This is a genomic window from Flavobacterium silvisoli, assembly GCF_004329815.1.
GTDB classification, from domain to species: Bacteria; Bacteroidota; Bacteroidia; order Flavobacteriales; family Flavobacteriaceae; genus Flavobacterium; species Flavobacterium silvisoli.
Map to the genome: position 1 here is coordinate 1 of NZ_SJPE01000003.1, position 57,671 is coordinate 57,671.

A 57,671-nucleotide genomic window follows, 5' to 3' on the forward strand; every position below is an offset into this window, starting at 1 on the left:
CTTGTTCTATAGCTGTAACAATAGTACGTTTTTGAAGGTTTGTATAACTCCTGCGTTTGATTTTTTCTTGATATTCGGGTGAACCATAATCCCTCATCCAACCATCTAACGATGCTTTTCCTAATCCATAAATCCGGGTAGCTTCTTTTCTAGGCAATCCTTGTTCAACTTCTTTGACAATTTTTAAAATCAAGCGTTTGTCATAACGGCTCTGTTTGTGCTCCCGTGAAGCATAAATCTCTTGTGCAGGGTTTTCCATATACACTTTTTTAGTGTATAGCTATTTTAGGACAAGACAACACAACAAATAGAAAACTACCTCAACAGTCAACCCGAGCCCAAACGCAGTGAGATGCATATTTTGCATGAGCTTATCCTGAAAATAATGCCGGACGCACAGCTATGGTTTTTGGATGGCAAAAACAACGAAGGCAAAATAATATCCAATCCCAATATTGGCTATGGGCTACTCAACCTGCATTATACCGGCGGTAAAACGAAAGCCTTTTACCAAATCGGGATGAGTGCCAATACCGGCGGAATCTCTCTTTACATTATGGGCATTAAAGACAAAGCCTATCTGGCTCAAACGTTTGCCCGACAATTGGGAAAAGCCAACGTGAGTGGATATTGCATCCATTTCAAGTCACTGAAAGATCTGAATATGACTGTTCTGGAGGAAATCATCCGTTTTGGAAGTGGGCCCAAGTAAAATTTAACCGACATCGTGCTTCATTTATTCGAAAGATTAGATATTTTTACCTTGGCGGGGATGCTTGATTTTCGATTGCCATTTTTAAAATCATTACATTCCGCAGAGCAGTTATTATTTAGCCAAAATCCATCCTATTGTAAAGCCTGTTTTTATGAAAACATTCCTCTTCTCCTTTTCTTTTTTCCTTTTCGGATTACACCTCAGCACGGCTCAAAGCATTTCGCTGCAAATTACCGATGCTAACACGGCCGAAAGCATTCCGTTTGCCAATATAAAGGTAAACAACACTACCCATCTGATTTCTAATGCCGAGGGCTATTGTACGCTTTCGGAAAAATTCAATGCCGATGCGACCCAAGTGGTGGTTTCGTATTTGGGTTATGTGCCGGCAGAGATTACGTTAGGCGAACTCAAAGCCAACGAATACAAGGTAAAGCTGGTTCCGGCTATAGTAGAACTGGAGACGTTGACCATCAAAAACGAACGCCCCAATGCTGACAGTATCATGGCTGCCGTGCGAAAGAATTTAAAAGTACATTACAAAGGAAACGGGCTGGCCTTTAAAGACCAACTCTTCACCCGAAACAGCAGCGGTTTTGTGCCGAAAAAAGTTGACATTACCGTTGACAAATCAACCGGTTTCAGCAAAGAGCAACTCAAAACCACCAATGCCGATTTGAAGATTTTCGGAGATAAACTCATCAAACAACCGCCTTTTGGCTTCAAAGACCTGCTTTGTCATTACTACACTACCCTAACCACGAAAAATGACAAACCCCTCTTTATTTCCAAACTTGAAGCGGTAAAGGCTGCCTCGCTTCGCAATAGTGAACAGGCCGTTTCGTTAGAAGACATGAATGAAATGGTAGAAAAAACCTTCCTGAAACATTTAGACCCCAACAAGTTTTACCGTTTGAAAAGCGGACTTTTTGGTTCGAGAGATACGATTTCGCTCAAAGAAGGAATACACGACAAAAACAGCAAAGCAAAACCGGAAACCACTCTCTCCAAAGCGAGAACCGATATGATGACGACCTTGTATCGTAATAACTTCATGCAAAGTGAGAAGTTTGATTTTTTAAGCCAACTCGAATATTACACATACACTTACGAAGGCAAGACTTATAAAAGCGATGAAGACTATGTATACATCATTCGCTTCACTCCTGACAAGAGCAAGGCTAAATACACCGGAAAGCTCTACATTTCAGCTACCGATTATGCTGTAGTGCGCTGCGATTATACATTAGCCGAAGGCAAAACATTGAACAGTTTTAACATGAAGTTCCTGTTGGGCGTCAAAAGTTCCGAAAACGTGAGCAAGGGCACCATCATTTATAAAAAGAATCCCGTAGGAACCGGATATTACCTGCAGTATGCCTCTATGGAAACCGGGCAGTACATCTATCTAAACCGTCCGCTTAAATTTATAGAGTTAACCGATGCCGAGAAAGATGTGGTGTCTTTTAATTTAAAAATAGAAGGCAATATGGTAAAGAAAACCGAATTGCTGAACCTGAACCGAGAAGAAACCAGCAATGCAGTGGTTGAGCAGTTCAAAGAAAATGATTTCAACTACACCCCACTGAAACGCTACGACCCTGCCTTCTGGAAAGAGTACAGCGTTATAGAACCTCTGGAAGCTATGAAGCAATTGAAGGCAGAAGAGTAAAACACCTTAATTTAAAGCACAAAAAAAGCCGTCCAATAACTGAACGGCTTTTCTCAACTAATCATAATTTAACCCAACATTAAATTATTTCCATCCGCCACCCAAGTCGCGGTAAACGTGTACAGCTGCATTGAGCTGTGCTTTTTTGGTTTCGATTAACTCCAGTTTGGATTCGAGCGCATCGCGTTGTGTCATCAACACCTCGAAATAATCAGCACGGGCAGAACGGAATAAATCGTTAGCCACTTCGATAGAACGGTTCAAAGCAGCCACTTGTTTAGACTTCAACTCATAACTTTTATCCAAATTACTGATGTTAGAGAGTTGATTGGACACTTCTAAATAGGCATTTAAAATAGTACGGTCATAGTTGTATAAAGCCTGAAGCTGGCGGGCATTGGCACTGGCAAATTCGGCTTTAATGGCATTGCGGTTAATCAAAGGAGCTGCAATATCACCAGCCAACGAATACAATACCGATTCGGGGAACTTCAACAAATACGACGTTTTAAAAGCCTGTAACCCGTAAGAGGCCGATATACCTAATGAAGGATAGAATTCAGCACGCGCCACTTTTACATCCAGTTTAGCGGCTGCCAATTCCAATTCAGCCTGCTTCACATCCGGACGGTTAGCCAACAATTGCGAAGGAATACCCGATTTGACTTCGGAAGGCAACAAACTTAAAAAATCGCTGTTGTCTCTTTTAATTTCCTGCGGATAACGCCCCAACAGGAAATTGATTTTGTTTTCGGTTTCCTTTATTTTTTGCAATGTTTCAAACTCCATGCTTTGTGATGCCAACACTTCGGCCTGGAACTTTTGAACGGCCAACTCGGTGGCACGCGCTGCTTCTTTCTGTACTTTCACCACTTCCAGAGCATTGGTTTGCAATTGAATGCTTTGTCTGATGATGGCTAATTGGCTGTCTAAGGCCAATAATTCGTAATAGGAGTCCGCCACTTCTGCTACCAGATTGGTCAACACGAAGTTTTTCCCTTCAATAGTAGACAGGTAACGGCTGATGGCTGATTTCTTGGCGTTGTGCAGTTTTTTCCACACATCTACTTCCCAGTTGGCATACGCTGCGAGGGAGAAATCAGTTAACGGATCGGGCATTTCTTTCCCCGGTTCGATATCGGTGGTTGCATCTCCGGCACCTTGACTGGTATAACGACCCACCTTCTCCACTCCGGCTCCGGCTTTTACTCCTACCGTAGGCAATAAGGCTCCTTTGCGCACACGAATATCGTTTTTGGCGATTTCAATTTCCTGCAGCGTAATCATCAACTCCTGATTATTTTTTATGGCGGTATCGATTAACTCCACCAAATTAGGATCTTTGAAATACTTTTTCCACGGCAGTGTAGCTGTATTGGTCGTATCCGTAACCGCAGTGGCGTTACCATACTTATCGGGCACAGAAGCCGTAGCTTTTGTAGGTGCTATATCGGGTGTTTTACAGCTTCCTAAAAGGAGTAATAAGGCTGCGGTTGCAATACTATTTTTAATCTTCAAATTTTCCATCGTGTTTGTAAGGTTCGGTTTGTTCTGTTAAAGGATATTCATTTTCATAGCGAGCCAATTTCGATTTTTCGGCTAATCTTCCAAAGATGTAATACAATCCAGGAATTACCATCAATCCGAAAATAGTTCCGATTAACATTCCTCCTGCGGCTGCGGTACCAATGGTACGGTTTCCGATAGCTCCCGGTCCGGTAGCCAATGCCAACGGAATCAAACCGGCAATAAAGGCAAACGAAGTCATCAAAATAGGGCGGAATCTGAGAGCAGCTCCCTGCAAGGCAGCATCTTTGGTAGAGATCCCCTCTTCGGCTTTTTTCTGAACGGCAAACTCAACAATCAACACGGCATTCTTACCGAGGAGTCCGATGAGCATTACCATGGCCACCTGAGCGTAGATGTTATTTTCCAATCCTAACATATAAAGGCTTAAAAAAGCACCGAAGATTCCGGTTGGTAACGAAAGAATGATAGGCAAAGGCAGTATGAAACTTTCGTATTGGGCCGACAGAATTAAGTATACAAACCCGAGACACACCAAGAAGATATAGAGAGCTTCGTTTCCGCGAGACACCTCATCTTTGGAAATCCCAGCCCAGTCGATTCCGAAGCCTCTCGGCAAGGTTTTTTCGGCCACTTCCTGAACTGCTTTAATGGCATCACCACTACTGTAGCCCGGAGCCGGTGTTCCGCTCACCTCAGAAGAGTTATACAGATTGTGTCGGGTAATTTCCGATAAGCCGTATACTTTTTCCAAATGCATGAAATCAGAATAAGGAACCATTTGGTCTTTATCATTTTTGACATACAATTTGAGCAAATCAGTAGGCAAAGCGCGGTATTGCGGACCGGCCTGTACAATAACTTTATACGGACGGTCAAATCGGATGAAACTCGTTTCGTAGTTAGAACCCACCAAAGTAGAAAGATTATCCATAGCTTTTTCTATGGTAACCCCTTTTTGCTCGGCTAACTCGTTGTCAATTTTAAGCATGTATTGCGGGAAACTTGCCGAATAGAACGTAAAGGCAGACCCCAGTTCCGGGCGTTTTTTCAATTCTTTTACAAAATCATTGCTCACCTGCTCCATTTTGTGATAATCACCGCTTCCGGCTTTATCCATCAAACGGAGCTCGAAACCTCCTGCTGCTCCATAACCCGGGATGGCCGGCGGTTGGAAAAACTCGATGTTGGCACCCGGAATTTCTTTGGCTTTTTTCTCTAACTGCTCTATGATTTCGGCAGCCGATTCTTTACGTTGGCTCCAGTTTTTCAAATTAATTAAACACGTTCCCGAGTTGGAACCTGTTCCTTCGGTAAGTACCTCATAACCCGCCAGAGAGGAAACCGAAGCCACTCCGTCAATGTCTTCAGACGCTTTTTGCAACTCCAAAGCAATTTGGTTCGTACGCTCCAAGGTAGAACCGGGTGGAGTTTGAATGATGGCATATATCATCCCCTGGTCTTCACTAGGAATGAATCCGGAAGGCAACTTATTGCTCAGCAGAAAAATTCCGACGCAGAAAACCAAAAGAAAAGGCAGGGTAATTGCTTTTCGGGTGATAACTTTGGTCAACAATTTGTGGTATTTGCCTGCACCAATGGTAAACATGTTGTTGAATTTATCCAAAAATCGGTTTACAGGAGTTGGTTTTCTCTCGTGTCCGTGATGGTTTTTAAGAATCAAGGCACACAAAGCCGGTGTTAGGGTCAGAGCCACAACTCCCGATAAGATGATGGAAGAAACCATGGTAATAGAGAACTGACGGTAGAAAACACCAACCGGTCCCGACATGAAAGCCACCGGAATGAACACCGAGGCCATTACCAATGTGATGGCTATAATCGCACCACTGATTTCGTGCATGGCTTCTTCTGTAGCTTTGAGTGGAGAGAGTCCTTTTTCCTCCATTTTGGCGTGGACGGCCTCGATGACGACAATCGCATCATCCACTACAATACCGATAGCCATTACCAAAGCAAAAAGCGAAATCAGGTTTAGGGTAATTCCAAATGCCGACATTACTGCAAAGGTTCCGATGAGCGATACCGGAACGGCTATGGTTGGAATCAGAGTAGAACGCCAGTCACCCAAAAACAAGAATACCACTATAGCTACCAATATAAAAGCTTCGAACAACGTATGGATTACTTTTTCGATAGAAGCATCCAAGAATCGAGAAGCGTCGTAGCTGACTTCATAATGCATTCCTTTGGGGAAAGTTGTTTTCTGCAAATCAGCCATTAAGCTTTTCACATTTTCAATTACCTCACTCGCATTGGAACCGTATGACTGTTTGATGCTGATAGCGGCTGAAGGTTTCCCGTTCAACGTTGAGTAAATATCATACATAGTAGAACCGAACTCTATATCGGCTACATCTTTCAGGCGTACAAACTCACCATCCGTTTTGGCTTTCAGGATGATATTGCCATAATCTTTTTCATTGCTGTAACGGCCTGGGTATTTTAAGATATATTCAAACGACTGTGAGCGTTTACCGGAACTCTCTCCCGTTTTTCCGGGAGAAGCCTCTAAACTCTGGGCACTGAGTGCTTCCATCACTTCATCAGCCGAAATGTTATAAGCCGTCATCCTGTCGGGTTTTAACCAGATACGCATGGCATATTCACGTGTACCGATGATATCGGCATCCCCAACTCCTTTTACCCTTTTAATTTCTGAAAGCAGGTTGATATCGGCAAAGTTGAACAGAAACTTTTGATTGGCTTTAGGGTCATCACTATATACATTGACATACAAAAGCATGTTCGGTTCTTCACGAGTAATTTTCACTCCTTCACGCACTACCAAAGGAGGTAATTTATTGATGGCCGATGAAATGTGGTTTTGCACGTTGATGGCGGCTACGTTAGGATCAGTCCCTAAATCGAAAACAATCTGAATGGTACATTCACCGTCATTTCCGGCATCAGAATCCATGTATTTCATTCCGGGAATTCCGTTCAGGGCTCTTTCCATCGGAATGATTACCGACTTGATGAGCAACTCATTGTTGGCTCCCGGATATTCCGCTGTAATATTCACCTTGGGTGGTGAGATAGAAGGGAATTGGGTAACAGGAAGTTTTACCAAAGATAAAATTCCTAAAAAAATGATGATCAATGAGATCACGATAGACAGAACTGGTCTGCGAATAAATTTTTTAAACATAAGTGTTCGCTTTTATGTACAACTAGTCTGCTTTTAATTTTAGTGATTGAAGCACTTTTTTCGGGTCTTCAAATTTGGTTTCAACCTTCTGGTCGTCTTTCACTTTCTGAATACCTTCTACCAGGAAGCGTTCATCGGCACTCAAGCCCGAATCGAGTATATAAATATCCGGAAGCTCGTATGCTACCTTAATGTTTCTTGATTTTACGGTACCGTCTTTTGCTACGATGAACACGTATTTTTGATCCTGTATTTCATAGGTAGCCTTTTGAGGAATGATGATGGCATTTTTTACCGGAATTGTCATTTGAACTTTTCCGGTTTCACCATTTCTCAGCAATTTATCTGGGTTAGGGAAACTGGCGCGGAAGGCGATGTTTCCGGTTTCATTATCAAATTCTCCTTCAATAACTTCAACTTTACCCTTGTACTTCAAAAGGTCGCCATTGGCTAATACCAAACCAACATTGTCGTTGTTGTGGAGCTTGGCGTTATTTTGATAATTGATGTACTCGGGTTCTGAAACATTGAAGTAGGCGAACATTTTAGTGTTGTCTGACAACGAGGTCAACAATTCACCTTCGTCAATTAAGCTTCCCAATTTTTTAGGAATTCGGTCAATAGTTCCCGAAAAAGGGGCGCGGATTTCGGTAAAAGACAAGTGCAGTTTAGCCATAGCAACTTCGGCTTTGGCTTGTTCAAACTTAGCTTGAGCCATAGCTTGTTCGCTTTTGGACACTACATTTTTGTCGGCAAGCATTTTGGCATTTTGCAATTCGATTCCGGCAGCCTTGGCTTCGGCTTCGGCCCTTTGCAATTCGGCTTCATACAACTGAGGCATGATGCGGAACAATACCTGTCCGGCCGTTACGTATTGTCCTTCATCAACATAGATGTTTTGCAGAAAACCCTTTTCCTGAGCGCGAATCTCAATATTGCGAACAGATCGGATTTGTGACACATAGTCTTTGGTAAACGAAGTGTCGATAACAGCGGCATTGGTTACGGTAAATTTGGTAATTTCTTCTTTTTCTTCTTTTTTGGTTGTGCAACTTACCAAACACAACATGGCAACTAGGCCAGTGAAAATTACATTTCTTTTCATGGTTTTAATGGAATTGGAGCGATTTTACGCGTTGGATTCAGAAATTTTACGGATGTAAATACAGGCAGTCAAGGCCTAATCTTGAGAATCATGCCAAAGCAGAAAGATTAGTCCACACCCACACAGGCACTACTGAACGTACCTGATGCGACTGCCCGTAGGCGGCAATCAAATTCTCAGAGTTCTGTTTTTGATGTAAATCGGAGCTGAAATCCGAATGTAAGCCTTTGAAGTGGCAAGGCTTTTATTGTAGTAATTTAAATGAGTAAAATAAGAATACAAGGCAGACCAATTCTTGAACAAACTACCGGCAATGGTAACAAAATCGTTGTCAGTACTTTGTTTTACCTCATCACCCCCCGAATGTTCTTCTTCAAGGTCGAAATCAGAATCATCGATTACAAGGGTAAATTGGTCAGCAGCATTGAATTTTGTCTGATGACTTTCAGATACGGCAGCAGTAATTCCAAGATGGGCAGTTTGAGACTGGGTATTGGCATAAAAAGTATGGCCGCCACCGCAGAACAAAAAACACAAATATCCTAAAAACGCTACTATTCTCATTTGGAGGCCAAAATTAGAAAAAAAATGAAACGAAGAAAGAAAAAAAACACAGTTGTAACAAGTAAAATATTACAAAAAATTATTTATTCGGTTAGTTCATTAAAAATTAAATTGTTAGACAAGTCCAATCAAATCAGACTTTACTATTTGAAGTTCAAATTTTCAAAAAAACAGATTAAAATAAAATGAAGATGATTACCCGAAGCGATGAAAGTAAATTGTTAATAGAATATTACTAGGATGAAACTGTTTTTTTTTATTACCTTTATGAACCCGTACATCCTCCTAACCCGAAGTAATAACTCTATGAGTTTCAAGAAAACTTGGACTAAATTTTCAAAATGGTTTTTAACAAGGCCCAACACTACGGGTGCACTTGCCTCTTTATTATTATTAATACTCTTGAGCGTGGTGATAGGATTGCGCTACAGAGTGATTAAAGAAAATCAGCAACATGAAATGTCAAACATCATTAATGTTGTGCATCAAAACATTCAACAGGTTTTAAAAAACAGTTATACAGCTACGCTTACGCTGGCCATGACAATCAATGACAAGGGAATTCCGGAAAATTTTGATATTATAGCGCCACAGTTGGTCAATTCCAACGCCAGTATAGATGCCGTTCAATTGGTTCCCGGTGGTATTATCAAATATGTGTATCCTTTGAACGGAAATGAAAGTGCCATTAACTATGACATCTTAAACACCCCGAGTGTTCAAAAAGAAGCCAGAAAATCGATAAAAACAAAACTGATATACTTTGCCGGCCCTCTCAAACTCAAGCAGGGCGGCATTGGAGTTGTGGGTCGATTACCTGTTTTTAAGAACAATAAATTCTGGGGGTTTTCTGCCGTGATTATTAAACTGGAAACCTTGTTCAAGCTTTCGGGTATAGAATCTATCAACAACAGTAAATATTACTTTCAGTTTTCAAAAGTAAACCCCGATACTCATAAAGAAGAATTTTATCTTCCGGAAAAAGAAGATTTCTCTAAAAAATACTATCAAACCATAACCATACCTGACGGTGATTGGAAACTGTATCTCATTGCCCGTGAGAAAAACGGAATACTACATCAGGTTACTACTTCTACCATTTTAGGGTTATTACTGGCTTTAATGTCGGGACTTTGGGTTGCCTCTATCATGAAAAAACCGGCCAAACTGCAATTGCAGATATACGAACAAGCCAAAAAAATATTGTACAATGAAGCCGAATTCAAAACTATTTTTGAACAGGCCCCGGTAGGCATAGCCCGTGTAGATGCACAAAATGGGAATTTCATTACAGTAAACGATGAATATTGTCGAATTTTGGGATATACTGAGAGTGAACTAATTCAAATGAATTTCCAATCCCTGACCCATCCGGATGATGTGGAAGATGATATTGCCAATATGGACTTACTCAAAAAAGGAGTCATTAATGAATTTGACAAAGAAAAGAGATACATCCACAAATCGGGAAGAACGGTTTGGGTGAATCTGATTGTTTCGAAACTGTGGAAAAAAAATGAAACACCTACCAACAATATTGCCATTATAGAGGATATTACCGAAAAAAAGAGAGCCGAGGAAGAGCTGAAACAATCTTTTGAAATTGTATCAGAACAAAACAAACGACTGCTCAATTTTTCCTATATCGTATCGCACAACCTGCGTTCACACACCAGTAATATTGAAACCATTTCGAGCTTTTTGGAAACTGCCGAAACCAAAGATGAACGCGATGAAATGATTGGTTTGCTCAAAAAAGTATCGGCTTCTTTAAACGAAACCATGAGCAACCTCAACGAGGTTGTAAGCATCAGAACCAATATTAATCTGACTATTGAACGTTTAAATCTTCATGAATATATTGAAAAAGCCAAGACTGTTCTAACCGAACAAATTGCCAAAAAGAAAGCTACCATTTACAATGAAGTAGACCCTACAATAGAGGTGAAATACAATACCGCCTATCTGGAGAGTATTCTTTTAAATTTCATTTCCAATGCCGTGCGGTACAGTCATCCTGACAGAAAGCCGGAAATATTCATTTCCTATGATTCCGATTCAAAAACCATGAAAATAAAAGATAATGGTATTGGTATTGACATGGCCAAAAACGGCGATAAATTATTCGGTATGTACAAAACGTTTAACAATAATCCCGACTCAAAAGGAATCGGTTTATTCATCACCAAAAGCCAAGTGGAAGCCATGGGCGGAAAAATTGAAACCGAAAGTGAACTCAATAAAGGAACTACATTTACCATTTATTTCAAATGAAAAACAAAGTAATCTGCATAATTGATGACGATCCTATTTATCAATTACTGATCAATAAGATTATTGCCATGTCGGAAACCGAATATGATGTTGTTTCCTTTAAAAATGGTAAAGAAGCCTTGGACAGTTTTAAGGCTGATTTGGAAAAAAACAAAAAAATGCCCGAAATTATTCTGCTCGATATTGAAATGCCCATCATGGATGGTTGGGATTTTATGACGCAAATCGAAAAGTCGCTCTCCGGAAAAACAGATCAGACGGCTATTTATATAGTTAGTTCTTCGATTGCTTATGAAGATAAAGAAAAGGCCAAAACATTTCCAGAAATAATGGGTTATTTTTCAAAACCAATTGACAGCAGTAAGATTTTAGAAATAACCAAACACGTGACTAAAGGTGAATAACGTTATACTTTGCTCCGTTTTTTCATCTCAAATTATCATACTTTTACGCCTTTAATTATACAATAATGCCGGAACTTTTAGGATATATCGGAGCTTTATGCATAGGATTAGTATTGGGTATTACGGGTGGAGGCGGCTCTATATTAACCGTTCCGATTTTGGTGTATGTACTGCATTTAAACCCTCTGATTGCCACGGCTTATTCTCTTTTCATTGTGGGTACAACTTCTGCTTTCGGAACCATCAGCAATTTTAAAAAAGGATTGGTCGCTCCAAAAACAGCCCTGCAATTTGCCATACCATCTGTAATAGGTGTTTACCTCACCCGAAAATTCATCATACACCTCCTACCCGATGTTATTTTCTATTTTGGTTCCTCTCAGCTCAACAAAGCCACATTTCTGATGCTGATTTTTGCTGTAGTCATGTTTTTGGCAGCCTATTCTATGCTCAAACCGGCAAAAGTGGTGAATGAAAAAGAGGAAAAAAACAAAAACCCGTACATGGTTGTCATTCAATTATTTTTTGTCGGGATTTTAATTGGTATGATTGGAGCCGGCGGTGGTTTTTTGATTATACCGGCTTTAGTACAATTAGCCAAGTTACCCATAAAAAAGGCAATCGGCACATCATTGTTGATTATTACCATTAATTCACTGATTGGTTTCCTGGGCGATGTGCAAAACAGCACTATTGACTGGACTTTTTTACTGACATTCACGTCGATATCCATAGTGGGAATAATCATTGGCCTGAGAATTCAACAGCACATCAATGAAAAACTGCTGCGCAAAATATTCGGATTCTTTGTTTTAGCCATGTCCGTTTTGATTTTGTATAAAGAAGTTTTTTCATAAAGTATTTCTAAATGCACGCCGTTTTAAACCACTATTCTTTAATTTTGTACAAATCTTTTTCTTATGAAAATCGAACAAATATACACCGGATGCATTGCCCAAGCGGCCTATTATTTAGAAAGCAACGGCGAGGCAGCCATCTTTGACCCGTTGCGCGAAGTGCAGCCTTACTTAGATAAAGCACAAAAAGATAATGCCAAAATAAAATACATTTTCGAAACCCATTTTCATGCTGATTTCGTCTCAGGACATTTGGATTTGGCGAAAAAAAGCGGTGGAAAAATTGTATACGGTCCAACTGCCAACCCTGAGTTTGAAGCCATCATAGCCGAAGACCATCAAGAGTTTAAAGTAGGTAATTATACCATAAAAGCGTTACACACTCCAGGTCACACTCTGGAAAGCACCTGTTACTTACTCATTGATGAAAACGGCAAGCAACACGGAATCATTACCGGAGATACGCTTTTCATAGGCGATGTTGGCCGTCCTGATTTAGCACAAGCCCTGACAGAAGAATTGACTCAGGAAAAACTGGCTTCTTATCTCTTTGATTCGCTACGCAACAAAATCATGCCGCTTGCAGACGATTTAATTGTTTATCCGAGTCATGGTGCCGGCAGTGCTTGCGGTAAAAACATGAGTAAAGAAACTACGGATACCTTGGGCAACCAAAAAAAGAGCAACTATGCGCTCAGAGCTGATATGACCAAAGACGAATTCATCAAAGAATTACTGGAAGGTCTAGGAACTCCACCAGCCTATTTCCCTCAGAATGTATTACTGAACATCAAAGGATACGAAAGTCTGGATACCGTAATGACAAAAAGTAAAATAGCGCTTTCGGCCAATGAATTTGAAGCAATAGCCAATCAAGGTGATGTGGTGGTTCTGGATGTGCGCCATGAAAATGATTTTGTAAAAGCCCATATTCCTAACTCAATCTTTATCGGCATTCAGGGTAATTTTGCTCCTTGGGTAGGTTCATTGCTGAGAGATGTTAATCAAAAACTGCTTTTAGTCATACCGGAAGGACGTGAAGAAGAAACCATCACGCGCTTGTCACGTGTAGGATTTGATCACGTTTTGGGTTACCTGAAAGGAGGTATAGATTCCTGGACTGCAGCCGGTTTTGAAACCGATTCGGTACCTTCAATCTCCCCCGAAACTTTTGCGCAACAACTCACTCCTGACAGTTTGGTGATTGATGCCCGTAAGCCCGGAGAGTTTGAAGCCGAACATGTAGAACATGCGATAAATCTTCCTTTGGATAACGTAAATGAAAACTTTCAAAGCATTCCGAAAGAGAGTACTTTCTTTTTGCATTGTGCCGGTGGATATCGTTCTGTCATCATGGCTTCCATCTTAAAATCAAGAGGCATTCACAATTTTATCAATATCGAAAAAGGAATGAACGGAATCAAGCAAACCTCGGCACCTTGTACACAATTTGTTTGTCCTTCCACGCAAAATAAATCATAAAAAAAGAATAATATCACCTTGTGCACTTACCAAATTAGATACATTTGCACAGAATTTAATAAACACATAATGAAAAAAATATTTGTTTTAGTAGCCGCAGCAACGACACTATTTTCATGTAGTAAAGTAGCCGATGGTGAATATTTGATTACCGGAAAAGTAAAAGGGTTGAAATCGGGTTTGGTTTTTTTACAAAAAGAAAATCCGAACGGAATGGGGTTGCTTACTGTTGATACCGTTAAAATTGTTGATGAAAAGTTCGAAATCAAAGGAAAAGCAGATGAACCGGCTATCAGTTTAATCGAAATACAAAAAGTAAATGGTAAAGTACCTTTTATTTTAGAAGAAGGGGAAATTACCATTGAAGTAGATAAAGACAGCATTTTTAAATCTAAAATTGCCGGTACGTACAGCAACGATGAGTTTTACAAATTCAATGAAGAATCGGGAAAAATCAAAAAAGGCTTGCAACAAAAAGTGATGGATTTTCAAATGAAAAACATGGCTAAAATGAATGAAGCCACCAAAAATAAAGACACTGCAACCATCAATACGTTGCGAAAACAATACGAAGACCTCCAAAAAGGGATTACCGATTTTACTTTTAACTACCCCAAAAGCCATCCGAAATCATTCATCAGCGTTTTGATTGTACAGGCTATGTTTAACAATCCTAAATTTAAACCTGCTGACATTGAGGCTGTATACAATACTTTGGATGAAACTTTAAAGAAAACCAAACCAGGTAAAAAAATCGTAGAGAATTTAGAAAACATCAAAAAACAGGAAAAAGCCAAAAGCAATGTAAGTATTGGTGCTATGGCTCCCAACTTCAAAGCTCCTAATCCGGAAGGTAAAATGGTGTCTTTAAAAGAAAGTTTGGGGAAAGCAACATTGATTGATTTTTGGGCTTCCTGGTGTGCTCCTTGCAGACAGGCTAACCCTTCTGTAGTTGCGCTTTACAACGAGTTTCATGCTAAGGGATTAAACATCATCAGTGTTTCATTAGACAACGATGCTGCAAAATGGAAAGAAGCCATTGCCAAAGATAAGTTGACTTGGACACAGGTTTCCAACCTAAAGGAAATGAATGATCCGATTGCGCTTCAATACGGCGTAAATCAGATTCCGTCTACTTTTTTATTAGGTGCTGACGGCAAAATTGTGGCTGTTGATTTGTCCGGTGAGGCATTGAAAGCAAAAATCAGTGAACTATTGGCTGCGAAATAAAATGCAAATGAGCATTACTTTTAAGAATCTCCTTCGGGAGATTTTTTTATTTTACTCAAAACCAAATCATTAAAAAAACCTTCAATAAAATACCCGGTTTTTGTTTGCGAACGTCAAAAGTGTTTTTATATTTGCAACCGCGCAAAGCGATGGGGAGATACTCAAGCGGCCAACGAGGGCGGACTGTAAATCCGCTGACTAAGTCTTCGCAGGTTCGAATCCTGCTCTCCCCACAAGAAAAAAAACAAAAGAACTCAAAACCCTGTAAATCTTAAGATTTGCAGGGTTTTTGCTTTTCAATGTGTTATTTTCTATTTAAAAAAACAGAAGTTTTACCTACCAACAAAAAGTCATACAACATATTTATCAAACCTTTGTGAATGGGAGTGTTGATCATTTTAATTTAAAATATGAAATTGTTGGGTATCTGGATATAAAATTTCAACAACCAGCACAGCTCATCTTTAAATCAAACTAAACAACTCTATTGATTTCATCAAGAAGGCAGCAAATCAGATTGTTTCATATTTTAAAAAAGACATAAATAAAATCCGTAACTTGGTACTTCTTTATAGTAATTCAAAGAATTATGGAGCCAATGACCACTTTAACAGAAGTTTTAGAAATTTTAAAGAAAGAGGGATACACTACAGATTTTAATCTTAAAAGTTCATGTCTGGCTTGTGTTGAAAATAATTTACAAATTAATCCGGAGGATTTTGTTGTTGACAGGCATTATCGGTTTGAAGCCGGCAATGATCCGGGTGACGAAGCAATCCTTTACGCAATTTCTTCCGAAAAATACAACTTAAAAGGCACTTTAATCAATGGCTACGGAATCTACAGTGATGACATTTCAAATGAAATGATGAGGGCTTTGCAGCCAAAACAACATTGACTTATAGTATTATCGAATAAATAAAAATTGTGAAAAATACTGACCGCACTTTTTTTGAAGGATTATATGGCAAAAGTTCTATTGATTTTGTGAATGGACTGGTTTACGTTCACCCTTTTGGCGTCATTGGAAAGGAAAACAATAACAATGTAAAACCTCACATTCACAACAATCAGTTTCAAATCTTTATCATTATCGAAGGTAGTACAATGCTGCTTCACAATGACGAAAGAATCCCTGTAGCAGCACCTTCTTTCATAACTATCCCCAAGAATACAGAACACGGTTTTGAACATCTTACGGAAATGAAAGGTTGGATTATCAGCCTCTCCGATGCCGTATTAGAACACATGATTAAAAGAGAAACCGAAGCAGTTATAGCCATAGAGACTTTTCAACTCACCGCGGTCACAAAAGATGATTTTTCCGAAACAGTCTTTAACAGTATGCTAGAGTGCGTAACAGAATACCAACAGGAAAATTTGGGAAAATTGTTAATGCTGGAAAGCATCATAGGCAAAATCATTGTACAATTGAGCCGGATTCCTAAAAGCACACCACTCAGAATCTTCAACAAAGACAATTCCTCCATCATTTATTTTCGGAGGTTTTCCCAACTCATTCGCGAAAGCCGTACCTACAAAAAAACCATCGAACAGTACGCTGCCGATTTAAATATTACGCCGGGCCATTTAAACCGTATTTGCAGCATCGTTGCCCAACAACACCCTAAAGAGGTCATCACCGATTTCTTTATCAATGAATCCAAATTCCTTTTGTCCGATATTGAAAAAAGCATCAATGAAATTGGATACGACATTGGCTTTGAAGACCCCAGTTATTTCTCCCGAATATTTAAAAAGAAAACAGGATTCACACCTAATGAGTTCCGAAAAACTATAGGTATCAAATCGTAATTTGCATCATTTGTGATAGTAATAGCGTAAAAGTCCTATTCCCAAAACGTGATTTCAAAATAACTTTGTCATAACAGTGAGCAAGTGCTTACTAACTGATTGAGTACTCACTAATTTCTGAAATCATGTCGCAAATTACAATCACCGGTATTGAGACTTTTATTGTAGACCTACCCACCATCAGGCCGCATCATCTTTCAATGGCGGTAATGCGAAAACAATCTATGGTTATCATCCGCCTTTTTGCCTCTGACGGAATTGAAGGTATTGGCGAAGCCACAACCATTGGGGGCATTTCGTATGCCGATGAATTTCCCGAAGGGATTAAATTAGCCATCGATACTTATTTTACACCGCTATTATTGGGCCAGGATTCTACCAAAATCAATTTCCTGATGAAACTACTCGATAAAAATATCTCAGGGAATAATTTTGCCAAATCAGGAATAGAAACCGCACTACTCGATGCCCAGGCCAAAAGGCTCGGCATATCGGTACACCAACTCTTTGGTGGTGCTATCTCAAACTCTTTGCCTGTACTTTGGACACTGGCCAGCGGTGACACCGATAAAGACATTGAAGAAGCTAATAAATTAATCCGTTCCAAAAAGCACAACGTTTTCAAACTCAAAATCGGCACCAAAAAGCCCGAGGAAGACATACAACATGTCACCGCCATCAAAAAAGCCTTGGGCAATGATATCAAAGTAACGGTAGATGTTAATCAGGCATGGAGCGAACAAATTGCTAAAAGAGCCATCCAAAAACTGCAGGATAATGGTGTAGATCTCATTGAACAACCCTTAGCCAAATATAATTTTGAAGGACTGGCACGACTCACCTCTTATTTTGAAGTTCCCATCATGGCCGATGAAGCAGCGGCAACCGTTCAGGATGCCTTTAAATTGGCCAAAATGAATGCCGCCAGTGTTTTTGCGCTCAAAATTGCCAAATCAGGCGGATTGACCAATATAGCGCGACAAGCGGCAATTGCTCAGGGAGCCGGAATTGCTCTCTATGGCGGCACCATGCTCGAAGGAACCATCGGAACCGCTGCTTCGGCACATATTTTTGCCACACTCCCAAATCTTGATTGGGGCACTGAACTTTTCGGGCCGCTTTTACTGACCGATGATATTGTTAAAAAACCAATCGCTTATGATAATTTCAGTCTAGAACTGCCAACCGGTTTAGGACTCGGCATTGAATTAGACATGAATCAAGTAGCAAAATATAAAAGAAAATAATATGGTATACGTAGTAGAAATGGATGTGCACATCCCCGAAACCTGGAGTGAAGAAAAACTGGCCGACATCACGGCAAAGGAAAAAGAATGCTCCCAAAAATGGCAGTCTTCCGGTAAATGGAAACACTTATGGCGTGTAGCTGGTCGATTCTCTAACATCTCTGTTCTTGAAGTAGACAGCCCGGAGGAACTGCACCAAATCATCAGCTCCCTGCCGTTATTTCCTTACATGAACATCAAAGTAACGAGCATTTGCAAACATCCCAACGCGATACGACAAACGCTATTATAATTTATAAAACAACTTAAAAACAATTAAAATTATGAAAAGAATGGATCAGGCACGCATAGATGCCGTTTTAAACTACATTAAATCAAAAGAAAAACCGGGACAAGGCAACGAAAGAGTGAAAGAAATTGTAAACCGAATGCTCAAAGATTTATTTAATATGATGGCTGATTTAGATATTACTTCCGAAGAGATGTGGCATGCGTGCGACTTTTTGGGAGAAATAGGCCGAAATGGTGAATGGGGATTGGTTTTTGCCGGAACCGGAATCGAACATTTTATAGATGTGAAAATGGACTGGGAAGATGAGCAGGCGGGAATCCATGCTAAAACACCACGCACCATCGAAGGACCGCTTTACATCGAAGGATCGCCAGTGTCAAAATCCTATGCCGAATTAGAAACAGAACCCGAACCGAATGCAGAACGACTATACATGAGCGGAATCGTAAAAGACGAAAACGGCAATCCGGTGGAAGGCGCTAAAATAGAAGTTTGGCACTGCAACACGAAAGGACTCTATTCGCATTTTGATTCCACACAACCCCGATTCAATTTAAGAAGAGCCATCATCACCGATAAAGACGGTAAATATGAATTCAAATCATTTGTTCCGGTGGGCTACTCTTGTCCTCCCGGTGGTTCTACCGATACCTTAATGGCGCTGTTAGGCAGACACGGGTCAAGACCGGCACACATTCACTTTTTTGTAACGGCTCCGGGATTCCGTAAACTCACCACGCAAATCAATATAGAAGGAGATCCACTTACTTATGATGATTTTGCCTTTGCCACACGGGAAGATCTGGTACCGCATGTAAAAAGAATACCAGCCGATCAAGCTGCTGCCTATGGTAAAAATGAGGCTTTCGCCAAAATTGATTTCGATTTTAATCTTATTAAAGATGCCGAAAATATTCCGGCAGGTGAAAACCACCGTTCCCACGCAAATATTTAATGACAACAGCATGCCAAAAGTTAAATTACAACACTTCGAATGCCAGTATCAGTACGATGATTTCGGACACGAGGAAACATTGGTTCTTTCCAATTCATTGGGTACCAATTACTCGATGTGGGATGAAAATGTGATTTTACTAAGCCAGTATTTTAATATTTTACGATACGACACCCGTGGCCATGGCAAAAGTACCATCAATCAGGAAACGGTTTCCGTAGCTGAACTGGGAAACGATGTTATCGAATTACTAGACTATTTGAAACTGGATAAAGTGCTGTTCTGCGGAATATCGATGGGCGGATTGATTGGGCAATGGTTGGGCATTCATCATGCTGAACGCTTTAGTAAAATTATCCTTTGCAATACCGCAGCAAAAATTGGCACCGCAGATAGTTGGAATTCAAGGATTGAACAAGTGAAAAACAATGGTTTATCAAGCATTATTGACGGAACGGCTTTGCGATGGTTTACTATTGACTATCGTGAAAAACATCCTGAAAAAGTAATTCAGATTCTTCGTGATTTTGAAGACACGTCACTCCAGGGATATACCGCCTGTTGTACTATGGTAAGAGATGCCGATTTCAGAGAGCAACTTCACATGCTTAAGGTTCCGGTGCTGATTATTAGTGGCGCAAAGGACGAAGTAACTACTGTTGAAGACGGTGAATTCCTTCAACAACAAATTCCGGCAGCCAAGCATGTCGTTATGGAAGCAGCACACCTTTCCAACAAAGCAAATCCGGAAGAATTTTCAAAATATATTATTCATTTCACATAACATAATTCACAAAAATGAAAACGATACCACAAATAACGTTACAGCAAGCTGTAGCTATGGTAAAGGATGGAGATACTTTATTGCAGGGAGGTTTTGGGATGACCGGCAATCCTGTTCATTTGATGCATGCCCTTGCGGAAACCCAAACCAAAAACCTCACTTTCATAGGTAATAATGTTGGTGAGGCCGGTATTGGTGGCGGCAGACTACTTCGGAACGGTCAGCTTAAAAAAATGATTGGCTCCTTTTTTACTTCCAATCCTGAAGCCGTTAAGGCCGCTCAGGAGGGTATTGTAGCATATGAACTCTTGCCGCAGGGAACCTTGGCTGAAGCCATACGCGCAGGAGGTGCCGGTATTGGCGGTTTTTTCACACCAACCTCAGCCGGTACAGCATTGGCAAAAGGAAGAGAAACTAAAGTACTTAATGGCGTGGAGCAGGTATTCATCCCGGGAATCAGAGGAAATGTTGCTTTTATTCGTGCCTGGAAAGCCGATACTGCCGGAAATTTGCAGTACCGAATGACCGAACAAAATTTCAACAAAGCCATGGCTACCGCTGCTGATTTGGTTATTGCTGAAGTTCAAGAAATCGTTCCTGTGGGTGCTATTCCGCCTGAAAGCATTCATACGCCGGGTTCTTATGTCGACTATTTGGTTCAGGCGACCTTAACATTAGAAGATTTGGGAAGTTCCGCCGCTGTTTCTTCAAGCAAAAAAGCTTCGGAAACACGAGATAATATGGCGAAAAGAGCTTTAAAAGAACTTAAAAGCGGTGATGTTGTGAATCTCGGAATTGGAATTCCCACATTGGTTGCCGATTTCATTTCAGATGATGATGGAATTATTTTACACACCGAAAACGGAATGTTGGGTGTAGGTCCGGCTCCTGCTGATGGTGGCGGAGCTATGGATTATCCGGTAAATGCCGGAAAAGTACCGGTAACGGCACTCAAAGGGTCCTCCTATTTTGACTCTGCCGAATCTTTTGCGATGATTCGCGGAAAACATGTTGACGTAGCCATTATGGGCGGACTGCAGGTTGATGAAGCAGCCAACTTGGCTAACTGGGCAGTTCCGGGACAACCTTTATTAGGTGTTGGCGGGGCAATGGATTTGGCTTCGGGAGCCAAAAAACTCATTATTACCATGATGCACAATGAAAAAAACGGAGATCCCAAAATAGTTCCGTTGTGTGATTTGCCGTTAACGGCCCTGAAAGCAGTTGATATGGTAATTACCGATAAAGCAGTTTTTGAATTCATTAATGGCAAACTGACTTTAACAGAAATTATGCCCGGTGCAACTTTGGAAGAAATACGCAAAAGTACCACTGCAAAATTTGAAGAGCGTTTGTAATTAACAAAGCCATGCACAACAAAATAATACGGTATAGCATTGGTTCTGATTTGGTTATCTATATTTTGAGATGCCTTATTGGCTTTTTGATTGGGTACCAACTTTATCTGTATTTCAATGAGTATGAGGCCTACTGGACATTGCTTTCAATTGTACTTGTCATTTCCCCTGAAGCAAAAGATGCCAAGCGCCTATCCGTGGAAAGGTTTAAATCTAATTTAATTGGTTCCATTATCGGTTTGTTGTGTTTTGTTCTATACCAGCCCAATATTTACATCATACTGCTGGGAATTGTCCTTGCAATAGTGGTTTGTTACCTATTTCAGTTGATGAATGTGGCCCGAACCGCCATAGTGGCATTTATTATTGTGGCCATTCACGAGCAATCACAGCTCAATTGGTTACCGGCGCTATACCGATTTGTTTCTGTAACAGCCGGCTGTTTGATAGGTTTATCGATAACCATAGTAACTTCGTTACTGATAAATTATTTGAGAAACAAAGCGGGTCTTCCGCATGAAAAATTATAAAAGAAAAAATCATGAACACAGAAGCCTATATTATTGATGGAATACGTACCCCTATCGGAAGTTTTGGGGGTACTTTGAGCGCAATCAGAGCAGACGATCTTGCCGCTTACGTCATTGAAGAACTCGTAAGAAGAAATCCTGCCATACCCAAAGAAGCCATTGATGATGTTATCTTGGGGTGCCATAACCAGGCAGGAGAAGACAACCGAAATGTAGCCCGAATGGCAGCGTTACTGGCCGGGCTTCCGGTTACCGTTCCCGGTGAAACGGTAAACAGGCTATGCTCTTCCGGAATGTCGGCCATTATTCATGCCAACAGAGCTATCAAAGCTGGCGATGGCGACATTTTTATTGCCGGCGGTATAGAACACATGACGCGAGGGCCACTGGTTATTTCAAAACCATCTAAAGCATTCGGCAACGATTCCAAAATGGAAGATTCATCTTTTGGATGGCGTTTTATAAATCCAAAAATGGAAGCCCTATACGGAACCGACTCCATGGGTATGACTGCTGAGAATTTGGTAGATATGTATGGCATTTCAAGAGAAGATCAGGACAAGTTTTCACTGGCCTCCCAATTAAAAGCGGCCGCGGCCACCAAAAATGGCAGGTTAGCAGCAGAAATAATCCCTGTAACCATCCCACAAAGAAAAGGAGAACCTAAAGTTTTTGCAAAAGATGAATTTATACGGGAAAACTCTACGTTGGAAGCTCTTTCGAATCTAAAACTAGTCTTTAAAAAAGACGGAACCGGAACGGTTACAGCCGGGAATGCCTCCGGGTTGAATGACGGAGCGGCGGTTGTATATATAGCCTCCGGAGAAGCCGTTGCAAAATTTGGTTTGAAACCATTGGCCCGCATAGTAGCTTCGGCAGTCACCGGCGTAGAACCCCGTATCATGGGCATTGGTCCGGTAACAGCGACTCAAAAGGCGTTGCAAAAAGCAGGGCTTACGCTTGATAACATGGATGTAATGGAATTCAATGAAGCTTTTGCGGCTCAGGCTTTAGCCTGTACAAGAGCACTAGGTTTAAAAGACGATGATCCCAGAATAAATCCTAACGGCGGTGCTATTGCGTTAGGACATCCCTTAGGAATGTCGGGCACCAGAATCACCTATACGGCTGCTTTGGAACTTCGGAAAAGAAAAGGAAAATATGCACTGGCCACTATGTGTGTGGGAGTCGGTCAAGGCTATGCTGTCATTTTAGAAAATATAGAATAAAATCATTAAGAGTGAGTAAAAAACAGGACATAATGGATGCCGCAGTAAAAATCTTTACTGAGTCGGGTACTTCTGCCGCGACTACTAAATCTATTGCCCTGGAAGCCAAAGTGTCGGAAGCCCTTATTTTCAAATATTTCAAAAGCAAAGACAATCTGATTGAAGAAATTGTAAAGTCAGGATATCGGGAAGCCACCAAATTGGTGGCCAAACATTTAGAATACCAAACCCCTGAAAGTTATATCTCAAATTTATTAGAGTTACCCAAAATACTCGTTTTATCAAATAAAGACTTTTGGAGATTGCAATACAAAATAACACCACTTAACGCTATGGCCACTGCCCATCATCATTTATTCATGAAATCGAGTCAGGAATTGCTGGTAAAAGCTTTTACAGAATTGGGGTATGATGAACCCGAATTAGAAGCTGAAATTACTTTGTTTATTATTGATGGCTTGTGGAAATATATTGCGGCCAATGAACTTGAAGCTAATCACATTGATGCCATGGTGAAGCTTACTCAAAAAAAATACAGTCGGTTTCCTAAAGGTTAAAACAACTAATCGTGGTCATTCCTTAATTTTGAGTCTGCTTCATCATCAGAATAAACAGGTAGATTCCAATGGTAACGCAAGGCCAACAAGCGCAAAACAAAGCATATGATTAAGGCAATGATGGAAACCCAATCATCCGACAACCATTTTAAATAATTTCCTAAAACGATAATTAAAGAGCCTATCAATGCCGCTGAGGCATAAATTTCTCTTTCCAATATGACAGGTACCCTGTTAAGTAATACATCCCGCAACACTCCGCCTCCAACTGCGGTAGTAATTCCTAAGAGAACAGCCACCTCAGCGTTATGACCAAACGCAAGACTTTTTTGGGCACCGGTTACTGCAAATAATGACAACCCCAAGGCATCAAAAAATAATACAGGATGATTAAGCCGCTGCACAAGCGGATATAACCCAATAGTCATTCCGGCTGCCGCGATAGCAGCGACAAGATATTGCCAGTTCATCAATCCCGCGGGAGGAATAGCCCCAATACAAAGATCTCGAATAATTCCACCACCACAGGCAACCGTAAAGGCAATAGCGCAAATGCCAAACAAATCCAACCCTCGTTGTTTTGCGGCTACTGCTCCACTAATCGCAAAAACAAAAGCGCCTGTCAAGTCAAGAACATAATAGAGAAAATGTAAGTTATCCATTGTTGTGTCTTATTCTAACCAGGCCAAAGCTGCTGTCATCATAGCCTGTAATCCCGTTTTTAAGGTGGGGTGAATCACTGGTGCAAATTTAGGGGAATGATTGCTGGGTATGGTATTAATCAAATTATTTTTCTGTGCCTCCAAATATGTTTGAGGATCGGTACCGCCTACAAACCAAAAAACATAAGGCACCTTCCAATTTCTCCCGAAAACACTGAAATCTTCACTGGCAGAAGCCGGTTTCGTTTCCAGAGATTTATCTCCGAACTGGGCATCAAAAGCTGCCGCTACTTTAGCGGTAGCTACCGCATCATTCTCTGTAATCGGATAGCTGTCAATGGTAGTAAATTCGGGTTCTCTTGGCGCATTGGATGCGGCACATTCAGCACAACAAATTCGTTTAACTGCCGAAAGAATATGATCGCGCACTCCTTCGTCAAAAGTGCGGATATTTAGTTTTATCGTGGCATCATCCGGAATGATATTCTCTTTGGTTCCGGCTTGTAAAGCCCCAATGGTGAGTACCGCATTTTCTATCGGAGCAATCTCACGCGACACTATAGTTTGTAAACGCATCGTTGCTGATGCCGCCATGATAACCGGATCTATAGAGGTTTGCGGTTGAGAACCGTGGGCACCTCGACCAAACATTTTTACTTTAAGGCTGTTTCCTGCTGATAATATTGGTCCACTGCGGTGCATTACTGTTCCTGCCATACCAACCATTACATGCTGTCCTAAAATAATATCAGGTTTAGGAAACCGCTCCATCATGCCATCATCAATCATGGCTTGTGCACCGCGACCAACTTCCTCTCCAGGTTGAAATACAATTAATAAAGTCCCATTCCATAAATTTCTATGTTCTGAAAATAACCGTGCTGCACCCATTAACCAAGCCACGTGTGTATCATGACCACAAACGTGTGACACACCTACTTCAATTCCTTCGTTATCTCTTGCAACTACAGTACTTGCATAAGGCAATCCCGTGGCTTCGGCTACAGGAAGCGCATCCATATCAGCACGAAGCATTACTACAGGCCCTTCTCCATTCTTCATCAAACCTACCACACCGGTGACTCCAATACCTGTGGTAACCTCATAGTGGTACTTTGTCAAATAATCGGAAGCCATTTTAGATGTTCTGAATTCCTGCATCGACAATTCGGGATTTCGATGAATATCTTTATAGATTTCTTCCAATTCAGGAAGCAATGCATCAATGAAATTATCCATTCTATCATTGACTATTTTTATTTGATTTATTTTCATAGTCTTTAAGTATATGCAGTTCAGAAGTATGTATAAAATTAGTGAAAAATTTATTTCACTTTTGATAATAATTTAAACAGTTTGAATTGTTATCAAAAATGAACAATAAGCAGTACATTTAAGTATAATTTAGGACAACCATTCTACATTTAGACAGAACAAATAGCTAATTTTGTTTTCAACTGATTATCAATTCACAAATTATCGAGAACCATGAAAAGGCTAACTGAACTGCTGGCAAACAGTCAACCTCAATTTATAAATTTAATCCGAATCTCCGTATTTGTAGTAATGATTTGGATTGGCGGTTTAAAAGCATTCCAATACGAAGCAGACGGCATTGTTCCTTTTGTGGCTAACAGTCCTTTAATGTCTTTTTTCTATAATAAATCCGCACCGGAATACAGTGAATATAAAAATCCCGAAGGGAAAACTGTCCAAAAGAACGTGGAATGGCACCGGGCAAACGGCACGTACATTTTCGCATATGGTTTGGGAGTAGTGATACTGTTGATAGGCATATGCACCTTAATGGGAATATGGTTTGATAAAATCGGAATGATTGGCGGACTTTTGACTTTTGGGATGTCAATAGTGACCTTGACTTTTTTAATAACAACTCCCGAAGCCTACGTTCCAAATCTAGGCGGAGATTTCCCTACACCGGAATATGGATTTCCCTATTTATCAGGAGCAGGACGTTTGGTATTGAAAGATATTATTATGTTGGCTGCCGGATTAATCATTGCATCTGACAGTGCCCAAAAGTTACTAAAAAAATAAACCGGAAATTATTGAACGCTACTAACACTTTAGTAAGAGCCACTTTTAGAGGAGTTGGGCAAATTATGCTTCAGGAAAATGCCTTTTCGGGAGTATTGTTTCTTATCGGAATTAGTTATGGTTCTATACTCATGGCAATAGGCACAATACTGGCTGCTATTATTGGAACCACAACTGCTTATTTACTGAAATACAGCACAGAAGAAATCCAAAAAGGCCTGTATGGGTTTAGCCCTGCCCTTGTTGGTGCCGCTGTTTTTCTCTTTTTAAAACCTGATTTTATAAGTTGGATTGTCCTTATACTTGGTTCTATTGGTGCTGTCTTATTGCAACATTCTTTTATCACAAAAAAAATTGCGGCTTTTACCTTTCCTTTTGTATGGATTACTTGGGTCATTCTTTTTGGGATAAATGTCTACGTTCCGCAACTACTGAACACTCCTACTCCTTTGGTGGTCACTCCTGCTGACGCCTGTTTTTTCCCTTTTAAGGCATTCGGACAAATTATTTTCCAATCCAGTTATTTTTCAGGGGTTGTGTTTTTCACAGGCATTGCTATCAATAAACCTATTGCTGCTGTATATGGTTTTTTAGGCGCTCTATTCAGTAGTTGTATTGCTTACTACTTGTTAGGAGATATTGAAAATATTGAAAACGGACTTTTAGGTTATAACGCTGTATTGTGTGCCATTGTCTTTACCGATACATCATTTAAAAACCTGAAATGGATGATGATTTCAGTTTTAATAGCCTTAGCCGTTCAGTTAGTAATGATGAAATTTAACTTGATCGTACTGACATTTCCTTTTGTTTTGGCGGCAGCTGCTACACTTTTCTTAAAAAAGAGGTATCCTGTCTGGCTAAAGCAACAGGAAAAACAAGGCTAATATGACTCATTACAAAACCATATCCTCTTCTAAAAATGAATGACTATAAAATTAATGTTAACTACTGAATTACAATCAAATAATCAAAAAATTAATTAGTATCTTTAAGATTACTTTTCACCATAAAAATGATTCAACCTTTCCACATATTTCAGTTAACTACCGACGAAGCACAAAAAATTATTGCTGAACCTGATACGCCACACCGACACGATTTTGAAGAACTTATCATTGGGATTGAAGGAAGCATTGAACATTTCATTGATTTTGAAAACACACAACTCGACGCTCCTTTTGTAACTTTCGTTACTCAGGGAAAAACACATCGTTTGATACCAAAACTGAAAGAAGACAAATGTAAATGGTGGGTATTGCGTTTCAAAAGTGAATTTATTCCGCAAACCACTTTTCAACTGTATTCCTACTACCACAACCGCTCAAATATTATGATGCCGGAAGAAATTTGTTTTGACAGAATAGTAACTCTTTGTGAAATAATGTTTAATGAAATGCAACAGTCCATACCCAATTTGGAGGTTATTCGTCATTTACTTGATGCCCTGATACTAATGATTGAAGGTGAGATAAAAAAAACAGAAACGGGAGAAATAGAACGACAAAAAGTGCAAAGTATTACCTTTAAAAACTTCTTGAAAATACTTGAGGAAAATTTTCACCGTCATGAAGGTGTTGAATTTTATGCCGGAAAATTATTCATGTCCACCCGGAACCTGAATTTAATCTGCGAACGCATTTTACATCAAACCGTAACAGAAACCATTGAAACCCGAAAACTCATTGAAGCCAAAAATCTTTTAGTTAATTCTGACAAAACTATTGCCGAGATTGGCTATGAGTTGGGTTTTAGTGAAAAAGCCTATTTTTCAAAAGTGTTTAAGAAAAAATCCGGCAAAACTCCATCTGAATTTCGAGAGGAAATGAAAAAACTCATCTCCTGATACTACAACACTATTTCCTAAAAATACAACCCTCACTTTTTTAAATAGACAGAAATTTGTGTTAAAATAAAACATATTTACTAATCAATTATTTGAAAAAATGAAAAATATAATTATTTCAACAAAAAAAGCTTCTCTTTTTTTAATCTCAGCTATCGTGATTGCTTTTGCAGCGAGTTGTAATAAAAATGTCAGCGACTCAAACCTGCAGGCCAAAGTAGATTCACTACAAAGTGAACTCAAAAAATTTAAAGACGAGAAAGCGCTTACTGAATTGCGACTCGCAAAATTTGACACGCTTGATTTTGACTTTTACAGCAACCAAAAGTGGGACAAGTTTACACACAACCATGCCAACAACATTAAAGTAGTATATCCTGATGGCAGTATTACAACCGGTTTATATCCGCAGCATATTGACCAGCTTACCCCAATGTTTAAATTTGCACCTGACACCAAAATTAAATTACATCCTGTAAAATTTGGTAGCGGCGACTGGACCTGTGTCATTGGTGAAATGGAAGGAACATTTTCTAAACCTATGCCCATAGGAAACGGGAAAACAATTCCGCCGACCGGAAAACACTTCAAACTTTCAATGGCAACTATCGGACATTGGGGACCTGATGCAAAAATGACCGAAGAGTATTTATTCTGGGATAACCAAGCCTTCATGAAACAAATTGGTTTAGCTCAATAACACTTATTTAAGCCCACGAGTGAGGATTAACACAATAAAAGCAGAGCTCTCAGGTTCTTGCTCCACGGCTTCACTCAGAAGGAATCCATTAGATACCATATCGAAATCCGAAAAATTCAACAATAATTTTAATCTTTATTAAAAATGAAAAAGGCGCTATTTTTATTAACCATATTTGTTTTCGTCGCTTTTGCAAGTGCCCAAACAACCAACTGGAAAAATGATCCGTGGCACTCCAAATTAACTTTTACCGTTACACATCAAGGTTTCTCCTCAATTTTTGGTCTTTTCCAAAAATTTGACATTAGTATTACAACTTCAAAATCAGATTTCAGCGATGCTGTTTTTTCAGTTTCGACCGATGTTTCTTCAATAAATACCGAAGTAAAAATGAGGGACGATGATTTAAGAAGTCCAAACTTTTTTGATGTTGCCAAATATCCAACCATGACCTTTAAATCAACATCGATTGTCAATACTACAGGAATGAAGGACAGATTCAAAATTACAGGTAATCTGACAACTCATGGTGTTACTAAATTAGTCACTCTGGATTTGTGGTACCGCGGAACACATGAAGATATAATCTCTAAAAAAACCAAAGCCGGTTTCCAAATCACCGGAATCATAAACCGTAGTGACTTTAATGTAGGACCAACCGATCCGTTTGACATCAGCAATGATGTTATGATTAAAGCCGATGCCGAGTTTATTAAACAATAAAAACGTATATTGTATTCGTAATTCATAACTAAAAATTGCATGGAATTTGGTTTAATGACCTTTGCTGATATGCACCCCGAGCCTCCTAACGGGAAGCATGCGCATCAACGGATAAAAGATTTATTGGAAGAAATTCAATTGGCGGATCAGTTGGGTATTGATGTGTTTGGTGTAGGCGAACACCATCGCCCGGACTATGCGGTATCTTCGCCCGCGACAATTCTGGCCGCCGCCGCCGTATTAACCAAAAATATAAAATTAACAAGTACGGTGACTGTTCTGAGTTCTGATGACCCTGTGCGGGTTTTTCAGGAATTTGCCACTGTCGACCTTCTATCGGGTGGTCGTGCCGAAATCATGGCCGGTCGTGGTTCCTTCATAGAATCATTCCCTTTGTTTGGTTATAATCTACAGGACTACGACGCCCTATTTACCGAAAAACTGGAGCTGCTGTTAAAAATTAATAAGTCTGAAATTGTTTCCTGGAAAGGAACGCACCGACCTTCATTCGAAAATTTAGGAGTTTATCCAAGACCTTACCAAGAGGAAATTCCGGTTTGGCTTGCCGCGGGAGGAACACCGGCTTCGGCAGTGAGAGCCGCTTCTCTCAATTTACCTTTGATGCTAGCCATCATTGGTGGCATGCCCGAACAGTTTGTTCCGTTTATTGATCTTTATAAAGAAACTGCAAAAAAAGCGGGGAAAGACATGTCACAGCTCCAAATTGGCATTAACAACCACGTTTACATTGGTGAAGATTCACAAAAAGCGGCAGATGAATTTTTTCCCTACTATGCAACCATGATGGATCGCGTGGGACGTGACAGAGGCTGGATGCCCATCACGCGCCAGCAATACGAATATGCCCGTTCACCCAAATCCGCTTTGATGGTCGGCAGTGTCCAACAGGTAGTAGATAAGATTTTATACGAACATGAATTGTTTGGAAACAGTCGGTTCATGGCCCAAGCTAGTGTTGGTAATGTACCCCACAGACTGGTTATGAAATCTATAGAACTTTTTGGGACCAAAGTTGTACCGGAAATAAAAAAATCATTACGTTAATTATTTATAATTAAGAGGATGTCAAACATTAATCTCATTATTGAAGAAAGAGCTGCCAGCATTGGTAAATTTATGGTGGGGCGTTTACTGCCTTTTCGGCAAAAGAGAATGGTGGGTCCATTTATTTATATTGACCACATGGGTCCGGTCAAACTCAACGAAAGGGAAAATTTCGATGTCTTGCCACATCCACACATTGGCCTGTCAACACTTACCTTTTTATTTGAAGGCAGCATTATGCATCGGGATACATTGGGCAATGCAGTAGAAATTAAACCCGGTGCTGTCAACTGGATGACTGCAGGAAAAGGGATTGTTCATTCCGAAAGAACACCCGAATACCTTCGCCATTCGGATAAAACAATGCATGGCCTTCAAATATGGGTAGCATTGCCTAAAGAGCTCGAACAAATGAACCCTGAGTTTTACCATATTGATGCCAATCAAATTCCTGAATGGAAAGAAGGACCGTTACAATTTAAGTTGATAGCCGGTAGCGCCTTCGGGCGTAAATCGGCAGTTCCTGTGCACAGCAAACTCTTTATGATAGAAATTAAAAATTCCTCAAGGCAATCGGTCAATATTGGCCATGAATTGTATGGTGAAGCCGGGTTATACATTTTAGAAGGCAGTATCGAAAGTGATGGTAACAGATATGAACCCAAACAACTGCTGGTAGCCAAAGAAAGCACTTTGTGTGAATTTATCATCGAAGCCAACAGTACCATCTACATTTTCGGAGGCGAGCCTTTTGCTGAAGAACGCTTTATCGACTGGAACTTTGTCGCTTCTGACATCACGCTTATCGAAAAAGCAAAACAAAAATGGATGGCTCAGGAATTTGATAAAATCAAAGGAGATGAAATTGAATTTGTACCGTATCCCAACTTAAATAAAAAGTAAAAATCATGGCAAAAGTTATAGCTAATAATGGCAATGAAAACTATTTGATTGAAATTCAATCTCCAACAGGAAAAATAGTAGTAGCAGACGAACCAATTGAAAAGGAGGCAAAGACAAGGGTTTTTCTCCCAAAGAATTGTTGGTCTCCGCTTTGGCTGCCTGTACCAGCGCTACCGTCCGAATGTATTGTGCTCATAAAGAATGGGAACTCACGAATGTACATATCGAAATCGAATTGATTGAAGAAGAAGGTAAAACCATTTTCAACCGAAAACTTCAATTCGAAGGCAACCTTGATGATAAGCAAAAAGACCGATTACTAAGTGTAGCCAATGCTTGCCCGGTGCACAAAATATTGACTCATAACATTGTAGTAGAGACGGCCTTACTCTAATTATTTGATCATTATTTTTAATTTTCTAAGTTGCAGGGTGATGTAGAAATGGATTTTTTCATTAAACAAAACCCAGCCTCCTACAATTCCTATAAGGCTTCCAATGATGATATCAATTAGCCTGGCGATGAAAACTTCATTGGTATTCTGTGAAAGTTCTCCCCCTGATTCGGACAAAAAAATGGTAAGAATGGTAATGAATATGACCGCTATTCCATAATTTCGTACCACTAAAAACTCCACAATTATTTGCAATACTGTAATGCTGATTACCATACTTAATGGCGTTGGGTTGGCCGAAGCAATTAACCAAGTAATGCCCAATCCTATCAAGGTTCCGATAATGCGCTGTGTGCCTCTCTGCCAAATATGTTTCCGGCTGGCTCCTTGCATTACAGCTAGACAGGAAATAGGAATCCAGTAGGGTTTTTCAATCTTCAAAGCAAAGGCAACAGCCAAAGAAAGCATCATCACCAATCCGAAAATCAAAGACTCTACAATATTGGTATAACCAGTTTTTGGTTGTGGGAGACTTTCTTTTTCATGCGTTTTTTTAAGCGTTATCAAACTATAGAGTAATCCAATACCACAAGTTAAAATTGTCCCGATAGCCAAATATCCAATTTTTTCGGGTATATTTTCTAGTTCAAATGGTGTACAAATGGCAGCTGAAGCCAGCATTAAAAAAAAGAAATTTCCGGGTGGCTTGGTAAGATTGAGTTTGTGTAACGAATAATGCACTCCAAAAGATAAAAATCCCAATGCCATCGGTGCAATAACAGGATTAAACGAAAAAAACAATCCGATGGTATAAGATACCATAAGTCCAAAACAGCAGGTCATTAAAATAATCATGCGCTCTGCCAACACACTCGATTGGATATACAAAATAGATAATCCGGCCAATGACATTAATTTTCCTGCCTGAAGATTGTCTATATACCATCCAAAAATCAAAGGAATCCCCACAGTAAGTCCTGCTACTATAGGTAAATGCCATTGTCTGTTGGTTTCTTTAATCTCAAAAAAGGATTGTATTACTTCTGTTGAGTGTTTTTTCTTCATATGTTTTAAAACATTGCTTAGTAAATGTAAGAACTACTTTTACATCAATCGCCAGAATAACCAATTTTAATTTGAAACCACTATTTTTTTAACCACTTTGCAAGATCTTCAATCATTTTGGCATTAATAGTGTGTACTTCATTGTAGGAGTGAAAATCAGGATGTATTTTTTTACTGTTTAAATAAGCCACAGCCTCTTCTGCATAAGAATATTGCAACACCGGATCCTGTTTACCGTGCGAGATAAAAATCCGCAATGGTTGCAAACGTTTTTCCTCTACCACTTTCGGACGAACCTCCTTTAGTAAACGACCACTCATAACGGCAATACCTTTTACTTTTTCCGGAGCAGTTAAAGCAACACTGTAGCTCATAATTCCGCCTTGGCTAAAGCCTACTAAATAAACTTGCTTAGGGTCGAATTTTTCTACAATACTGATGTCCTCTATAAATTTAATTATTTCTTTACGGGCATTTTCAGCTTGTTCTGCATTGATTACCGGCCCATTTGAACCAAATTGTACCTGAAACCAAGCATAACTACCTTCACCCAATTTTAATGGTCCTCTTGCCGAAATCACTTTGAAATTATCCGGAAATTTATCTGCTAATGAAAACATATTTGCCTCATTACTTCCAACGCCATGCAATAAGATTACTAAAGGTGTTTTCTCGGTTTGTACTTTTGGCTGCCTTACTAAATAATGAAGTGTTGGCTGATTTTTCGAATCTGTCATGGTAAAACTTAAACTGATTGTGATAAATAGTGCTATTCCAATTAACCAAATGGCTCTTTTTTGCATGTGGGTCATGTTAGATTTTATCAATTTTAACCGACATCATATTGAGTGAGCCCGCAATCAGCGCGTCATTGAAAATACTGGTTTGTTCATCTTTCTCCTGAAGTGCCAAGGCATAAAGTAACGGAATATAGTGTTCCGGTGTTGGAATTGCCAATTGAAATTCTTTCCCTTGTTTATCAAAATCAATTAATGATTGATGGTCACCTTCCAATATCATTTTTTTCATTTTCTCATTCGCTGTAACCGCCCAATCAAAAGCGTATCCTAACGTTTTCATATTTTCCCAAGAAGCAAGTCGTAAATTATGCACCGAGTTACCACTGCCTACAATCAATACTCCTTTATTTCTTAATGCTGAAAGCTCTTTCCCTAAAGCATAGTGATAGGAAGCCGGCTTTGAATAATCAATACTCATTTGTATAACGGGCACATCAGCTTCCGGATAAAGATGCTTGATAACACTCCAACTGCCATGGTCCAGTCCCCAATCATGGTTAAGTTCCACCGTGGTTGACTTCACTAAAGATTTCGTTTCGATAGCTAATTCAGGACTTCCCGGAGCAGGATATTGAACATCGAACAAGGCTTTAGGAAATCCTCCAAAATCATGTATTGTTTTTGGATGTTCCATAGCAGTTACAAATGTCCCCTTGGTTTCCCAGTGAGCAGAAATACATAGTATCGCTTTCGGTTTAATAAATTCTTTACTAACAGTATTAAAACCTTGGGTAAACATATTATTTTCAATGGCATTCATGGGATTTCCATGCCCTAAAAAAAGAACCGGCATCTTTTCTGTTGCAGGAAGAGTGTCTGTCAATTGTTTGAGCGAACTAAGTTTAAGTGCTGCTGCGCTGAGAGGTGCTAGTGCCATAATTTTTAAAAAATCTTTTCGTTCCATTTAATATCTAATAAATCAAATGCAAAGTTCGGGTCTTACAGCTTAGTCTGGGTAGCTATATTTGGAAGAAACGTAGTGTTTTTAGGAAATTGGAATTCAAAAAACAGTAATCAGTGTAATTGAAAAATTACTATAACAAAAGCTAAAAAACACCTAAACAAAAGAAGCCATTGATTTCAGCAAATTGATTTGGTAAGCATCAAAAGGTTAAAAGCTTTGACATCCCGGCAAAAAAGCTTTTTCCTGAATAATACGTGATGATTTTTACAGTCCGGATGTAAAAAAAAAACTAATTTTTAAGTTGTTCAAATACCTCATATTTAAGACGGTTGTATCCTGCTCTCCCTACAAAACAAAGAATATTGAAAACCTCCAAATTAGTCATTCAATTGCAGACAAAAGCGTGAATTCTGAGTCCATTTCTTTCCGAATAAAAATCAGCAGCACACTTATTTACTTGTCCTTTTATGACGTTTTGTTGTCACTTTTGTGGTGTAGATACCAACCTAACTTTGTCTCGACAAAAGGAAAAATGTCATTTTACATTATTTAAAAACTAATAATCATGAACGTGAAACTACTTCTTGTAGCGACAACCGTTACCGTGCTACTGTATCTTTCAGGGGCCATTATTCAGAATAACACCGTAGTGACTGAACAAATTTCGAGCGTATTTAGGTCTCCGAAAAAAGATGTCAAAATCAACGTTTTCGGGACGATTCATAACCCTAAAAGTGGAAAAAACCACAACTGCAGGATGAATTTATGCAATAATACCTTTGAAGTAAGAGGATATATCGGTATTTCGCTTTTTGACAAAACAGAAACTTACATAAGCATTATCATTAATTAAAACCAAAAAATATGACCGCAATTATAATCGGAGTTGCCATGGCTTTGGCACAAATACTACTTTTTGAACTTTTAAAACAATTCGACAAAAAAAGCATCTATTCATTGATACTGTGTGCTATTGGATTTCTGTATGTGGGTTTCACCTGGACAGATACTTCCGCTTTTTTGATTGCATCCGTTCAGGCCATTATTTTTCTTTTTATTGGCTATTTCGGCTTGGCTAAGAGTAATTTGATGTTCATTGCTTTAGGTTATTTTTTACATGGTCTTTGGGATATAAGCTATGGTTTCTGGCAGGATACTGCTTTACTTCCTCCTAACTATGATGTTTTTTGCATGTCTCTTGATTTTTTGGTTGGGATATACCTCATATTCAAAGCTATAAAATTTAAAGGAGTCCGTAAAAATGAAGAGTTTGAAATTTAAAATCAAACCAATAATTGATATTTGTTTATTTCCTACTTTTATTGAGCTGTAAATCTGTCAATAAATAATGTACTCCCGTATATCTTAAAACCTACCTCCTATCGTATCGTTTTGTCGGTTTTTGACGTAAAACCGTCTTTTGAAGGGAAAAGTTGATTACTACTTTTACCCTTTAATCCATTTTAAAACAGCAACATCAAAATGAAAAAAATAGCCTTCATTATTCCGCCCACAGTTGAAATTCTGGACCTGGCCGGACCACTTCAGGTATTTACCGAAGCTAAATTCTATGGCTTTGATTTGCAGCTCGAATTTTATACTTACACCGATGAGCCGGTTAGTAATTCCGGGCTGGGATTTGACAAAGTCGCGGATTACCGCACAGCGAATTTAAACGAAGGAGACTATATTTTTGTGCCCGGCATGAGTTTTGACTATGTCGATTCGATTGCGTTCAGAGCCGAAAAAGATTTTTTCAATTGGCTGAAAGAACAGTCTGTCAAAAAGGTTTTCCTATGCTCGGTTTGCAACGGCGCTTTTGCTTTAGGGGAAGCAGGATTGCTACAAGACACCGAGTGTACGACACACTGGAGACGAATTGATGCGCTAAAAGCTCGGTTTCCGAAAGCCAAAGTACTGACGGATGTACTGTTTAAGAAAAGTAATAACGTTTACACCAGCGCCGGTATCAGTTCGGGTATCGACTTGGCGCTTTCCATACTAGAAGAACTCAAAGGAGCTTTCTTTACCCACAAAGTAGCCAGAGGCTTGGTTGTTTACTACCGACGAAACGACAGCCATACCCAAAAAAGTATTTATCTCGATTACCGCAATCATATCCACCCCAAAATACACGAAGTGCAAGATTACATGATCAATAACCTATCGGCAGCCAATACCATCGAAGAATTGGCCGATATGGTGGCCATGAGCCCGCGCAACCTCAGCCGGGTTTTTAAAGAAAAAACAGGAACCACAATAATCGAGTATCTCACTTTACTCAGAATAGAATTTGCCAGAACCCTAGTCAACAATCCCGAATACACTATTGAATATATCGCAGCCCAATGCGGTTTTAAATCGGCCCGACAATTGCAACGTATTTTAAAAAATAAAGCCTGATACTGCTTTTAAAAGACAAAGAAAAACCTCAGCCCACTAAGAACTGAGGTTTTTTTTGTGATTGATGACTGAATACTCGTACCGGTTTTAATTATAATCGAGCGTCACTTTTACAATTTGGGCATAATGAACACCATACTGATTCGCAATTCGATGCAAACATTGATCCATTGGGTACGTTTCCGAATTTTGTTGGACAAGCTCAATCCCTTGAAAATACTTCTCATCTTCTTTTGAAAGCGACTCAGGCATTACTACGTGTACTTCATCCATTTTTGGATTCAACCTATTGTCACCGGTGTGAATGAACGTCAAACCGTATTGCGTCTTCACCACCGAATCCTGCAGGGTAAAGGTTTTAAATGTTTTGGGAAACGTTCTGCTGTAGGTATCAACAATACTGGCAAAGCGCAATTCGTTTAACCCGTTGTGCAGCAATAATCCCAATTTCTTTCTTTTGTTAAAAAGCACTCTTCTGATGATTGACATTTTATTGCCAAAAGTTAATGCAACACTATTGTGCTTCAATCGAATATCCGCATGTGGGTAATTTACCTGACGGGCCACTCTTAAACGAACTTCTTTACCCAGAAGCTGTTCCACAATCAATAAACTACCGTCTACGGCATTAGCCACTCCAGCTGTGCTGTAGAAATTACCACTTTGGGTTACGGTTATGTTTTGGGTCCAAATGGGTTTGTCAAAATTTTTCTTGACATAGGCGTAATCTGTGGCATGTGCGGTAATGGGTCTTCCGTCGTAAAGTCCGGTTGCCGCGGCAGTGGTAGCGCCGTCACAAATGGAAATCAGTTTGGTCGTTGGGGTCATATGATTTTTAATGAAATTGAGGATGACCGGATCCTGGTTTTCATCTCTGGCAGAAAGTGCCGGAATCACGATTACTGCGGCCTGAAGGTTCATCTTTTCCACTTGATCAAAAGTCAGTTGCGGCAATACAAACAAATCCTTCTTTAACGGAATCGGGGTTTCATTTTTGGCAACAATGTACACATTGAGTTGTTCGGTGGCATTGAACACATAAAAAGGCGCCAGCATGTCGAACAATTCGGTTTGTTTGTTATCGGCAATAATCAAAACCGTTTTTTTAGATGGGTCAACTGCCGGAGTTTTCCAATGGGTAATTTTTTGACCTTCGTAAGGAGGATTTTGGCCAAAACTCAATACCGGCTGTAACAGCGTTACCACCAAAGCTAACAGTACCAATACCGAGGATACCGTAATAACACCTACTTTTTTAATTCTTTTCATTTTTTTCTATTTATACGTTTTCAGGATACAAAGTTGCGGTCAATCAATGGAGAAAAAATGACAAGCAGATGTCATAAACGGACAACATAAAACTTTACCATTACCGATTAATTCATCTTTGAAAACAGCCGCTTTTGGGCATTAAAAAACCCCACAAATACAATTTATGGGGTGTCATATCAAACGGGACTTGGGTTACGAAATTGGCTCTGCGGTAAATCCGGATTCTTTTACAATTTCGATAATCTCTTCCTTGCTTTTATCCGGACTAGAGACTGTCAACGTTTTTTTCAGCGTCATCAAATCGACTTCCCAGTTGCCTTCTCCTAATTTTTCGTTTAAAACAGGCGTCGCTTTAGAAAGACAGCCTGTACATTTGATGTTGGTTTTGAATTCTTGTGCATTCATAAGTATAAAAATTTGATTAATGATTCTTTTTTAAAGTTTGGCCGATTTGAGGCGTAAACTGTTCCCCACTACCGAAACCGAGCTCAAAGCCATCGCAGCTCCGGCAATCATCGGGTCTAACAAAAAGCCGTTGAACGGAAACAAGACTCCGGCGGCTACGGGAATGCCAATGACGTTGTAGATAAAAGCCCAAAAAAGGTTTTGTTTGATGGTATTGATGGTTTTGCCTGAGAGTTTCAACGCTTTGGGTACCATATTCAAATCGGAAGTAATCAACGTCATTTTGGCGACATCCATCGCAATATCAGAGCCTTTTCCCATGGCAATGCTGACATCGGCCTGGGCCAAAGCATGACTGTCGTTGATACCATCACCCACCATCGCCACTATCTTTCCTTGGGCTTGCAGTTCTTTGACAAAAGCCGCTTTATCGGCCGGCAGTACTTCTGCTTTGACATGAGCAACACCCACTTCACGGGCCACTGCTTGAGCTGTTTGTTGATTGTCACCGGTTAACATATACACGGCTATACCGCTTTCCTGTAATGTTTTGATGGCTTCTTTTGAAGTGGCTTTGACCTTATCGGCTATGGCCATTACCGCAAGGGCTTCAGTATCGTCAGCGAAAAATATGATGGTTTTGGCCTCTTTTTGCCACTGTTCTGCATAGGCCGCCAGCACCTCATTGATTTTGATTTTATGATCGTCCAACAATCTTTTATTGCCAATAAAATAATGCTCTGTCCCTTTTTGTGCGCGCACTCCTTTACCGGTAATACTTTCAAAGACATCCAACGATACCGATGGGAGGCTTTCCTGCTGCAACATCTCAGTAACGGCCTCTGCCAAAGGATGTTCGGATTGGGTTTCCATAGCGTAAACAATGGCTTTGAGTGACTTGATATCGTAGATTTCTTCTTTCCAGAAAGCTTCGGTCACTACCGGTTTGCCTTCGGTAATGGTACCGGTTTTGTCTAATATTACGGCATTCACTTTGTGCCCTAACTCCAAACTTTCGGCATCTTTGATCAGAATATTGTTTTCGGCTCCTTTGCCAATTCCCACCATGATAGCGGTGGGCGTGGCCAATCCGAGGGCACACGGGCAAGCAATAACCAATACCGAAACCGAAGTCAACAAAGCATGAGTCAATGCGTTTTCAGCTCCTGAAACCATCCACACGACAAAAGTCAGCAGGGCAATGCCAATGACTACCGGCACAAAGATTCCGGCAATTGTATCGACTAATTTTTGAACCGGCGGCTTGCTGCCTTGCGCTTCCTGTACCATTTTGATGATATGCGCCAAAATGGTATCACCGCCTACTTTCTCTGCTCTGAATTCAAAGCTTCCTTTTTGGTTGATGGTTCCTGCAAAAACGCTCTCTCCTTTCTTTTTTTCTACCGGAATGGGTTCGCCGCTAATCATGCTTTCATCTACAAAAGAAACGCCGGCAGTCACCTGACCGTCAACAGGAATTTTATCACCCGGTTTTACCAGGATTACATTCCCAATAACCACCTCGGCTATGGGCGTCATTTTTTCCTGGCCGTTCTCGATGACGGTTACTGTTTTCGGTTGTAAACCCATGAGTTTTTTGATGGCAGACGAGGTGTTGGATTTTGCTTTTTCTTCTAATAATTTTCCAATAGAAATAAAAGCGATAATGACTGAAGCCGCTTCGAAATACACGTGGGCATGCAATCCTCTTTGGTGCCAAAATTCCGGAAAGAACGTGTTGAATACACTGAAGAGATAAGCGATTCCGGTACTCAAAGCCACTAAGGTATCCATATTGGCTTTGCCGTGTTGGGCCTGTTTGTAAGCATGGCCAAAAAAGCTACGCCCCAAATAAAACACGACCGGTGTAGCCAGTGCCATCATGATGTAATTGCCATAAGGCATGTCCATAAAGAACATTCCGATAATGGTAATGGGTATCGACAATAGTATGGCCCACAACGTTCTTTTTTTAAGAGCTTCGTAGTGTTTTTGCTGTTGGTCTTGTTGTTCCTGAAACGGATCTTCGGCATCTACAATGAGGTCATAACCGATGGAGCGGGTTCGGTTTTGAATTTCTTCTATGGTTACCGCATCCGAATATTCAATCCAGGCCGACTGATTGGCATAATTTACGCCGGCATCTTTAACGCCTTCGGTGGCTTTGATGATACTTTCCACACTAACGGCACAGGCCGCACACGTCATCCCGGTCACCGGAAAAGTGTGTTTGGTGAAAACATTCATTTTGTCTTTGATGGGAATAGTATCGTTTGTTGTTTTCATGATGTAAAATGTGTTTGGACCTCAGTCCGTGATTGATTTTTGATTGATGATTAAAACTCCTGCTTTAAGCGCTGACCGCATTTCTGAGATTTTTGTAATGGTAGGTATCAAAACCGGTATACGCTTTTAATTGTCGGGACAAATGCGAGACACTGCTGTACCCCATTTCATCGGATATTTCGGTGAGCGACTTGTCGGTGGTCATGAGTTGTTCTTTTACGTGTAAAATGCGTTGGGTAATGATGTATTTTTCGAGTGTCATTCCTTCATACTCCGAAAAAACAGCACTGAGGTAGTTGTATTCTTTTTGTAATTCGTTACTCAAATACTCCGAAAACTTTAGGGTGTCTCTTCGTGCTGCTTGCAGCGTTATTCCTTTTTTAACCAGGCTTTTGATGCTTTCCACGAGCAATACCTTTTTGTCGTTGAGCAATTCGAAGCCGTATTTTTGAAGGATGGCTTGTATTTGCTGTTCCTCGGTATTGTGGGGCAATTGCCCTTTGAAAAATACTTCGCCCAACTTGATGGAGATAATTTCCAACCCAATCAGGGACAATTCGTCAAATAAAATGGAAATGCATCGGTTGCAAACCATTCCTTTAATCTGAAGTCTTTTAGTTTCCTGCATGTCTTATTCCTTTTGTTGGAGCAAAATTAGAACGAGACTGCGTTTGGATTGTTATAGAATTCCTGATAAGATGTGTAAAATTTTATAACTGGTCGAGCGATTTTCGCTTGTTTTCTTTGACCGACTTGAAGTGTGACGGCGTAAGACCCGTTATTTTCTTAAACTGTGTCGAAAGATGCTGCACATTACTGTAGCCCAGCTTATAGGCAATCTCACTCAGAGAAAGCTCATTGTAAACCAAGAGTTCCTTCACCCTTTCTATCCGTTGCAAAATGATGAACTGTTCAATCGTTATGCCTTCGGTGGTTGAAAAAATCGAACTAATATAGTTGTAATCCACCGGGATTTGTTGGGCGATAATGTCTGAGAAATTTCGCTTCAAATTTACCTCATCGGTGCTGTGAATAATGGTCACGATGATGTTTTTGACTTTTTCAATAATCATGGCTTTTCGGTCATCAAGAACCTCAAAACCGTGAGCAGTCAACCCTTGTTTTAATGCTGTCAGTTGGTCTTCGCTTGGCTCTTCCTTAAAAATAATTTCACCCAATTGCACGGTTTCGGCAGTTAGTTTATTTTTTTCCAATTCCTGTTTGACCACCATGATACAACGTTGGCACACCATATTTTTTATCGATAGTTTCATTGTACTTGCTTTAGAAAATTAACCGAATCGTTGCATACAAAGTTATGCAAATCCGACGCAACCGCATCGTTTTAATAATTTATCCCTATGCCAATACCAAAATCCATATCACTGTCGTAATGAGCGGTGATACCCAAATTTCGTGTCATGATGTAACGAAATCCCGCCATGTATTCCTTATCGGTATTCCACATCAGATTCATTCGCAATCGTTTTGACAAAGGGATGTCCATGCGCTCGAACTGGATTCTGAAATTGCCGTCATGATAGGCTTCGAATTGGGCTTTGACGAGCATGGGCAGGGTATATTCCACACCCAAACTGAAAACACCTCGTTTGTCTTTGGTATTGGTTTGTCCAAACAGGTTTTCTTCCATTTCACCGGCTTCCATTTTGCGATAGCGCCAATCGAACCCTACAAATGGCATCAGCCATTGCATCTTGCCAATATAACGACCGATGTGGGTTTCGGTTTCGTAACCGTGCATATCGTTGTAGCCCAAGCGCCATTCGGTACCAATACTCCAACGCGTGTTTTGTATCATCAAACCGCCGTCGTTCCCGTTCGTGGCAAAATCATTTTCGGCCATAATGTGAAATTCCCGGTCATCGGCAAATAGCTTACGTTGTGCCAATTTCGGATTCGGGATTAAAGGATTAGCCGCTTGATTTTCATACGTAAAAACGCGTCCCATGCCGCTCATCATGTGGTAGAGAATATGACAGTGAAAAAACCAATCGCCTTCTACATTGGCATGAAACTCCAAGGTGTCGGTTTCCATCGGCATGATGTCGATGACATTTTTCAACGGAGCGTAATCACCTTGACCGTTCATGACTCTGAAATCATGACCGTGCAGGTGCATCGGGTGGCGCATCATGGAACCGTTGTAAAGCACTATCCTGACATTTTCCCCTTTTTTAATCAATATTTTATCGGTTTCCGAAACTACTTTATTGTCCAAACTCCACACATAGCGGTTCATATTACCCGACAATTCGAAGCGCAATTCTTTTACCGGGCCTTCGGGAAGCGTGGTTTTGTGTGGGGCTTTGAGCATGGCATAATTGAGCGTCACTATGTCGGAAAGCGCATTACCATCGTATTGATTCGGATTGGATTCCGTATTATTTGTCTTTACTTTTTGGATTTCAGGACCGGTGATTTCAGGATACATGACCACGTTCATGTCCATTTGATTGAGTGACATCTGCATGCCCATATCGTCCAAATCGCCGTTCATTTTCATCATGTCGTTCATCATTTTCATGCCTTCAAAGTATTTCAACTTGGGCAGCGGAGTGGCCAACTGTTGGGTTCCGCTTCCCAAAAAGAGAGAAGTGGATTTGGTTCGGTCTTCGGCGGTTGCCAAAAATTCATACGCTTTACCGGCTTCGGGGATGGTGACAATGACATCATAGGTTTCCGAAACGGCAATAAGCAATCTGTCAACTGTTACCGGTTCCACATCGTTCCCGTCATTGGCCACGACGGTAATTTTTCCGCCGGAATAGGTGAGCCAAAAGTATGTTGAGGCGCCGCCGTTTGAAATGCGCAAACGCACTTTGTCTCCGGCTTTAAATTGCGGAAACTCGTTTTGGGTTTTACCGTTAATCAAAAACCGGTCGTAGTAAACGTCGCTGACATCCATGGCATTCATGCGCTTCCATTCGTTGGTAAGTTTGGTCATAAAATGCCCGCTGCGGATGGCTTCGGCGTAACTTTGGGTCGTTCCTTTTTTGATGGCAAACCAATCGGTCGCGTTGTGCAACATTCGGTGTACCGTTTCCGGTTTCATATCCGTCCATTCGCTCAAGATGATCGGAATGGTAGGCAAATCATCGATGCCTTTTCTGAAAGTTGGATCTTCAGGTCTTTTATTCATAATAAAAGAACCGTACATGCCAATTTGTTCCTGCAATTCGGTATGACTGTGGTACCAATGCGTACCGTTTTGAATAATCGGAAAGGTATACAAATGAGTCGAGTGCGGCGGAATCGGCATTTGCGTCAAATTGGGCACCCCATCTTCTTTATTGGGCAAAAACAAACCGTGCCAATGCAGGGATGTTTCTTCGTCTAATTCGTTATGCACATAAATTTCTGCGATATCGCCCTCGGTAAACGTAAGGGTTGGCATGGGAATTTGGCCATTGACCGCGATGGCTCTTTTGGGTTTTCCGGTAAAATTTACGAGGGTATCCCGAACGTATAAATCGTATCGGACCGTTTTGGAAATGGTTTTCGGAACCGTAACGCTTTCTTGTGAAACCGCGACAGATTCCGTCTTTTGGGTCATTTCATTTTCGGTTTCCTTTTGCTTCTCAGCTACTGGTTTCGGCGTGTTGTGCCCGGAATGGGCTGTCTTTACCTTCGTCTTTTTTTGCTTCACTAAGGTCATGCCGCATTTCGGGCATTTTCCTGGTAATTTGGATTGCACTTCAGGATGCATGACACAAGTGTAGGTATCTGTTTGCTCCTGAAACCAAGAAGGACTAAGCCTCACTGCTGCTTTTGTGTTGCCCAAAATAACTGTTGTGCTTAACAAAAGTAATACTATTATTTTTTTCATTTTTTTTATTATTAAACACGAGTTCTCAGACTATTCGTTTATCCAAAACTATAGTTCTAAATTAGGGTTGGTGCAGCTATCAGATTTTTATAGCCAACCCGCGAAAGTTTATCTTTATTTTTTCAAAACCGGTTCCGTGAGTTTCATACCGCATTTGGGGCATTCAGCGTCTTTTTTGCCGTGTACCTCGGGATGCATGGGGCAGGCGAATTCAGCTTCATGCTTGTTCTCTTCTGCCGTAGATTTTAAAGCGGCTGTGCTGTCATTTTGAGTTTTCGGGCTCTCTATTTGTTGTTCTTGTGTTGCGGTGGTGTCGTTTTCTTTTGGTTTGCAGGAAACCATAGAGAAAGCGATAAGAGCTGTTGCAATAACTATTTTTTTCATGATAATGTCATTTAGGTTGCTATTCGATAGTTTCTTTTATTTTGCCACACGTTAGCATTTGTGCGCCATAGTACGGATTTTTTATCTCTTTGCTTTCACTGATCCAGGTGGAACCGCCTTCGTACATCGGACAAAAATCAACGTACAGTTTTTGTGATGTTCCTAGAGTAGTTATCAGTTCTTGAATGTTTTTGCTCAGTTCTTTGAAAGCTTTTCGTTGTTTATCTAGCTTTCCAGCATTTGAAACTATTAGTTTTGTTTGCTTTTTGGCCAGCTCTGCTATTTGAATTCCTGTTGCCTTCTGAGCAGCTGTTTTTTCATTCAAGGTAAAAGAGTTCAGTGTTTTTGTAAATGCATCAGCCAATTGAGCCGTCTGTTGGGAATCACTTTTTATTAAAGCATTTTTAATTTTCAAATAACCTTCGATAACATCATTCAATGAAGATGAAGTTTGGGAATAAGTGATTGTTTTGAGTTCTTTAGGATTACTGTTTTCATTTTGAGACAAAAAACCAAGAACTGCGGTCGTAATGGAAAAAATTAGTGCTTTCATTTTTTTATTTTTTATTAAAGTTACTCATTTTACTTGTTTTTTTTAAACGTAAAGAACGTATACTGTAAATTCAGGTAGATTCCGTTCGGTGCAGAACGCAACATCGAACTGTACAATTGCTGTTTGTAAGCCAGGTCGATACGCGCCTGACTGTTGATGATGAATTGAACAGAAGGAACCACATCTAAAAAAGACCTTTGATTTTCGTTTAAGGTTTGTCCTACCAACTCGAGCATCAGATTGATATTGGTTTGTTTAAAATCAGAATAATACCGAGGATACATCAGTTTACCAACAGACAACGTGTAATTGAATGCCCGATTACTTTGCGAATTCGGAAAAGGATTATCCGGCTCATTATCGAGTGCTTTTTCAACACTCAAAGACGTACTGATAGCGACCTTTTTAATCAATTGCGTCGCCACTATACCAACTTCAAAACCCGAATTGTGTCCCATGGTTTCAATTTCTTCCTGATGAATATCGGCATTATTGAAGCTATAACGTCCAAAGGCTGCCATGCGGAAGTGACTGTGTAAATCGTCGGTTGAAACAAATCGGTATTTGGCATAAAGCGATCCGCCTTCGGTTTTTAAATCGCTGCTGGTACTGTTTCGGTTGCTGATGAATCCGGAGGCCCGAAGCATCAAACTCTTGCTGACACCCCAAGTAATTTCGGGCATCATGTGATAATTGTAACCGGCTTTGTATTTTTCTTTCATCAAAGACTCTCCCAACTTGAAGCCCAGAGAACCCGCCGGGGCATTGCTGGCCGGCTCAGTGACTACAAACAATTCCTGAGCCCTCATTTGGCATGACCCTAAAATCAAAAGTGCGATAACCAGTGCTCTCATCTTACAGTTGTTTTAAGTGAAATGTTTTTTCATCGCCGGCTGCGTAAGTGGGATACTTGGATAATGATTTCGACATCCTTTTGTATTCTTTAGCAGTAATGAACCCTTTATCCATCACTTTGGCTTCAATTTGATCTTTTACCGGATTAGTGGCGTTATCCACCAAAATATAGGTGTGCCCTTTTTGAGTAAGGCTCATTTTGTCATTCCATTTCGGATTGTCTAATTTCAATGTAATAATCATCGAACCTACAAAGAATCCTGCCTTTTCCACCCGTTGCTTCAAGCTTAACGGTGTGATTTGATTATCCTTTTTCAGTTGCACCGTAAAAGTATTGGTATTCAAATCGGTGGTCACGCTTTCCACTTCGGGCATGGCTTTCAACTGTTTGTTTATGGCGTTGGAGCACATCGAACAGGTTAAACCGGTAGCCGTGATTTCGGCTTTGGTGATTTGAGCATGGGTTGCCGTGGCGAATACTAAAAGTATCGCGATCATAATTTTTGTTTTCATTTTATTTTGAGTTTAATACGTTACTAATTTCCTCTGGGGTCGGATTTATTGCTATGAGCTTTCCGGTTGTATCAAAAAGATAGGAAGCCGGGAGTTGTTCTACGCCAAACAACACTGCTGAAGGAGCGTCAAAACCTTTTGGGTCATTCAACTGTTGGTAATCAATTCCGTCTTTTTCAATGGCTTTGCTCCATTTTTGAATATTGATATCTAAAGAAATACCAATGATTCTCAAACCTTTTTCAGCATACTTTTTTTGCAGTTGCACTAATTCTTTGTTTTTCTTTCTGCAGGGTCCGCACCAGGAAGCCCAAAAATCAATCAGCGTGTATTGATTGGTATCGGGAACCAATTCAATGGTTTTGCCGTTGATATCGTTCAGAGATAAAACGGGCAATTGACTGCCGATAGCCAATTGAGCTTTTGCCGAAAATGATACAATCAAACTGAACAGTAAAACACTCTTTCTCATTTTTTGGAGATTTAAATTGATGGTGCAAAGTACCGGCATTGACCCAGAAGGGGTTTTGTACAATTCCTAAAATGATTTATAAAATTTTATAAAACTGTTGTACCTGTTAGTAATACTGAGATAAATTTAGACATAGCAAAAGGAAGCCCATCCCACAACTTTCTCATCGTGCGGAAAGGAATGATAAAAAATAAAATACGTAGAAATTAGCCTGATTTATAAGTAGGCTCAACTGTTGAATACAAAAATAGCAACCGTATTTTCAGTCACTGATCGGTCTCTTCTTTTTAGCAGTTATGTTGAATTATTCATCTGCGAACTTGGATAATTGCAACCAGAATTCTTCTATTTTGAGAATAGCCTTTAAGAAATCTTCCATTTCTATAGGTTTGGTCACATAGCTGTTTGTGTGATTTTCGTAGGCTTTGTTGATGTCTTTTTGGTTGGAAGAAGTAGTCAACATGATGACCGGAATGGTTTTCAAGGTCTCATCTTCTTTGATTATTTTCAACACATCATGACCATTGAAAATGGGTATATTGATATCCATCAGAATTAAATCGGGACGTTCTGCTTGGCTGAATGCTTCTTTTTTATAAAGAAAGTCAAGAGCGTCTTGTCCGTTTTTTACCACGCTGATTTTGGTCTTGACTTTACTTTCCTCGAAAGCGTCGAGAGTCAGGATGATGTCGCCTTCGTTATCTTCTACCAATAATATATGTACTTCTTTCATAGTCTATTTTTATTTATTTACGGTAAAGTAAAAAGAACTGCCTTTACCTAGTTTTGATGCAACCCAAACTCTTCCTCCCCACATTTCAACGTGCTTTTTAACTATCGCCAATCCAATTCCGGTGCCGTCATAATGATCTCTATTGTGCAATCGCTGAAAGATAATAAATATTTTTTCAAAAAATCGCTCGTCAATGCCGATTCCGTTATCCTTTACTTCAAAAATCCATTCTTTATCTTTTTCGTGTACCAAAAAATGAATTTGAGGAGGCACTTCTGATTTAGAATACTTGACAGCATTGTCCAAAAGAGAATGTATGGTTTGTACCAAAGGTGTTTTTTCTATTGTTATTACCGGTAAATTACCAAAATACAATTCCACATTTTTTTCCTGAATTACTTTGCGTCTCAGTCTTAAATACTCCTGAAACACTTCGTTTAAATCTACTGGTTCGGAAACTTCGGCATATCTTCCGGCTCTGGAATATTCTAATAAATCAATGATTATTTTTTTCATTCGTTTAGCACCATCAGTTGCAAAATGAATGTATTGGTGTGCTTTTTCATCAAGTTGATCACCGTATTTTCGTTTGAGTAAATCCATAAAACTCGTAATCATTCTTAACGGTTCCTGTAAATCATGAGATGCTGTGAAAGCAAATTGATCTAACTCTTCGTTGGCAATTTCCAGTTCCTGAGCATGTTTTTGCAATGAAACATTCAATTCAAATAATTCCAACTCATATCGTTTTCGGTAAGTGATATCGGTCAGGGCGCCTATCATGCGTATAGCTTTACCTTTATCATCTCTGATGATTAGTCCTTTATCAATTACATAAGCATATTCTCCGTTCGCTTTTTTAAACTGATATTCTCTTCCCCATTTTTTGGTGCTTGTGTCTGCCAATGACTGATTCATGGAATCGAGCACCGAAGTCGAATCTTCGGGATGTAACAAGGTAGCCCAAAAATCAAGTGTTGGTTTTATGGCATCGGTATCATACCCGAACAGCTTTTTAAAACCCTCACCCCAGTATAAAGAATCACCAGTAATGTTCCAGTCCCAAATGGCATCATTGGTAGCTTCAGAAATTTTTTCAAATCGCTCATTAGCTTCCAGAATTCTGAAATCGGTTTGCTTTCTGAGGGTTACATCTTTGAAATAAACTGATAGTCCTTCGACATTAGGATAAGCCGTTACCTCAAACCATTTGTTTAACGTGGGATAAAATTCCTCGAAAGTGACATTCTCTCCGGTATCGATGGCTTTGTGGTATTGTCGGTAAAAATCAGAATCAACGGCATCTGCGTAAACTTCCCAGAGATTTTGTCCAACGACAGCTTCCTTTTTTCTGCCCAAAATATTCTCGGCTTCCCTATTCCAATAAGTCACTATCCAATCAGCATCAACCGCAAAGAAAGCATCTCCGATACTCTCTAAAATTTTGTTCTTTTCTTCGTAAGCCTTCTGCAATCGGAAATCAGCTTCCTTTCTGAGCGTGATATCTCTGAAAAAAACCGTAACTCCTTCGTTGGACGGATAAGCATTTACTTCGAGCCATATTCCGTAAAAATCTTCAAATGTTATGGGTTCTTTGGTCTCTAAAACTTTGTGATAATTGTGATAGGAAGGCAAATCAACTGCTTCAGGAAACACTGTCCAGAGGTTTTTGCCCAATAATGCTTCTCTTTTTACTCCTAAGAGTTTTTCGGCGGTACTGTTCCAATAGGTCACCGTAAAATCGTTGGTCATGGTAAAGAAAGCGTCGCCGATACTCTCGATGATTTTGATTTTTTCTTCGTAGGCATTTTGCAAATCTTCAGCGGCTTGCTTGCGCTCATCAATATTTTTAAAATAAGAGGAAACCCCGCCACTGGAGGGATATGTATTTATTTCGTACCAAGAGTTATTGCCCGGATAGTAATATTCATAACTTTCCGAAACCCGCGATTTGGCTACTCTGCGATAAATGGTTTCCAACTCCGTTCCTTTGGCAGCTTTTAATTCGGTCCAGATATTTTTTCCTAATACCTCTTCACTTTTTTTGTCTAAAAGCTTCTCGGCTTCTTTGTTGAAATAAGTGAAATTCCAGTTTTTATCAACAGCAAAAAAAGCATCGGAAATACTGCCTAAGATTTCTTTTATCAAAAGCGAAGTGGCTTTCATGGAATTAATATCCTGCAAACTGCCATATATCTTGGTACAAACAACGTCAATGCGTTCACTTTTACCAATACATCGCACCCATTTTTCTTTACCTGAATTGGTTACAATCAGCAATTCTTCATCGTATTCTACTCCTTCCTGAATTAATCGCTCAACTGCGTTTTGTATGATTTGTTTGCTTTCGTCTTTGTAAAACTCAAAACCACCGCTTAGTGAAGGATCATAATCTTCATCAATTTCAAGAATTTCTCTGACTATGGAAGACCAATACATGGCATCGGTTCCCGGTTCTTTTAATAAATCCATTTCCCAACTGCCTATGCGCGCCATCTTGGAAACTTCTTCGTACAAATTGGTTACCCTTCTTTTGTCTGTAATGTCAAAAACCATTGAATTGAATATAATGGTATTATCGGGCAAACGATAAGGCGTTCCAAATCCTTCATGCCATCTTACTTCACCACTGGGCAAAATATTCCTCCATTGGCAATGCCATTGGGTAAGGTTCTCGATTGATAGTGTAATGCTTTGAACTACCTCCTCGTAATTCCCGCCCCTTTTAATTTGATCCCAAATTAAACTAATGTTCTCTTCGCATTCCTGAGGAGATAGTTCCCAAATTTTTTCAGAAGCTTTAGAGACCGTTATCATTTGATCTTCCCCATTCGGATACAAATAATACTGAAACGCCACCCCCGGAAGATCGTCGGTAATGGATTGAAGACGATGTTCAGTCTTTTTCATACTGGTAATATCCTGAAAACTACCGAACAGCCTGATGCATTTTCCGTTGTGCATTTCTGATTGCCCAATAGTCCTCACCCATTTTTCGTTTCCTTTACCGCTAATTAAAACTGCTTCAAAATCGAAAGGTTCCCCGGTTTCAATTGAAGATTCAACTATTGTTTTTACATAATCTCTGTAATCTTCTCTGTAAAATTGTATCCCGGATTGTAATTCAGGACTGAAATCATAAGGGTTTGTATCGTGGATTTTGTGGACTTCTTCCGACCAGATGAGTTTACCATTAATCAAATCGATTTCCCAACCACCAATATTAGACAATTTGGTCGCATCGTTTAACAATTCTTTCAGTTTACGTTCGTCGGTAATATTTTTGGCAGTAGCATAAATGACTCCCTCATCGACCTGTGAATTACAATGCCAACTGAGCCAAATCACATCGCCTGTTTTAGTGATATAGCGGTTTTCAAACCGAAATACCGTTTCACCTTCTTTGAGCTTCAGTATTTCGTCATTTGACTGGCGTTTATCCGCAGGATGTATGAAATCATTGAACTGAAAACCTACTAATTCGGATTCGTCATATCCCAACAGTTTGCATCCGGCTTGATTTATTTTGAGAAATCGACCTTCAAAATCGGCTAAACAAATCAAATCAGGCAAAGCTTCAAACAAGTGAGAAAGATCACCCTCGAGGCGCTTACGATTGATTTCAGACCCAATAAAAGTTTCAAATTTGGCCAAAATGGGATGATGTTGTTGTATGGAAACCAAATCTTCAGAAGTTCCGACTACCAAAACACCCACAATTTGATCCTTATGTTTTAGGGGAAGTCCCAGGACCGATTTTATCCCTGCTTTTTCGGCAGCTTTTTTTCTCAGAAATTGCGTATTTGAATCCAAATCACCCCAAACAATTGATTTTTCAAGTTTCCATACCTTCCCGGGAAGTCCCTCTCCGAAGGGTATTTCATTGATATCTCCGGCTGTTGAATAAAAATCCTGAGCAATCTTACTTGCTTGGCACTTAGAGGACAGTCGTATTGTTTTTTGATGAATAGAAGGAAGCCAAATTTCACACAAACTGAAATCACCATACTCAACTATCAGTTGACACAATTGGTGTAATGATGTTTTCAGATCAATTCCTTCATTGAATACATTGCTTATCTTTGCCAGTAGTTCTTTTTGAATTTGTTCGTTTTTGACGTAAGTAACATCGCGTTCAACGGCTACCCAGTGGGTAAACCATCCTTTGTCATCAGCTACGGGAGAAACGGAAAAATTAATCCAAAACGGCTCGCCATTTTTCTTGTAATTAATGGTAGTTACCTCACATGCCTCCCAATTCCTGAGTGCTATACCCAGTTGTTCTAATGCTTGTTTATCTGATTTGGGACCTTGGAGCAGTCGGGGAGATTTACCGATTACTTCATCAGGTGAATATCCTGTCATTTTGGTAAAAGCTTCATTAACATAGACTATTCTCGGTCCCGGTTCCTCAAAAGGCTCAGCTTCGGTTATCATCACGGCATCACTGGTATTAGTAATAAAACTCTCCAACAATTTCAGCCTTTGCTCTTCTTCTTTTTGAGTGGTTATATCTTGTACGGTTCCTTCAAAAGCTATGGGATTTTCATCAGCATCTAACACCAATCTCCCTCGTTCGTGCACCCATTTAATCTCTCCGTTGGGTAATAAAATTCGGTGAATTAAGTCGTGTGTTTTTGCTCCCGAAAAAGAACTGTTCTGTTCTTGTTCAAATTCAGCTCTGTCATCAGGATGAATGGTTTGGAGAAAAGTTTCAAACGTGAGTATGAAACTGTCTTTACTGCGTCCCCAAATATTATATACTTCATCAGACCAACTCAGCGTATTACCATCAGTTTCCAAACGCCAGTAACCTAAATTGGCTATAGAGGCCGCAGCTTTAAACTTTGCCTCAGAATCTTTAAGCGCAGTTAGTTTTTCTTCTTTTTCGGTTACATTGATGGAAGAAACCATAATGGCTTGATGCCCTTTAAAGGAGACTTTATGACCGTAGACGTCCATTAACAATTGCTCTCCATTTTTCTTTTTATGGGTAGAAATACCGAAATGAATAGTCCCCTCCTGTAGCTCTATGTTTACATGGGTTTTGACTATTTTGCCTATTTCATCTTTATCTCTAAGGTCGAAAATAGTCATGGATAAAAACTCATCTTTGGTGTAGCCGTATAATTGGAGTGCAGATTGATTGACATCGAGAATTTTGAAATTTTCGACATCATATACCCAATTTGGAATAGGGTTGTAGAGAAAAAGCGTACTGAAATCTACCTCGTTTGATGCTTTATCAAGTTTTTTATTTTGATTTTTATCCATGCTCAACATTTTTAATGCTACGTTAATTCCTTTACTCAGACTTTATAACATGCATGAAACACGAATAATTGAGTCTATTTAAAAAACACTTTGTTTTTTTTGGTAATACAATGAACCATAAATAAAAATCTTTGAGAAATAAAAATAGAAACCATATTATAAAATAAGACCTATATATGTATGTAAACAAATTAAATTCTCTTAAAAAGAGGTGCTTATAAAGTTATAAAACTAATTCCAATAAAAAAGTAAAACCTTTTATTTTTAACTTATTTTTCTTTAAAAATCCATTGGATCCATCAATCAACACTATGGTGAAATGGTCGATTCTCTACTATTGAGAAGCAAATCAGGTGATTACCTAAACATCCATTTTTTCACAAAAAACCGTTATGTTATTTAGATTTATAAGAAGAAATACTGAGCACTTAGATAATGCTCTGAAAAGAAGTATTAATCTGGCTGTTAGGATTTATTTCGGAATTGAGAAACTCACTTTAGTACCTTTGCCAAGGACTGAGGAAACCCAAATTTTTCCGTTGAGATTATCAATCAACTTTTTACAGGCCGCCAGACCCAGTCCACTTCCGGCGTATTCTGACTGTGAATGCAGTCTTTTGAATGGTTTGAAAATAGTGGTCAGGTGCTCTTCTTTTATTCCAATACCGTTATCCTGAACCGTAAAATTCCATTCTGTTTCCGTTTCTGAAAAAGTAATGTCAATTTCAGGCACGTTATTTTTGGGCTGGTATTTGATTGCGTTACCTATCAGATTCTGAAAAAGCACTGTTAAGATAATTTTTGAAGAAATTATTTCGGGAAAAACAGGGCAATTGAGGATTGGTTTATTTGTGGATATTCCTGTTGTGTACATTTCAAAAACACCCGATATTAATTCGTTTAAATCAATCTTTTCCTTACTCTCTTGTCCTGCTGTATTGACTTTGGCAAAATCCAATAAATCCAAAATCAGCGTATTCATTTTTTCTAAACTCTCATAAAGAAAATCGAAATACATTTCATCCTGCTCGTCCCATATTGCTTTGTGATTTTCTTCAATCAGCTTTAGGAGAGAACCGATTGTTCTGACCGGAGCTTTTAAATCGTGAGCTGCCATATAAGCAAAGTCTTCCATACGGCTGGAGTAATTCTCTAATTGGGCTTGATAAGATATTAATAATTTATTGGCTCTCCTGAGTTCGAGTAAATGAACAACTTGTCGTGAAAGACTTTGCAATGCCTTTTTTTGTTCTTCGGTCAGTACGCTTACTTTATTGTCAATAACGCACAAAGTACCAAATGCAATTCCGTTTCCGGAGGAAAGCGGCATACCGTAATATGAAACGATATTAGGATCAGAGGTAACGAAAGGATTATTTTTAAATCGCTCATCCAACCGGGCATCTTCAACTATGAAAATATTTTCGGGTTTTTCTATGGCATGAACACAAAAAGAGAATTCAATAGGTGTTTCGCTTATAGGTATTCCTAAATGAGACTTGAAAAATTGTCTTTTATCATCAAGCAAACTAATCAAAGCTATGGGCATGTTGCATATAGAGGATGCAATAGCCGTAATATCATCAAACATCTGCTCGGGTGTGGTATCTAAAACACCATAATCCTCCAGCGTTTTTACTCTTAAAGATTTTTGATCATTAAGCATAATATCTTCTTTTTAATCTTAAAATTTGTATGATGATTCATGAACAGTTACCACTCGGTTCACAGCAGTTTTTTTCTTTTTTAATGGAAAGAATACCATAGCAAATTTATCACAAATAGGCAAAATGCTCTCCATTTGACAAAAACTTTAAGTTTTTTTTAGTATCCTGAAAATGACATTTGAGGTTCGTTCTAACATCTTTCGGGACATTTTTTTGTTATTTACCCAATGATAAAGAGCGCCTTAGCTACTTTTAAAAAAAAACAATAAAAAAACCTTTACAGATGTAAAGGCTTTTCATTAATGTTCTAAAAAAATATTTATTCTAATGCAAATGTAACGCTTACGTTTGTATTAATCTCCAATTCGCCAACCGCCAAGGTTTCACGGTTTTGACCTCCGTCAGCAGCCATAGCCATCATATTACCTTTGTACATAGGCTGAGGGACATAAACTTGCGAGTTATCAGTAATCAACAATGCCTTGCCTACTTTTTGTCCTAATATCGAAACGTAATCATTGGCCTTTTGTTTGGCATTTAGTATTGCATTTTTTCGGGCTTCTTTCTCGTATTCTTCCATTTTAGACGATTTGAATTCTACTCCCTGAATCGTATTGACTCCGGCATCACTCAATCCCATCATAATGGCATCGTATTTCTTCAAATCTTTTAACGTAATGCTCAGTGTTTGATTAGCCTGAAAGTTATACTTCTTTTTATCATAGTCATAACTTTTATACAAACTTACATTATTGGTTTTGTAATCACTGGCCGGTATACCGCTGTTTTTCAAAAATTTAATCACTTTATCTACCACTTCGTCGTTGAGGGTTTTTACCTCTTTGGCGTCTTTGCCCGAATTTTGAAAACCTACTGTAACTATTGCCTGATCGGGAACAATTTTTACTTTTCCTTCGCCCGAAACGGAAATTTGAGGTATCTGAGCCTTTTGGTCCTGTGCCTGTACAGTAATGGCAAAAAATAAGACGATTAACAGCGCTGCTTTAGTAGTCGCTTGAATAAAATTGCTTTTTGGTTGATGATTCTTCGATTTCATAGTTTATATATTTAATGATGATGTTTTTTGCTTTTCAAAAGTTGTGCCACTATAATTTTCCCATTTTGGCCATGATAAATAAAATAATAATGGGGATGGCTAACAAGATGACCATAAATGTACTGTGTTCAAGCAATGCAGGTTCTTTGAGCAGCGTAATAACATAACCGCCTATAGCTCCTCCAAAATGAGCGGTATGCCCGATATTATCATTTTTCGCCTTCATTCCGTAGATAGAATACAGCAAATAGCCAATTCCGAAAACATAAGCCGGCATGGGAATTACACCAAATATACCAATGGTCATGTCCGGATACAGTAAAATAGCCGAATAAACAATTCCGGTTACAGCTCCCGAGGCACCAACTGCTCTGTAACTGTATTCGTTTCCGTGAAAAGCCATGGTGAGTAAACTTCCAAAAATAAGACTGCCGGCATAAATCAACAGAAATGTAAAATTCCCCAAACTTTCAAATACGACAGGCGCAAAAGAATAAAGTGCAATCATGTTAAAAGCCAAGTGAAAAACATCAGCATGCAGAAAAGCGGAGGTAATCATTCTGATTTGTTCGCCGGCACGTATACTGCCTACGTGAAATTCATATTTGCGAAAAAAATATTCATCGTTAAAACCTTTGATACTGATGAGAACATTGGCCAGAATTATGCCTAATAAAAAAATGTTGAGCATGGTAAAATTATTTATCACTTGCAGTTCGACCCAAAAGTCGCGAGTGTAAAAATAGTAATACTTCTCATAGGAATTGTTAAGGTCAGTCAATTAAGATAACTTTTAACTTTATATTTGCATAAAATTACACGCATGCAATTTCTTGTTTTTATTCTGCTTTATCCTATTCTTTGGTTAATCTCAATACTCCCGTTTCGGTTGCTTTATTTGCTTTCAGACGGAATTTATGTATTGGTTTACTACGTAATCGGATACCGCAAAAAAGTAGTGCGGAACAATATTGCAATAGCCCTTCCCCATCTGTCTGTGGCCGAGCGTCATCTGATTGAAAAAAAGTTTTACCACCATTTGTGTGATATGTTTCTGGAGA

General features: G+C 39.6%; 55 protein-coding genes and 1 tRNA gene (1 of these 56 running past the window's edge). 30 read left to right on the forward strand and 26 right to left on the reverse strand.

Annotated features, from left to right (window positions below):
* Positions 1-259 (reverse strand): helix-turn-helix domain-containing protein (locus tag EZL74_RS03630; RefSeq protein WP_154669977.1); only part of this gene is annotated, 259 nt, incomplete at its 3' end.
* Between the two features lie 93 nt (positions 260-352).
* On the opposite strand from EZL74_RS03630, the gene EZL74_RS03635 reads away from it, so the two are divergent.
* Entirely contained in the window at positions 353-712 is a 360-nt protein-coding gene (locus EZL74_RS03635) for a DUF1801 domain-containing protein (protein ID WP_131475240.1), read from the forward strand.
* Between the two features lie 154 nt (positions 713-866).
* On the forward strand, positions 867-2,387 hold the full coding sequence (locus EZL74_RS03640) for a peptidase associated/transthyretin-like domain-containing protein (RefSeq protein ID WP_131475241.1): 1,521 nt from the start codon (positions 867-869) through the stop codon (positions 2,385-2,387).
* An 84-nt stretch (positions 2,388-2,471) separates the two neighbouring features.
* Here EZL74_RS03640 and EZL74_RS03645 read toward each other — a convergent pair whose 3' ends face one another.
* The 4 genes from EZL74_RS03645 to EZL74_RS03660 all read right to left on the reverse strand — a co-directional run bounded on the left by EZL74_RS03645 (position 2,472) and on the right by EZL74_RS03660 (position 8,755).
* Positions 2,472-3,914, reverse strand: a complete 1,443-nt coding sequence (locus EZL74_RS03645) for a TolC family protein (RefSeq protein WP_131475242.1) — start codon at positions 3,912-3,914, stop codon at positions 2,472-2,474.
* The gene (locus EZL74_RS03650) at positions 3,895-7,086 is read right to left on the reverse strand and encodes an efflux RND transporter permease subunit (RefSeq protein WP_131475243.1); all 3,192 of its coding nucleotides are present in this window, start codon (positions 7,084-7,086) and stop codon (positions 3,895-3,897) included. The genes EZL74_RS03645 and EZL74_RS03650 overlap by 20 nt, the downstream gene beginning before the upstream one ends.
* A 22-nt stretch (positions 7,087-7,108) precedes the next feature.
* Complete coding sequence (locus tag EZL74_RS03655) at positions 7,109-8,191, reverse strand: efflux RND transporter periplasmic adaptor subunit (RefSeq protein WP_131475244.1); 1,083 nt, start codon at positions 8,189-8,191, stop codon at positions 7,109-7,111.
* Positions 8,192-8,359: 168 nt separating this feature from the next.
* The gene (locus EZL74_RS03660) at positions 8,360-8,755 is read right to left on the reverse strand and encodes a hypothetical protein (protein ID WP_131475245.1); all 396 of its coding nucleotides are present in this window, start codon (positions 8,753-8,755) and stop codon (positions 8,360-8,362) included.
* Positions 8,756-8,995: 240 nt separating this feature from the next.
* On the opposite strand from EZL74_RS03660, the gene EZL74_RS03665 reads away from it, so the two are divergent.
* From EZL74_RS03665 to EZL74_RS03740, 16 genes are all read left to right on the forward strand, one after another.
* Positions 8,996-11,029: a sensor histidine kinase gene (locus EZL74_RS03665; RefSeq protein WP_131475246.1), complete on the forward strand. Its 2,034-nt coding sequence runs from the start codon at positions 8,996-8,998 to the stop codon at positions 11,027-11,029.
* Complete coding sequence (locus EZL74_RS03670) at positions 11,026-11,433, forward strand: response regulator (protein ID WP_131475247.1); 408 nt, start codon at positions 11,026-11,028, stop codon at positions 11,431-11,433. The genes EZL74_RS03665 and EZL74_RS03670 overlap by 4 nt, the downstream gene beginning before the upstream one ends.
* A 65-nt stretch (positions 11,434-11,498) precedes the next feature.
* Complete coding sequence (locus EZL74_RS03675; RefSeq protein WP_131475248.1) at positions 11,499-12,290, forward strand: sulfite exporter TauE/SafE family protein; 792 nt, start codon at positions 11,499-11,501, stop codon at positions 12,288-12,290.
* A gap of 63 nt (positions 12,291-12,353) precedes the next feature.
* Positions 12,354-13,772, forward strand: a complete 1,419-nt coding sequence (locus EZL74_RS03680) for an MBL fold metallo-hydrolase (RefSeq protein ID WP_131475249.1) — start codon at positions 12,354-12,356, stop codon at positions 13,770-13,772.
* A gap of 69 nt (positions 13,773-13,841) precedes the next feature.
* The gene (locus tag EZL74_RS03685) at positions 13,842-15,002 is read left to right on the forward strand and encodes a TlpA disulfide reductase family protein (RefSeq protein ID WP_131475250.1); all 1,161 of its coding nucleotides are present in this window, start codon (positions 13,842-13,844) and stop codon (positions 15,000-15,002) included.
* Positions 15,003-15,153: 151 nt separating this feature from the next.
* Positions 15,154-15,235 (forward strand) — tRNA-Tyr (locus EZL74_RS03690).
* 356 nt (positions 15,236-15,591) lie between these two features.
* A complete protein-coding gene (locus EZL74_RS03695; RefSeq protein ID WP_204745122.1) occupies positions 15,592-15,900 on the forward strand; it encodes a phosphoribosylpyrophosphate synthetase in 309 nt (102 codons plus the stop codon).
* Positions 15,901-15,929: 29 nt separating this feature from the next.
* Positions 15,930-16,817 (forward strand): AraC family transcriptional regulator, encoded by an 888-nt coding sequence (locus EZL74_RS03700; RefSeq protein ID WP_131475251.1) that lies wholly within the window; start codon positions 15,930-15,932, stop codon positions 16,815-16,817.
* Positions 16,818-16,942: 125 nt separating this feature from the next.
* Entirely contained in the window at positions 16,943-18,064 is a 1,122-nt protein-coding gene (locus EZL74_RS03705; RefSeq protein ID WP_131475252.1) for a muconate cycloisomerase family protein, read from the forward strand.
* Position 18,065: 1 nt separating this feature from the next.
* The gene (catC, locus tag EZL74_RS03710; RefSeq protein ID WP_131475253.1) at positions 18,066-18,356 is read left to right on the forward strand and encodes a muconolactone Delta-isomerase; all 291 of its coding nucleotides are present in this window, start codon (positions 18,066-18,068) and stop codon (positions 18,354-18,356) included.
* Positions 18,357-18,387: 31 nt separating this feature from the next.
* Complete coding sequence (gene catA, locus EZL74_RS03715) at positions 18,388-19,311, forward strand: catechol 1,2-dioxygenase (RefSeq protein WP_204745123.1); 924 nt, start codon at positions 18,388-18,390, stop codon at positions 19,309-19,311.
* A 10-nt stretch (positions 19,312-19,321) separates the two neighbouring features.
* Entirely contained in the window at positions 19,322-20,095 is a 774-nt protein-coding gene (pcaD, locus tag EZL74_RS03720; protein ID WP_131475254.1) for a 3-oxoadipate enol-lactonase, read from the forward strand.
* A gap of 14 nt (positions 20,096-20,109) precedes the next feature.
* Positions 20,110-21,453 (forward strand): 3-oxoacid CoA-transferase, encoded by a 1,344-nt coding sequence (locus EZL74_RS13320; RefSeq protein WP_131475255.1) that lies wholly within the window; start codon positions 20,110-20,112, stop codon positions 21,451-21,453.
* 11 nt (positions 21,454-21,464) lie between these two features.
* Positions 21,465-21,983 carry an FUSC family protein gene (locus EZL74_RS03730; RefSeq protein WP_131475256.1) on the forward strand — a complete coding sequence of 173 codons (519 nt, stop codon included), beginning with the start codon at positions 21,465-21,467 and terminating at the stop codon, positions 21,981-21,983.
* A gap of 11 nt (positions 21,984-21,994) precedes the next feature.
* On the forward strand, positions 21,995-23,212 hold the full coding sequence (pcaF, locus tag EZL74_RS03735; protein ID WP_131475257.1) for a 3-oxoadipyl-CoA thiolase: 1,218 nt from the start codon (positions 21,995-21,997) through the stop codon (positions 23,210-23,212).
* Between the two features lie 11 nt (positions 23,213-23,223).
* Positions 23,224-23,769, forward strand: coding sequence for a TetR/AcrR family transcriptional regulator (locus EZL74_RS03740; RefSeq protein ID WP_131475258.1), 546 nt, complete (start codon positions 23,224-23,226; stop codon positions 23,767-23,769).
* 5 nt (positions 23,770-23,774) lie between these two features.
* Here EZL74_RS03740 and EZL74_RS03745 read toward each other — a convergent pair whose 3' ends face one another.
* Positions 23,775-24,395 carry a trimeric intracellular cation channel family protein gene (locus tag EZL74_RS03745; RefSeq protein WP_204745124.1) on the reverse strand — a complete coding sequence of 207 codons (621 nt, stop codon included), beginning with the start codon at positions 24,393-24,395 and terminating at the stop codon, positions 23,775-23,777.
* A 45-nt stretch (positions 24,396-24,440) separates the two neighbouring features.
* A complete protein-coding gene (locus tag EZL74_RS03750) occupies positions 24,441-25,670 on the reverse strand; it encodes a M20 family metallopeptidase (RefSeq protein ID WP_204745125.1) in 1,230 nt (409 codons plus the stop codon).
* 249 nt (positions 25,671-25,919) lie between these two features.
* On the opposite strand from EZL74_RS03750, the gene EZL74_RS03755 reads away from it, so the two are divergent.
* From EZL74_RS03755 to EZL74_RS03790, 8 genes are all read left to right on the forward strand, one after another.
* Entirely contained in the window at positions 25,920-26,489 is a 570-nt protein-coding gene (locus EZL74_RS03755) for a DUF417 family protein (protein WP_131475261.1), read from the forward strand.
* An 11-nt stretch (positions 26,490-26,500) separates the two neighbouring features.
* Positions 26,501-27,376 (forward strand): urea transporter, encoded by an 876-nt coding sequence (locus EZL74_RS03760; RefSeq protein ID WP_131475262.1) that lies wholly within the window; start codon positions 26,501-26,503, stop codon positions 27,374-27,376.
* Positions 27,377-27,504: 128 nt separating this feature from the next.
* Positions 27,505-28,335: a helix-turn-helix domain-containing protein gene (locus EZL74_RS03765; RefSeq protein ID WP_131475263.1), complete on the forward strand. Its 831-nt coding sequence runs from the start codon at positions 27,505-27,507 to the stop codon at positions 28,333-28,335.
* Positions 28,336-28,435: 100 nt separating this feature from the next.
* Positions 28,436-29,035, forward strand: a complete 600-nt coding sequence (locus EZL74_RS03770) for an ester cyclase (RefSeq protein ID WP_131475264.1) — start codon at positions 28,436-28,438, stop codon at positions 29,033-29,035.
* Positions 29,036-29,179: 144 nt separating this feature from the next.
* Positions 29,180-29,758, forward strand: coding sequence for a YceI family protein (locus EZL74_RS03775; protein ID WP_131475265.1), 579 nt, complete (start codon positions 29,180-29,182; stop codon positions 29,756-29,758).
* A gap of 39 nt (positions 29,759-29,797) precedes the next feature.
* The gene (locus EZL74_RS03780) at positions 29,798-30,823 is read left to right on the forward strand and encodes an LLM class flavin-dependent oxidoreductase (protein WP_131475266.1); all 1,026 of its coding nucleotides are present in this window, start codon (positions 29,798-29,800) and stop codon (positions 30,821-30,823) included.
* Positions 30,824-30,841: 18 nt separating this feature from the next.
* The gene (locus tag EZL74_RS03785) at positions 30,842-31,726 is read left to right on the forward strand and encodes a pirin family protein (protein WP_131475267.1); all 885 of its coding nucleotides are present in this window, start codon (positions 30,842-30,844) and stop codon (positions 31,724-31,726) included.
* 136 nt (positions 31,727-31,862) lie between these two features.
* On the forward strand, positions 31,863-32,120 hold the full coding sequence (locus tag EZL74_RS03790; RefSeq protein ID WP_204745126.1) for an OsmC family protein: 258 nt from the start codon (positions 31,863-31,865) through the stop codon (positions 32,118-32,120).
* On the opposite strand, the gene EZL74_RS03795 is transcribed toward EZL74_RS03790, so the two are convergent.
* The 3 genes from EZL74_RS03795 to ygiD all read right to left on the reverse strand — a co-directional run bounded on the left by EZL74_RS03795 (position 32,121) and on the right by ygiD (position 34,889).
* Entirely contained in the window at positions 32,121-33,185 is a 1,065-nt protein-coding gene (locus EZL74_RS03795) for an FUSC family protein (RefSeq protein ID WP_131475268.1), read from the reverse strand.
* 80 nt (positions 33,186-33,265) lie between these two features.
* Positions 33,266-33,988 (reverse strand): alpha/beta hydrolase, encoded by a 723-nt coding sequence (locus EZL74_RS03800; RefSeq protein ID WP_131475269.1) that lies wholly within the window; start codon positions 33,986-33,988, stop codon positions 33,266-33,268.
* 10 nt (positions 33,989-33,998) lie between these two features.
* The gene (gene ygiD, locus EZL74_RS03805; RefSeq protein ID WP_131475270.1) at positions 33,999-34,889 is read right to left on the reverse strand and encodes a 4,5-DOPA-extradiol-dioxygenase; all 891 of its coding nucleotides are present in this window, start codon (positions 34,887-34,889) and stop codon (positions 33,999-34,001) included.
* A gap of 565 nt (positions 34,890-35,454) precedes the next feature.
* Here ygiD and EZL74_RS03810 point away from each other — a divergent pair.
* From EZL74_RS03810 to EZL74_RS03820, 3 genes are all read left to right on the forward strand, one after another.
* Positions 35,455-35,742 carry a DUF2147 domain-containing protein gene (locus EZL74_RS03810; protein ID WP_131475271.1) on the forward strand — a complete coding sequence of 96 codons (288 nt, stop codon included), beginning with the start codon at positions 35,455-35,457 and terminating at the stop codon, positions 35,740-35,742.
* A gap of 11 nt (positions 35,743-35,753) precedes the next feature.
* Positions 35,754-36,170 carry a DUF6010 family protein gene (locus tag EZL74_RS03815; RefSeq protein ID WP_131475272.1) on the forward strand — a complete coding sequence of 139 codons (417 nt, stop codon included), beginning with the start codon at positions 35,754-35,756 and terminating at the stop codon, positions 36,168-36,170.
* A gap of 201 nt (positions 36,171-36,371) precedes the next feature.
* Positions 36,372-37,292, forward strand: a complete 921-nt coding sequence (locus EZL74_RS03820; RefSeq protein ID WP_131475273.1) for a GlxA family transcriptional regulator — start codon at positions 36,372-36,374, stop codon at positions 37,290-37,292.
* 87 nt (positions 37,293-37,379) lie between these two features.
* Here EZL74_RS03820 and EZL74_RS03825 read toward each other — a convergent pair whose 3' ends face one another.
* From EZL74_RS03825 to EZL74_RS03900, 16 genes are all read right to left on the reverse strand, one after another.
* Positions 37,380-38,561, reverse strand: a complete 1,182-nt coding sequence (locus EZL74_RS03825) for a DJ-1/PfpI family protein (RefSeq protein WP_131475274.1) — start codon at positions 38,559-38,561, stop codon at positions 37,380-37,382.
* Positions 38,562-38,756: 195 nt separating this feature from the next.
* Positions 38,757-38,969: a heavy-metal-associated domain-containing protein gene (locus tag EZL74_RS03830; RefSeq protein ID WP_131475275.1), complete on the reverse strand. Its 213-nt coding sequence runs from the start codon at positions 38,967-38,969 to the stop codon at positions 38,757-38,759.
* A gap of 30 nt (positions 38,970-38,999) precedes the next feature.
* On the reverse strand, positions 39,000-41,255 hold the full coding sequence (locus EZL74_RS03835) for a heavy metal translocating P-type ATPase (RefSeq protein WP_131475276.1): 2,256 nt from the start codon (positions 41,253-41,255) through the stop codon (positions 39,000-39,002).
* A gap of 64 nt (positions 41,256-41,319) precedes the next feature.
* On the reverse strand, positions 41,320-41,883 hold the full coding sequence (locus EZL74_RS03840) for a helix-turn-helix domain-containing protein (RefSeq protein ID WP_131475277.1): 564 nt from the start codon (positions 41,881-41,883) through the stop codon (positions 41,320-41,322).
* Between the two features lie 82 nt (positions 41,884-41,965).
* Complete coding sequence (locus tag EZL74_RS03845) at positions 41,966-42,529, reverse strand: helix-turn-helix domain-containing protein (protein ID WP_131475278.1); 564 nt, start codon at positions 42,527-42,529, stop codon at positions 41,966-41,968.
* Positions 42,530-42,600: 71 nt separating this feature from the next.
* Positions 42,601-45,102: a multicopper oxidase domain-containing protein gene (locus tag EZL74_RS03850; RefSeq protein WP_240034549.1), complete on the reverse strand. Its 2,502-nt coding sequence runs from the start codon at positions 45,100-45,102 to the stop codon at positions 42,601-42,603.
* Between the two features lie 114 nt (positions 45,103-45,216).
* Complete coding sequence (locus tag EZL74_RS13180; protein WP_193553746.1) at positions 45,217-45,486, reverse strand: heavy metal-binding domain-containing protein; 270 nt, start codon at positions 45,484-45,486, stop codon at positions 45,217-45,219.
* A 19-nt stretch (positions 45,487-45,505) separates the two neighbouring features.
* The gene (locus EZL74_RS03860; protein WP_131475279.1) at positions 45,506-46,039 is read right to left on the reverse strand and encodes a DUF3347 domain-containing protein; all 534 of its coding nucleotides are present in this window, start codon (positions 46,037-46,039) and stop codon (positions 45,506-45,508) included.
* A 29-nt stretch (positions 46,040-46,068) separates the two neighbouring features.
* Entirely contained in the window at positions 46,069-46,893 is an 825-nt protein-coding gene (locus EZL74_RS03865; protein ID WP_131475280.1) for a hypothetical protein, read from the reverse strand.
* Position 46,894: 1 nt separating this feature from the next.
* Positions 46,895-47,407, reverse strand: a complete 513-nt coding sequence (locus EZL74_RS03870; protein ID WP_131475281.1) for a heavy-metal-associated domain-containing protein — start codon at positions 47,405-47,407, stop codon at positions 46,895-46,897.
* Position 47,408: 1 nt separating this feature from the next.
* Complete coding sequence (locus EZL74_RS03875) at positions 47,409-47,879, reverse strand: TlpA family protein disulfide reductase (RefSeq protein WP_131475282.1); 471 nt, start codon at positions 47,877-47,879, stop codon at positions 47,409-47,411.
* Between the two features lie 304 nt (positions 47,880-48,183).
* Positions 48,184-48,612 (reverse strand): response regulator, encoded by a 429-nt coding sequence (locus EZL74_RS03880; protein WP_131475283.1) that lies wholly within the window; start codon positions 48,610-48,612, stop codon positions 48,184-48,186.
* Between the two features lie 9 nt (positions 48,613-48,621).
* Positions 48,622-53,886, reverse strand: coding sequence for a PAS domain S-box protein (locus EZL74_RS03885; RefSeq protein ID WP_161971687.1), 5,265 nt, complete (start codon positions 53,884-53,886; stop codon positions 48,622-48,624).
* Positions 53,887-54,358: 472 nt separating this feature from the next.
* The gene (locus EZL74_RS03890; RefSeq protein WP_131475285.1) at positions 54,359-55,552 is read right to left on the reverse strand and encodes a GAF domain-containing sensor histidine kinase; all 1,194 of its coding nucleotides are present in this window, start codon (positions 55,550-55,552) and stop codon (positions 54,359-54,361) included.
* 320 nt (positions 55,553-55,872) lie between these two features.
* Positions 55,873-56,610 carry an SIMPL domain-containing protein gene (locus EZL74_RS03895; protein ID WP_131475286.1) on the reverse strand — a complete coding sequence of 246 codons (738 nt, stop codon included), beginning with the start codon at positions 56,608-56,610 and terminating at the stop codon, positions 55,873-55,875.
* A gap of 49 nt (positions 56,611-56,659) precedes the next feature.
* Positions 56,660-57,301, reverse strand: coding sequence for a rhomboid family intramembrane serine protease (locus tag EZL74_RS03900; protein WP_131475287.1), 642 nt, complete (start codon positions 57,299-57,301; stop codon positions 56,660-56,662).
* 132 nt (positions 57,302-57,433) lie between these two features.
* On the opposite strand from EZL74_RS03900, the gene EZL74_RS03905 reads away from it, so the two are divergent.
* Positions 57,434-57,671, forward strand: partial view of a lysophospholipid acyltransferase family protein gene (locus tag EZL74_RS03905; protein WP_131475288.1) — the 5' portion only. The gene runs 638 nt beyond the window's last position; 238 of the gene's 876 nt are visible here — the first part of the coding sequence; the start codon lies at positions 57,434-57,436; its stop codon lies beyond the right edge, outside the window.

What these genes read in the sequence shown, in the direction of transcription:
- EZL74_RS03635 (WP_131475240.1), top strand. Translation starts at nt 353, where the DNA reads ATGCATATTTTGCATGAGCTTATCCTGAAAATAATGCCGGACGCACAG.
- EZL74_RS03640 (WP_131475241.1), top strand. Translation starts at nt 867, where the DNA reads ATGAAAACATTCCTCTTCTCCTTTTCTTTTTTCCTTTTCGGATTACAC.
- EZL74_RS03645 (WP_131475242.1), bottom strand. Translation starts at nt 3,914, where the DNA reads ATGGAAAATTTGAAGATTAAAAATAGTATTGCAACCGCAGCCTTATTA.
- EZL74_RS03650 (WP_131475243.1), bottom strand. Translation starts at nt 7,086, where the DNA reads ATGTTTAAAAAATTTATTCGCAGACCAGTTCTGTCTATCGTGATCTCA.
- EZL74_RS03655 (WP_131475244.1), bottom strand. Translation starts at nt 8,191, where the DNA reads ATGAAAAGAAATGTAATTTTCACTGGCCTAGTTGCCATGTTGTGTTTG.
- EZL74_RS03660 (WP_131475245.1), bottom strand. Translation starts at nt 8,755, where the DNA reads ATGAGAATAGTAGCGTTTTTAGGATATTTGTGTTTTTTGTTCTGCGGT.
- EZL74_RS03665 (WP_131475246.1), top strand. Translation starts at nt 8,996, where the DNA reads ATGAAACTGTTTTTTTTTATTACCTTTATGAACCCGTACATCCTCCTA.
- EZL74_RS03670 (WP_131475247.1), top strand. Translation starts at nt 11,026, where the DNA reads ATGAAAAACAAAGTAATCTGCATAATTGATGACGATCCTATTTATCAA.
- EZL74_RS03675 (WP_131475248.1), top strand. Translation starts at nt 11,499, where the DNA reads ATGCCGGAACTTTTAGGATATATCGGAGCTTTATGCATAGGATTAGTA.
- EZL74_RS03680 (WP_131475249.1), top strand. Translation starts at nt 12,354, where the DNA reads ATGAAAATCGAACAAATATACACCGGATGCATTGCCCAAGCGGCCTAT.
- EZL74_RS03685 (WP_131475250.1), top strand. Translation starts at nt 13,842, where the DNA reads ATGAAAAAAATATTTGTTTTAGTAGCCGCAGCAACGACACTATTTTCA.
- EZL74_RS03695 (WP_204745122.1), top strand. Translation starts at nt 15,592, where the DNA reads ATGGAGCCAATGACCACTTTAACAGAAGTTTTAGAAATTTTAAAGAAA.
- EZL74_RS03705 (WP_131475252.1), top strand. Translation starts at nt 16,943, where the DNA reads ATGTCGCAAATTACAATCACCGGTATTGAGACTTTTATTGTAGACCTA.
- catC (WP_131475253.1), top strand. Translation starts at nt 18,066, where the DNA reads ATGGTATACGTAGTAGAAATGGATGTGCACATCCCCGAAACCTGGAGT.
- catA (WP_204745123.1), top strand. Translation starts at nt 18,388, where the DNA reads ATGAAAAGAATGGATCAGGCACGCATAGATGCCGTTTTAAACTACATT.
- pcaD (WP_131475254.1), top strand. Translation starts at nt 19,322, where the DNA reads ATGCCAAAAGTTAAATTACAACACTTCGAATGCCAGTATCAGTACGAT.
- EZL74_RS13320 (WP_131475255.1), top strand. Translation starts at nt 20,110, where the DNA reads ATGAAAACGATACCACAAATAACGTTACAGCAAGCTGTAGCTATGGTA.
- EZL74_RS03730 (WP_131475256.1), top strand. Translation starts at nt 21,465, where the DNA reads ATGCACAACAAAATAATACGGTATAGCATTGGTTCTGATTTGGTTATC.
- pcaF (WP_131475257.1), top strand. Translation starts at nt 21,995, where the DNA reads ATGAACACAGAAGCCTATATTATTGATGGAATACGTACCCCTATCGGA.
- EZL74_RS03750 (WP_204745125.1), bottom strand. Translation starts at nt 25,670, where the DNA reads ATGGATAATTTCATTGATGCATTGCTTCCTGAATTGGAAGAAATCTAT.
- EZL74_RS03755 (WP_131475261.1), top strand. Translation starts at nt 25,920, where the DNA reads ATGAAAAGGCTAACTGAACTGCTGGCAAACAGTCAACCTCAATTTATA.
- EZL74_RS03765 (WP_131475263.1), top strand. Translation starts at nt 27,505, where the DNA reads ATGATTCAACCTTTCCACATATTTCAGTTAACTACCGACGAAGCACAA.
- EZL74_RS03770 (WP_131475264.1), top strand. Translation starts at nt 28,436, where the DNA reads ATGAAAAATATAATTATTTCAACAAAAAAAGCTTCTCTTTTTTTAATC.
- EZL74_RS03775 (WP_131475265.1), top strand. Translation starts at nt 29,180, where the DNA reads ATGAAAAAGGCGCTATTTTTATTAACCATATTTGTTTTCGTCGCTTTT.
- EZL74_RS03780 (WP_131475266.1), top strand. Translation starts at nt 29,798, where the DNA reads ATGGAATTTGGTTTAATGACCTTTGCTGATATGCACCCCGAGCCTCCT.
- EZL74_RS03785 (WP_131475267.1), top strand. Translation starts at nt 30,842, where the DNA reads ATGTCAAACATTAATCTCATTATTGAAGAAAGAGCTGCCAGCATTGGT.
- EZL74_RS03795 (WP_131475268.1), bottom strand. Translation starts at nt 33,185, where the DNA reads ATGAAGAAAAAACACTCAACAGAAGTAATACAATCCTTTTTTGAGATT.
- EZL74_RS03800 (WP_131475269.1), bottom strand. Translation starts at nt 33,988, where the DNA reads ATGCAAAAAAGAGCCATTTGGTTAATTGGAATAGCACTATTTATCACA.
- ygiD (WP_131475270.1), bottom strand. Translation starts at nt 34,889, where the DNA reads ATGGAACGAAAAGATTTTTTAAAAATTATGGCACTAGCACCTCTCAGC.
- EZL74_RS03810 (WP_131475271.1), top strand. Translation starts at nt 35,455, where the DNA reads ATGAACGTGAAACTACTTCTTGTAGCGACAACCGTTACCGTGCTACTG.
- EZL74_RS03815 (WP_131475272.1), top strand. Translation starts at nt 35,754, where the DNA reads ATGACCGCAATTATAATCGGAGTTGCCATGGCTTTGGCACAAATACTA.
- EZL74_RS03820 (WP_131475273.1), top strand. Translation starts at nt 36,372, where the DNA reads ATGAAAAAAATAGCCTTCATTATTCCGCCCACAGTTGAAATTCTGGAC.
- EZL74_RS03825 (WP_131475274.1), bottom strand. Translation starts at nt 38,561, where the DNA reads ATGAAAAGAATTAAAAAAGTAGGTGTTATTACGGTATCCTCGGTATTG.
- EZL74_RS03830 (WP_131475275.1), bottom strand. Translation starts at nt 38,969, where the DNA reads ATGAATGCACAAGAATTCAAAACCAACATCAAATGTACAGGCTGTCTT.
- EZL74_RS03835 (WP_131475276.1), bottom strand. Translation starts at nt 41,255, where the DNA reads ATGAAAACAACAAACGATACTATTCCCATCAAAGACAAAATGAATGTT.
- EZL74_RS03840 (WP_131475277.1), bottom strand. Translation starts at nt 41,883, where the DNA reads ATGCAGGAAACTAAAAGACTTCAGATTAAAGGAATGGTTTGCAACCGA.
- EZL74_RS03845 (WP_131475278.1), bottom strand. Translation starts at nt 42,529, where the DNA reads ATGAAACTATCGATAAAAAATATGGTGTGCCAACGTTGTATCATGGTG.
- EZL74_RS03850 (WP_240034549.1), bottom strand. Translation starts at nt 45,102, where the DNA reads ATGAAAAAAATAATAGTATTACTTTTGTTAAGCACAACAGTTATTTTG.
- EZL74_RS13180 (WP_193553746.1), bottom strand. Translation starts at nt 45,486, where the DNA reads ATGAAAAAAATAGTTATTGCAACAGCTCTTATCGCTTTCTCTATGGTT.
- EZL74_RS03860 (WP_131475279.1), bottom strand. Translation starts at nt 46,039, where the DNA reads ATGAAAGCACTAATTTTTTCCATTACGACCGCAGTTCTTGGTTTTTTG.
- EZL74_RS03865 (WP_131475280.1), bottom strand. Translation starts at nt 46,893, where the DNA reads ATGAGAGCACTGGTTATCGCACTTTTGATTTTAGGGTCATGCCAAATG.
- EZL74_RS03870 (WP_131475281.1), bottom strand. Translation starts at nt 47,407, where the DNA reads ATGAAAACAAAAATTATGATCGCGATACTTTTAGTATTCGCCACGGCA.
- EZL74_RS03875 (WP_131475282.1), bottom strand. Translation starts at nt 47,879, where the DNA reads ATGAGAAAGAGTGTTTTACTGTTCAGTTTGATTGTATCATTTTCGGCA.
- EZL74_RS03880 (WP_131475283.1), bottom strand. Translation starts at nt 48,612, where the DNA reads ATGAAAGAAGTACATATATTATTGGTAGAAGATAACGAAGGCGACATC.
- EZL74_RS03885 (WP_161971687.1), bottom strand. Translation starts at nt 53,886, where the DNA reads ATGGATAAAAATCAAAATAAAAAACTTGATAAAGCATCAAACGAGGTA.
- EZL74_RS03890 (WP_131475285.1), bottom strand. Translation starts at nt 55,552, where the DNA reads ATGCTTAATGATCAAAAATCTTTAAGAGTAAAAACGCTGGAGGATTAT.
- EZL74_RS03895 (WP_131475286.1), bottom strand. Translation starts at nt 56,610, where the DNA reads ATGAAATCGAAGAATCATCAACCAAAAAGCAATTTTATTCAAGCGACT.
- EZL74_RS03900 (WP_131475287.1), bottom strand. Translation starts at nt 57,301, where the DNA reads ATGCTCAACATTTTTTTATTAGGCATAATTCTGGCCAATGTTCTCATC.